The organism is Pseudonocardia sp. NPDC046786, assembly GCF_040645415.1.
Classification (GTDB): domain Bacteria; phylum Actinomycetota; class Actinomycetes; order Mycobacteriales; family Pseudonocardiaceae; genus Pseudonocardia; species Pseudonocardia kongjuensis.
In genome coordinates, this window is record NZ_JBEYYF010000009.1 from 112,585 (window position 1) to 170,255 (window position 57,671).

Below are 57,671 nucleotides of genomic sequence, written 5' to 3' on the forward strand. Positions count from 1 at the left end.
GTTTCGACTGGGCCGCTCGACAACGCCGCCTCTGGAACGTCGCCATCACCCGGGCCCGTTCGGAGCTGGTCGTGGTCGGCGACCTGGAGCACTGGCAGGCGCGCGGTGGGGTGGGCGCCGACCTGGCATCCGCGAGCGAATCGCACGCCGGCGTCGGCATCGTGCCGACGGAGGACTGGCAGCGACGACTGCACAGGTCACTGATCACAAAACATGCCGACGTCGAGTTGGGAGTGCCGCGCTACGGATACCGGGCGGACGCCGTGGTCACGACCCGGGACGGACGGGACAGGGCGGTCCTGCTGGACACCGGGGCGGGAGTCCGACCCCATCCGGGCGAGCATCTGCAGATGATGCTCCGGCGCACGGAGCTCGTCGGAGCGGACCGGCTGCCGGCGTGGCGGATCCTTTCCGGCGACGGTCCCGGAAACCGCCGCCCCCGAACATGTGCGGGACACCCGTCGACCACCAGGTGAGCGGTGATATCAGTCGAACCCTGCTCGATCCGGCTGCCCACGTCCCTGCAGCAGTCCCGACAGCTTCGTGTCCCTCGCGTTCTCGACCTCGCGGCCCACACCGCGCACGGCGCGCGGTGCACCGGCTCGCCGACCTGCCGGACCGTCCAGCGGTGAGGGGGCGGCCGGAGCACCGCCCGCGCCGCGGAATACCGGTTGTGGGCAGCCGACTCGACGCATCTGGCCACGGCCGTGGTCGCCGGGGCGGGCCAGTTCGTCACCGACGACCGGAAGAGCTTCGGGTCGGGCATCTCGAAGATGACATCGTGTGTCCGGGGCAGCTGTCCGGCTGAGGCCCACTCAGACCGTGCCGAAGCGCACCGGTTCGTCCAGGACCGATGCGGCACCGTCGAAATCAGCCAACCGTGCCGCCAGCGTCGCCACGGCGAGCCTCCGCGGCAGGGCGTCGGAGAACTTCAGCCCGTCGAGCGCCCGCTCGTCAACGTGCGGCAGGCACAGACGCTTCACGGCATCAGCGGACCTGGCCACCCACACGTCCCGGCTCACATCACCCCGGATCCGGATCGACACGTCGTTGACCCGCTGTGTGTCGTCGACGAGATCGGACAGCGTCGCGGCGAGGGTGGCATTGGTCCGGAAGCCGGCCCAGGTCCACCAGCGCAGGTCGGCGCCCTCCCGCATCACCACCGTGCCACCCGGGTGAACCGTGTACCGCTCCGTGTCGCGCTGCTCGGCGAGCACATCGGAGGCACGCGCGGTCAGAGTGACCGGAGGGTCTTCTCCCAGGAGCACAGTCCGGACGGCGCGGGCGAGCGCAAAGCTCGCTCCGCCGAGCCCACCGGTGCCCCAGCGGGCCCTGCCACCACGCTCGTCCGCTTCGACGAAGCAACGCTGACGGCCCCAGTCCACCCAGCTCACCCGCCAGCTCCGCCCGGCGAGCAGAATGAGCCGTGGGCCCTCCACCTGGTCGGTGAGCAGCGCGGGATCGAGTAGCCCGATCTCTCGGCGTCCTTCGAACACGCGGAACTGCGGAGGTGCGGTGAACACTGCTGTCATGCCCATGAAGTGGCGTCGGCCGTAGCGCTTCTCCGCAGCCGGCCCGATGCCCATGAGCTCGCCGTCGCGGTCGACGAAACCCTCGTCGAGCAGATGATCGAGGATTGGTTGCGATCCGGGGTCGAACGGCCGGAGCTCGTTCCAGGCGTCGAGAGCGAGGCGCGTCCCCACCGAACCCTGCTGCAGACACAGGGCCAGTAGTTGCTGGGCAACGATGTGCCGGGGCTCCGGCGGTGCGGTGACGGGCTCGACGTAGCCACTGCCCCACAGTTGCAGCAACCCGGCCGCCCACAACAGGGATCTCTGGTCGAGCGCCAGGAACAGGCAGTTCCGCGTGCTGCCCGGGCGACGACCGGTCCGGCCGAGCCGTTGCAGGAACGACGCCACGGTACGCGGCGCGTTGATCTGCACGACCCGGTCGAGGTCGCCGACGTCGATGCCGAGCTCGAGCGTCGACGTCGAGACGATCACGCAGTCGCGCGCCTCGGCGAACGCGGCCTCGGCCTGTCGACGTTCGTCGACCGAGAGCGAGGCGTGGGACAGGAACGTGGTGACACCCCGCTCCCGCAACGCGGTCCCCAGCTTCTCCACCAGCGCGCGACTGTCACAGAACACCAGTCGCTTCTCGCCTCGGTGCAGGGCCGCGAGCACGGTGGCCGCGTTGTCCACCGAGCCGACGTAGTCGAGCTCGACGTCGGCACCGGCGACCGCGGACCCGGCCTGCGGAGCGACAACGGTCGACGCCCGGATGCCGCGTCCTGCCCCTTGCAGCCAGTCGAGTAGCTCAGCGGGGTTGCCGACGGTCGCCGACAGGCCGATCCGCTGCAACGGTCTCCCGCACACCCTGGAGAGACGTTCGAGGACGGCGAGCAGGTGCCAGCCCCGGTCGTCACCGGCGAAGGCGTGCACCTCGTCGACAACCACGGATCGCAGTCCATCGAAGAACCGGTCGTGGTCGACCCGGGTCCCGACGAGCATGGCCTCCAGCGACTCGGGTGTGGTGAGCAGGACGTCCGGGCGGTTGAGGAGAATCCGTTGACGCGCGCCGGGTGTGATGTCGCCGTGCCACAGCTCGACGCTGCGGCCGAGCCAACCGCCATAGCTCTGCAGTCGAGGCAGCAAGTTGTTGAGCAGGGCCTTGAGGGGGCAGATGTAGAGCACCGACGTCCCGGTCCAGCGCTGTGCTTCCATCGCGGACAGCAGCGGGAACATCGCGGCCTCGGTCTTGCCGCCGGCCGTGGGGGCGAGGAGCACCGCGTCGTCGCCGCGCAGGAGCGGATCGACGGCGTCTGCCTGCAGCGGGCGCAGGCTCCGCCAGCCGAGGGTGTTGACGATGTGGTGTGCCAGTCCCGGGGCCAGCAGTTCGATGCTCACGGCAGGTCCAGCGAGATGTCTCCCGCGCTGCCTGGACGGCCCGCGTTGCGTTCGACGTCGGTCATCTCATGCGACGCGATCGTGAGGGCGTAGTGCGTGCGGGGATCGAAATCGGCGTGCTCGTCAACGCGGTCGAGTACGTCCTGCACCAGTTTGCGCAGGTAGAGCCGAGGCGCGATCCCGACCTTGCCGCCGAGCTCACCGGTCAGGGCACGGGCGAGCTCATCCAGGTAGGCGTCGTCGACCGCGGCTCGCACCCGCTCGGGGTGACGTGCCGCCCCCGCGTAGAGATCCCGCACCGCGCGCCCCAACGAGCCGAGGCGTTCGAGATCGAATCCGGTCAGTCGCAGTTGTACCGCGCGGGGTGAGTCGAACCGCGGGTCGGTGGACAAGTCGGTGGCGAGGCGCTGGGCGAGCGGCGGCAGCCGCTGCACACCCTGCTGGCCGTCGAAGAACGCCGGGGTCCCGGTGATGACGAGGAACAGGCCCGGGAACCGGCCTGAGTCGATCTCGTCGAGGAGCTGGCGGAGCGCGTTGAGCCCCTTCTCCCGCACATCACCGCGAACCCGCTGCAGGGTCTCGATCTCGTCGAGGACGACGAGCATCCCGGGATGCCCTGAGTCGCGCAGTACGCCGAGGAGTCCCTGCAGGAATCCAAGTGCACCGAAGTGGTCGAGATCGCCGCGCACCCCGGCGGCGCGGCGTGCGGAGGCCGCGACGGACCGCTGTCCCCCGAGCCAGGCGACGAGCGCCTCGGCGGTGGCGACGTCCCCGGCCTGCTGGGCGTGCCGGTAACCGCGGATCGCCGAGGCGAAGGCGGGTGTCGTGCGGGCGACGCCGGCGAGCCGCTGTTCCATGAGCTCGTCGACGGCGGTGCTGAGCCCGGCCACATCGTCGGTGTCGATCTCTCCGGCGTCGAGGATCTCCTCCTCCAGCGTGAACAGCCAGGAGTCGACCACGGCGCGCAGCGCGGACGGCGGATACGTGGCGGTGGTCAGCCGCTCGGTGAGCCGTCGATAGACGGTCTCCAGCTTGTGCAGGGGTGTCTCGGTCTCCGAGATCTGGATCTCCGAGGTGGCAAGCCCGGCGCGCTTGGCACGCTCGGCGAGCCAGCGCGCGAAGAAGGTCTTTCCGGAGCCGTAGTCCCCGCGGACGGCGTGGAAGGCCGCGCCACCGCGGGCCGCGGTGCGAATGTCGTCGTCCATCGCACCGGCGAACCGGTCGAGCCCGACGGCGAGGAGATCGAGACCGGCGGCGGGTACGGTGCCGCGACGCAACGCGTCGATGACGTCGCGGCGGCGAGCCTCGCTGACCGGGCCGGTCACCGGCGGTCCAATCCGAACTGCATGCTGAGCACGTCGACGTCGAGTCGCACGGTGCGGCCGTCGAAGGCGATCACCTGGTAACCCTCCAGGTTGAGCAGTCGTTGCAGGTGCGCGATGACGGGCCCGGGCTCGCGTCCGACCCGGCCGAGGGCGGTGACGGCCGCGGTCGCGCTGATCTCGCCGCCGCCGTCGTTCAGAACGTCGAGCAGTCTGGCCACCGCGTCCGGCTCCGGTGCCCGTGGCAGCAGTCGGCGTTGCGCGGTGAAGGGGGCGGATGCCACCACGCGGGCGCCCAGTGTGGCCTGCTTCGTTGCGGGCGTCGGTGTCGGCGCCGGCTCGGCGGCGGCCGCCGGGAGCTCGAAGAGCCCGGCTGCGTCGTCGGGCACCTTCGGGCGGGCCGGCTTCTTCCTCACGGGCGGGGACGGCTCTGCGGGTTGCGGGACGACCGGCACGGGCCGGCCGCTCCACCACTGTGGCCGGGTCGTCTCCGGGTTGAGGATCGACCAGCCCATCGGCGCTGTCGGCGGCCCGGGCCGGAACACCAGGACGGGCACTGTCATCTCGGCGAGCGAGGCTCCGCCGTGGTAGCCGGCACGCCGGTTGGTGTAACGGATGTCCTCCCGCCAGGGGACCACAACACGGCCACCACCCTCGAGCACCCGAGGCCCGCGCAGCTCGATCTCGCCGTCGCCGGGGGCACCGGTGCGCCATCGCGCGGACGGTGCCTGGTTCGGGCCGCCGGCCTTGGCCGAGTCGGTGGAGCGTTCGAGGACGTGCCCGTGGTCGGACACGACGACGACCGGACGGCCGTAGCTGCGTGCCGCGTCGAGCAGGTCGGGCAGGTAGGTGATGTCGTGCAGTCGCCAGCCGGTGCGGTCACCCTCGCGACCGTGGTCGAGCGCGTCGTCGACGGTGTTCAGCACGACTCCGACGACGCGTTCGGGATCGGCGAGGGCGGTGACCAGCCGTTCGGAGAGCCTGCGCCCTGCGGTGCCGGCGATGTCGGACTTGTGCATCAGGTCTGCGTCGTGGCCGTGCCGCTTCCAGAGCGCGGCGAACCCATCCCGCTCGACGGCCTGGTCGCCGGCCGTCGTGGTACCCGTGAGCAAGCTCGCCCGGGAGATCCGGGTGACCGACGGGACGACCGCGACGGCCGCCTCGCGGCCGCCGGGATCGCGGCCGAGCTCGGCCCAGCCACGGTCGAGGATCTGCTCCCCCAGCTCGACGGCGACCGCGGCACTCATCCCGTCGATGACGACGATCAGCGGAGCCCCCGCCTCCGGCAGTAGTGGTGCGGCAACCTCGTCGAGGACCTGCTCCACGAGCAGCGCGCCGCCGGGAGCGGTCGCCGCGGAGTGCTCGGTCCAGTCGCGCAGCAGCGCGGCGAACCGCTCGTCGAGCTCGTCGCGGCGGCGGCGGGCGGCATCGTGCACGATGCCAAGGGCGTGCCCGACAACCGGCTCGGCGGTGGTCTCCCCCGCCCACACGGTGGTGAGGGCACGGTCGACCCAGCCGCCGGTCCGGATGTGCTCGGTGACCGCACGGACGACGGAGCCGGTGGTGGCATCCGCGGTGCCGGTCACGGGGTCGGCGAGCCAGCGCATCAGTCGGACCGCCATCGCGGCGGCGGCGGGCCGCTCGGGGTGCAACCGGGACAGCCGGTGCTCGCGCAGCCGGTCGAGCGCACCCTCGGCGATCTGCACGGCCATCCCGTCAGGCTGTGCGGTGAGTGCAGCTGCAACCGCGCGCATCAGTCCCCGGAATCCGGACGGGAGGAAGGGGTGCTCGGTGGCATCGACGCCGCGGTCGGTGGCGATCTCGTCGGCGCGGCGGAGCACGTCGAGCACCTTGCGGCGGTGTTCCTCACCGCGTGCGCCTCCGGCCTCTGCCTGAACGATCCAGCGTTCGAGGGTGCCTTGCACGGCCACGACGAACGCGTGTCGGGAGGCCGAGTCGGCGCTGATTCCCCCGAGCAGTCCGCCGACCGCCAGTGCGATGTCGGTGGGGACCGCCTCCTCATCGAGCAGTGAGACGAGCACACCGAGCGGCAGCACGTCACCTGCCTGTTCGCGGCGGACCAGCGCCGTGAACACGACCGCGAACGGACCGACCGTCTCGGCGAGGCGGCGGCTCAAGCCCTGCTGCTCGTCCGGGGACAGGTCGAGGAACCTTGCGGGTCCGGCGGTCTGCGACCAGTCCAACAGAGCACCCGCGTCGGGGGCGCCGTCGGCGAGGCCGAACCGGACCGCGACGAGGGCTCGGGCAGCGACCTCGTAGGTGAGGACCGGTCCAGTGCGGACCCAGCCCTCGGGAGGTTCGGCCTCGAGCAGCGCATCGAGCAGCCACGGTTCCTTTCGGAGCCGCGTCTCGACCTCGGTGGCGCCGAAACGTTGGGCGACGATCTCGGCTCGGTCGACCGTGAGGGTGGTGCGTCGCAGAGCATGCCCACGCAGGTCCCAGCCGAGCCGGTCGTCCGGCACACCGGTGGTGACGACCAGCACGGCGGTGTCGCCGGCGGACTCCCGGTGTTCCTGCCAGGCGCCGAACACACCGAGGACCGAGTGGTCGTCGTGCACGGTGACGTCGTGCTCGGTGCCGTCGATGTCGACAGTGAACCGGGGACGCGCCGTGGCCGCGTACCGGCCGTGCACCAGGACGAGCCGACGGTACGGCTCGATCGGCAGGTAGCTGCGCAGAAGCTGCCCGACGGTGCGGTCGTCGATCTCCGGTGGGCTCATCCGTTCCCTCCGTCGAGGATCCGCCACGTCACCTCGTAGCGGACGTTCGGGGTGGCGCGGACAGCCCGTTCGATCTCGTTGACGACGGCGTCGAGATCGGATGCGGAGACCTCACGGCGTTCCTGGGCGGGTGGGGGCGTCGGAGCGGGCGGCCGGGCCGTGGTCGGCCCCGGGTTGGGGATCGGGACCGGGAGCGGATCGAGCGTCGCGTCCGACACGATGCCGATGGCGTCACCGTTCGCCCTGGTCAGAACCACCGCCAGATCGATCTCGAACTGCTCGGCCCGCGCCGCCTCGGCGACCTGCGTGCTGAGCCGTTCGGCCCGTTCACCGACCTTCGGGTGGTCGCGGAGGTTCCGGGCCGAGGACAGTAGCTGCCACTGGACGGCGTCGAGTGCCCGCCGCACCGCGGGGGTGGAGACGACAGCGGCGCCGAGCACCGGGTCGGAGACCTGCTGCCCGTCGTCGGCCACCAGTGCCCGCGTGAACGCGGTCGTGTCCCGGATTCCTGACAGCCGCGCGAGCAGGTCCGCCGCTGCGCGCGCTGTCTTGATCCGCGGTTCCGTCGTGTCGACACCGAGGTCGCCGGCATGCCGCTCGAGCGCCTGCCACACCCCGACGACGTCACTCTCCAGCTCGGTGACGCGCTGCTGGACCCGGGTCACCAGCTGCTGGACATTCCGGGCGAAGAGCGGCTCGGGCACCGTGATGCCGAACAGGGTGGAGGCGCGGGTGCGGGCGGCGGCGAACTCGTCGGGACCGGGCAGTTCCTGGGCACGCAGCGCGTCGCCCGCGCCCATCCGATCGAGATCCGGCGGGTCGGAGGGCACGCCATGGTGCACCCACGCCCGGTCGGCCAGGAGCGCATAGGTGGCGATCATCAGGTTCGCCACCGGGCGGTCCAGGCCCGGCCCGACGAGCTCGGCAACCCACCGGCGCATCTCGTCGACCGGGAAGTCACCGGTCACCCCGTGGGCCGCGGCGTGCTTCTCGATCTGCTGTTTCCACTCGACGTGCAGATAGAGCGGCCCGTCGGTGACCTCGCCGAGCTTCAGCCCGTGCACGACCCGCCGGACGAGCTGCAGGTCCTTGCTGGTGACCTCCACCCGGCGGTCGCCGTTCTCGGTCGCGGCGGTGACCCACCGCAGGACCGTGCGCAGCTCGCCGAGGGTGAGTGCCTTGCGGTTTCCCGAAGGATCGAAGTCCGGGTGCTGCGGGTACAGCGTGCCGAACAGACCGTCGGCCAGTGTCGCGACGTTGTGCTCGAGCGACGCACCCCCGGCGAGGCGTGGGCTGTGGCCGGGCAGCAGCGACAGCGTGCTGACGACGCCGTCGTCGAGGTCGGTGCGGACGCTGGTGGTGTCCGCCCTCGCGATCCCGTAGGCCTGGTCCAGCGCGGCAGTGAGCTGGGAGGTCAGGTTGTCCCGCTGGGCCTGCAGCTGCACCCGCACGCGGACCCGGTCGTCGCCGGACAGATGCGCGGCGTACTCGTCGAGCCGGTTCTTGTCCAGCAGGAAATTGATCTTGATGAGCCGTCCGAGCTGGGCGGTGCGCTGCTCGGTGAGGAAGTGCGGGATCCACACCAGGGTCGCGCCCTCCACCCCGGCCCGGCGCAGGCTGTCGACACGCTGGATGTCGCTGGACGGGAAGTGGTCGGCATCGTCGAAGGGGTAGTCGAAGACGAACCGGACCCGGCCGTCGGCGCCGGGCCGGAACTGCGGCTCGGGCATGTCGACGGTGTCGCGGACGTTGCCGAACACGAACTCGACGGTGCGCCTCGTGCCGCGCCAGACGTGCTCGCGCTCGGAGACGAAGGACTGCTGGTCGGGGATCCGCAGCGCGGACCACAGCCGGTCCTTGATCCAGATCCGGCGGGCGCCGACGTTGTCCTGCTCGCCGACGGCGTCGAGCAGCGGTTCGACGTCGAGGTCGGACAGGTGCAGCGCGAAGACGGGGTCCTTCTCCCCCTCGCTACGCAGCTCGCCGAACTCGGCCTGCAGCTCGCGCAGGCGGGTGACCACGACCTGGCCCGGTTCGACCGTGCGGGACCGGATGGACCCGAGGTTGAGCGCGGCGAGCCGGGCCCCGGTGAGCCGGTTGAGCGCGGGCACCTCGCGGGCCAGCGAGGCGAGCAGCAGGGTCTTGACGAACCGGTCGGCGGCGACGAAGCGCGGGTCGTCCTCGGAGCCGTAGAGCCCGAGCAGGTGGGTGCGGGCCTTGTCGTGGAACCGCTTGCCCGCCTCGGCCTCGCGGCGCAGCGTCGTGGTGAACGCGGCGCCGGTGCCGTCGGTGAGCACGTCCCACAGGTCACCGAGCGGGATGAGCTGCCCGACCTTCATATCGTCGCGGCGGCGGTGCAGCATCTCCTGCAGCAGCTTCAGGCCGGTGCGCTCACGTTGCAGGGCTCCGGCGAGCACGACGAGCACGTTCAGCAGCGCGGGCGAGAGCGGGTAGACGCGCTTGAAGTCGTCCCAGCTCGCTTCGGTGACGCCGGTGGCGTCGAGCAGCACCTCGCGGTCCCCGGCCCGGCTGGTTTCGATGGAGGCGAACGCCTCGTCGAGCAGGTGCTCCTTGCCGACGCGGGGCTTGAGGACGCGCTCGCGCACGATCGCGGGCAGGTTCGAGTCCTCCAGGGACACGACGTCGAACCGCTCGGCGAGGTACTCGACCTGCGTCTCGAGGTTCTTGACCGCGGCGCCGGTCACGTCCTCGCCGACGAGCTTGGACAGGTCCCGCTGCCGGGAGATGAAGGAAACGATCGGCACCGCGCGGTCGGCGACGCCGGACTCGATGAGCTTGACGAGCTTGCTGACCTGGGTGTTGACGAAGCGCTGGTCGGTCATGTGCGCCTGCAGCCAGAGGATCAGCTCGTCGAGGAAGAGCACCACGCCGGCGTAGCCGAGCGACTTGGCGTGCTCGGAGATCACGGCGAGCCCGTTCTCCAGCGGGAGGAACGCGGCGGCGTCGCCGGTGGCGCCACGGCTGTAGGACTTCATCGGCCCGGTCAGCAGCGCCGATTCCAGTGCCCGCCGGGTCAGCGAGCCCGCGGGGGCGGCGAACGCCTCGTCGAGGCCTGCCGGGGTCCACCCCCCACCCGGAGCCTCACCGATCACGTCGAGATCGTCGTCATCGCCGTCGGTGCTCGTCGCGGTGTCGGCGAGCAGGCCGATGAAGGCGTTGTCGCCGAGGCGGGTACGCATGGTCGCGGCGTCGGCGAGCATGGCGTCGGAGCGGAAGACCGCCGGCACGGGTGCCTCGGGATGCAGATCGCGCACGGTCGCGACGTAGCCGCCGAGCAGCGCCGAGTCGAGGTCGGCCGCGCCGATGAGGTGGTAGGGCACCATCAGGAAGCGGCGGTCGTGCAGCCAGTCGTCGTGCTTCGCGATGATCGGCTGCAGGCTGGGCTTGCCCCGCGCGACCGGGTCGTTGTTGAGCACGGCGTGCAGCACGGTGAGGAAGTGGCTCTTGCCGGAGCCGAACGAGCCGTGCAGGTAGGCGGCGTAGGAGTTGCCACTGCGGACCCCGGCGCGCACGACGCCGAGGGCGTCGTCGAACGCCGTGCCCAGCTGCGGGGTGACGACGTACTCGCGGACCCGCTCGGCGGTCTGCTCCTCGGTGAACCCGCCGGTCAGTTCGATCTTGAAGTCGCCGGCGTGCACGGACTCCGGCAGGTCCAGGACGTCGCGCAGGTAGGTGTCGGTCACGAGGTGCTCCTCGGTCGGCGTCCGCGGGTCGGGGCGGTGGGACGCCAGTCCCGCAACGCCCGCTCGGTCAGCTGACGGTCGGCGCGCTGCTGGTCGAGGAAGGTCTGGTACTCCTCGGCGGGCGTGCCGTCCCATTCCGGGTCGTACTCACCGTGCCATTGGTGCACCCAGGGCATCAGCTCGGCCAGCCCGGCGAGCAGCGGCGTGACCTTCTCGGTGTCCCAGCCGGCCTGGGTGGTGCGGTCGTTGACCAGGTTGACCAGCGCCTGCGCCTGGTCCTTGTGGTCCCAGCCCGCCCAGCCGAGCAGCAGCGTCGGGTCGGCGTCCGGGCTCGCGTCGAGGTAGGAGACGAATCGCTCCTTGGGCACGTCGAGCTTGCCGCGGTGGCTCCAGTAGCTGGTCTTGCGGAAGTCGGCGGGCTTGTACTTCGGTGGGACGGGCAGGTTCAGGTTCGTGCCCGTCCGGTCCTCCTCGCGTTGCCCCTCCCAGGTGCGTTCCCACTCGGCGCGCTTCTCCAGCCCGGAGTCCTTGTAGCGCATCGCGGCGAGGTAGGGGACGTGCTCGTCGGCGACGACCTGTTCGAGGACCTGCGCGAGCGTCATGTCGCGCCGGTCGAGGTGGTCCTCGGCGTACAGCGCGGCGACGGCGTGGATGTCGGCATCCGGCGGGAAGCGGTCGGCGAGCTGGCTGACGGTCAGCGTGCGCGGCTGCTCGATCCCGTCCCGCATCGTGTACCAGAGGCCGCGGTCCTCGCAGCGGTCCAGCAGCCAGGTGCGCAGCGCGGTGGCTTCTTTCTTCTCCCACGGGTCGGACGCCCAGCGGCGCTTGCACTCGGGCCGTTCGATGAGCGCGATGTCGCGGCGGGCCTCGATGATCGCGATCCGGGCTTCGACGACGGCCGTGTACTCGGGTGACCAGTGCGCGGGCAGCTCGGTGATCGGGGTGGAGCGGTGGCGGTCGAACCAGGCCGTCTCGGCCTCGCCGGCGGCGACCTTGCGGGCGAGGACGATCTCGAACGCGCGCTCGCCGAGGGCCAGCGGTTCGGGGTTCTCGGTGCGGAGTGCCTTCGCCTCGGTGTCGGTGAGCAGGCCGTAGGACTGGTAGACCTCCCAGTCGAGCTCTTCCTGGAGCGCGATCATCCGCTGGCGGATGCGGGAGTGTTCGGCGCGGGCCATGTCGAGGGTGGGGCGGGTCGGGGTCTGTCGTTCGCAGACCGCGGACGGTTCCTGGTCGGCGAGGCGCTGGGCGTTCCCGTCCAGGGCGCGGCCGAGTTCGAGGGGCAGGTCAGCCGGGAGGGGGAAGTCCTGCAGCTTGGTGCCGGTGAACTCGTAAGTGTTCTTCCACGCCTCGCTGCCCAGCGCAGCGTAGCCAGCTTCTACTCGTGCGCCGCCCCCTTCACCCTTGTTGTGGCACACCTGCTTCAGCCAGAAGCACGCCGTCGACGAGTTGAGCAGCCCGAGCAATGCCAGGTGGTCGTCCTCACCCGCCTCCGCCGGAAGCTTGATCACCGGCGCGGACCGGTTGAAGACCTTCCCGCCTCGGTCCAGAACGAAGTGGTTGTGTGTCGCGACGAAGGCAAAGGTGACCGACAACCGCGTGCGGTACCGCTCCGGAACCCAGCGGTACCACGTCCACCATGGATCATCGCTGTCGCCGCGTGATTCACCCCCGAAGCCCACGGTGGAGGTGAGGATCCTCCGCATGGTCCACAAGTGGCGCCCCCACGGCTCCTCCCCATGAAGTTCGACCGGCGCGTGCAAGTCGTCGTACGGCACGAGACCGTCGTCTACCGAATCGACCCACCAGTCGCGGACGACTTCACCGACAATCAGCGGACGCCGAAGCGATCCGGTGATCGATCGTTGATCGAACCACGGGTGGCTCAGGAAGAACACGTCGTCCTGGCCGGGGAAGCTGGCGAAACCGATCGGCCGGCCGAGGCTGCTCTTCAGCGTGCCCGAAGCCTTATCGAGCGTGTCCACGACGTCTGACGAGCCTCCGCCGGCGAGGGACCAGGGATAACGAGCGAAGACAGACCTGTCCCCGTCATCCACCGACACCCAGTCGCTCTCGCTCCCTGGCCGGGCGATCTGCTCGACGATGGCGCGCCACACCGAGCCGCGCGACGCGTCGATCGGCTGGGCCGGCTCACCACGGATGCCCCTGACCGCCCGCACCGGATCACCTGTTCGACCCAGATGATTCCGTCCGACCAGAATGATCGTCGGAGTTCCGTGGCCGGGAATGTACGCGCCTGAGCTGTCGACGACGTGTGTCAGATGTACATATGGGAAGAATTCTTCGATGAGCTTCTTGCCGAACTCACGCTTCATGAACGAGTTCGCCGTGATCTGGCCGACGAAGCCCGCCCGCCTGCTCGACCCCTCCGCGCGTACCGCAAGTTGGAAGAGGCGTTCGGCGAACGGAACGGACAGCACCCACTTCCCAGCGCATGCCGGATACCGATCCTTGTACTCACGCTTCTCCGTCGGGTCGGTCGGCGTGATATAGGGAGGGTTAGCCACAACGGAGTGGTAGCTCCCCCACCCGAGCAGGTCGCCGGACCTGATGTAGTCGATCACATCCTCAGTCGAGTAGATGAACGGCTCGTCGTCGAATGCAAGCTCCTGTTGACGCCCCGGAGCGTCCCGTCCATGCAGCAAAGAGTCGCCGACCGCCACATTGATCGGGAACATCTCGGCCCGCGCGAGCCGCTGTTCCCCCGCCGCGTCGAGAGCCGCGACGAGGAGCCGAAACCGCGCGATCGATGTCGCGAACGGGTTCTTGTCGCACCCATGTACCGACTCCATCGACCGGCGGATCAACGTCCAGTCGTCGGTCCCCGGCTCCTGCTCCCGCCACTTCGCAAGAATCCGCCGGAACAGCCCGAGCAGGAAGTGCCCGGAGCCCGAAGCGGGGTCGATGGTCCGCAGCCCGTCGAGCCCGAATTCCTCGATCGCCGGATCGAGGGTCAGGTCGAGGATGAACTCCTCGACGAACTCCGGCGTCTGCAGCAGCGCATAGGTCTTCCGCGCGGCCTCGGAGAGATCCTGGTAGAGGTCGCCCAGGAACCGGGTGTCCCATCCGGTGAAGTCGTAGCGGATCGCGCCGCTGTCGTCGCGGCGCCGCCAGAAGGCGATGAGGTCGTTCGCCGCCTCGTAGGAGATCGTGATGTCCCACAGCGGGTTGTGCCTGGCGTCGAACAGGCCGGCCGCGGTCGGGTGCGCGTCCGAGATGTGCCGGAACGCCGCCTCGAGCCAGTCCCGGTTGTTGAGTGTCGGGTTCTCGGTGAAGAACGCGCCCTGGTAGTCCTCGGCCTCGCCGAGGTGCTCGGCCGGCCCGGCGAGGAACCGCCGGTCGATCAGGCCGTTGTCCTCGCAGTACCGCACGAAGACAGTGCTCAGCACCCACGCCGCCGCGGCCTGGGTGACTCGGCCTCCGAGCCACTCCGTGTAGCTCGCCGCAGTGCGGTCCGCGGAACGCGCGGCCTCGTACTCCGCGGTCAGCCGCGAGGCGATCTCGGCGTCGTCGCGGGCCCGGACCTTGAGGTCCTTCTCCAGGTTCAGTGCGAGCGTGCGCAGGTCCTTGACCAGGGCTGCGGTCGTCGCGGCCGATTCGGTGCTCGTCATGATCCTGCTTCCGTGCTCGTGCTCGTCGCTCGTCGGGGCGAGTGGATCGGGGGCCCTACAGCGCGGTGCGTGGCGTTGCCGGTCGATCGTGTGCGGGCGTCGGGTGCCGTGCTCACGCGATGCTCTCGGCCGGCGCACGGAGTTCCTTGAGCCAGTCACGGTCCAACACGACGCGCTCCGACTCGTCGATCACCTCGACGACCATGCCGTCCAGCTGCGGGGCCCCGACCGCGGAGTCCCCCGGGCACAGCAGCCACACTCCGTGCGGTGACCGGTTCGGGCTGCGCCCGGCCGCCTGGAGCCGGACCAGCAGCTCCCGGCCGCCGGACTCTGCGTACCGGGCGAGCAGTCCGGCGTCGTGCAGGAACAGCAGTGTGTCCGGACCGCACGCGGCGTCGATCCGCTCGCCCACCCGCTCCCAGGCGAAGCGCACCCACGAGTCGAGCCCACGCGACATCTGCGCGCTCTCGGTGAACTTGAGGTCGCTCTTGAGCACCACCGACCAGTCACGGCCGCGCTCTCCGGCGATCGTCCGCAGCTCGGCGATGAAGGTCGCACCGACGTCGATCGGTCGTACCTCGAAGGTGGCCGCGAGCGCGTCGGCGACGCCGGGGAGGTCCCGGCCGCGCAGTGTGAGCGCGACGAACCCGCCGCGTTCCGCGGAACGGTCGAGCTGCCGGCGGATCCCGTCGCGGGCCATCGTCCCCGGTACCCGGTGTGGCAGTGACGTGGACGACGCGAGCGGCGCGGGCGGCGCCTCCGGGTAGAAGCGACGGTCGCGGGTGTCGTACGTCAGGAGGAACCCGGCCTTCTGCAGGGCCTCCTCCATCTGCACGTAGGTGATGCCGTCGTCGAGCCGGATCTCGGGGAACCGGGCCCGTACCCGGGAGAGCAGCGCGTCGGTGGCAATGCCGGTGGCGAACCGGACTCCCGGGTCCTTGCGCCGTACGCCCGCGGCCGCCTGCGAGATCCGCAGCGCCGGCACCAGGTCGAGGCTGCGCGGGTACAGCTCCCCGTTCGGCGAGACCAGCGCGTCCTTGGACGCCGCCGAGGCCAGGGTGACGAGCCGGGTGTCCGGGAGGGCGACCATTCCTTCGGGAGCCGGGACCTCGCGGAGCCGGCGCAGGACGGCGTTCCGGCCGGGCAGCGGCTCCTCGACAGCGAGCTCGTCGGCGGCGATGCCCAGTGCCGCGGCGAAGTCGCCGAGCTCCGACGGGCTCGGGTCGTCGGCCCCGGCGAGCGACTCCAGCGCGAGCAGGACCCGGCCGCCCTGGCGCAGGACCGCCAGCCTGGGGTCCGCGTCCTCGCGCTCGGCGTGCTCCCCCGCCCAGATCTCGGCCTCGACGGCGGCCCGCACGACGCCGAGCGCCGCGGTCTGCCCGTCGTCCGACGAGGACCCCAGCCGGGCGCGAACGACGGTCGCGAGCTCCGTCGCCGTCATCACCCGGCCTGCGCCACCCAGCGCGTCGACGAGGATCTCGCGGACGTCCGCCACGTGCGGCGACTCCGCCCACTCCTCGAAGAGCGCCTGCTGGGTCTTCGACACCGTAGGCTGCGACGTCGACGCCGCCTTGGCGATCGCGGTCTGGGTCGGCCAGCCCGGCAACGCCGGATCGAGGCCGAGGGTCAGTCGCACGACGGCGTCGCGCTTGGTGGGCCGGGTGCCGGCGCGGCGGGTCAGCAGCGCGGCCAGTCCCTCGACCGACAGGCGGGCGCCGTCAGCGACGTCGGGCTCGGGCTCCGGGACACGCAGCAGCGGAGCCCACTGCTTGTGCCGCCGGATGAGCTCCTTCCGGACCGCGGCACCGGCGCCGCGGGCGCGGGCCAGCTCGGTGGTGCGGACCTTCAGCAGCTCACCGACCGTCCCGGCCGCGTAGCCGGCCGCGACCGACACCGCCCGCGGGCTGAGGCCGGCCTGCTCCAAGGTGGTGTCCAGCCCGGCCTCGGCCGCCAGCGCTTCGCGGACGGCCTCCGGCGGCTCCGGCGAGTCGCCCTCGACCGGGACCCGCTGGTCGGCGGTGGTGAAGACGGCGCGCCAGGCGTCGTCCATCTGCTTGAGGGTGTCGAAGCGGCGGCCGACGTCGCGGTGGAACGCGCGCCGGAAGAAGGTGATCAGCCCGTCCTTCAGGGCCGGGTCGAACTGGTCCGAGGCGAGCGCAGGTGTCTCGTCCGACGTCGTGCGCGGGTCGGTGAGCCCGTCACCCCACTCCGGCTTCTGCTTCGAGGCCATCTCGTGCAACGTGACGGCGGCGGCGTAGCGCTCGGCGTGGTCGTCGAACAGCGGCCTGCGCAGCGACCCGAGGAAGGGGTCGAGGTAGCCGCGGGTGCCGACGCCGACGTCGGACTCCGCCGCCGCGGCCAGCGAGAAGTCGAGCAGCATGAGCTGACGCGACCGGTCGGCCCGCCGGAAGATCGCGAGATTGTCGGGCTTGATGTCGCGGTGCCGGACGCCCTCGGCCGCCAGGATGTCGAGCGCGGAGAACAGGTCCCGGCCGAACCGTTCTAGGTCGTGGTAACTGAGCCGGCCCTCGGAGCGGAGCAGCGTGCCGAGCGTGCCGCCGTCGAGGTCGCTGCCGCCCGCGTACTGCAGGTCGATCACGGTCCGGTCGGCCAGGGTGCGTGGCCCGCCGAGCTTCCGCACGATCTGCGCGCCACCGACCCGTTCCAAGATCTCCGCCTCGGAGCGCAGGCTGACCGCCTTCTCCTCGTCGAGCGCGACCTTGAGGACGCGGTACTCCCGCTGCTCCTCGCCGTCGTCGGACTCGCGGACCCGCTGCACCAGCAGCGCGCGCGACGACGAGCCCGTCCCCAGAATCCGCTCGACGATCCACTCGTCGTCGACGCGTTGACCCGCCGTCGCCGTCAGCGGGTCAACCCGGGGCTGGGCCGACTGGGCCGAGTCGCGCTCGGTCCGGTCCAGACCGAGCAGGAACTTCTCCGCCGACTCCAGGCGCTCGTCCACGCTCGCGCGGGTGGCAGCGAAGACGAGGTCGTCGAGTGGCTGCGGGAGCGTGCCGTCGACACCGTGCAGGTGCAGCCCGCCGTCGGTGCGGACGCGCTCGAGCATCGTCGGACGGTCCGTCGCGGGCGGGCGCCCGGTGAGGATCAGGTAGGCGATCGCGCCGAGCCCGAACAGGTCCAGATCGGCCGGATCCGGGTACGGGGTGTCGAACTCCGGCGCCAAGTACGGGCCGGCGGAGTCCCCAACCACGTCGTCGCCCAGAGACGAGACCCCGATCGACGAGCTGACGTCGGCGTCGAAGTCCCGCGCGGCAGTCTGCCAGTCGATGACCCGCAGAACCGGTTCCCGGCCGTCGGGTCGCGCGGAGACATAGACGGAGCGAGCCGCCAGCGCCCGATGATAGAGCGATCTGCTGTGCGCGTAGCGGACGGCGTCAGCCAGCTGGCGGACGAGATCGAGCCGGACCTCCGGGGTGAGCCGGGCGGCATGCAGGGTCAGGTACGAGTCGAGGCGCAGGTCCGCGGCATCGTGGCGGAACAGGATCGACGGGCGGCCCTGGTGCTCGCGGATCAGGACGGGCTGCGCGATCCCGCGGTGGGTGATGCCCTGCAGCACCTGGTACTCGCGGCGTGCCGCTCGTTCCACCTTGGTCCGGCGCTCCTCGCCCGCCTGCTCCTCGGTCAGGTAGATCCGCACCCGACCGGACTCGGCGACGAACCCGGACCTGGTCGCGAGCCGGTCCTCCCACGCCGGACCCGCATCCAGCACGGACTGGTCGAGCTGCCAGTCGTCGCCGAAACGCAGATGTGCGGTCGCCGCGCGGATCCCGATCTCGGAGAGCAGGCCGGGCAGGATGTCGCGGGAGAACGCCGGGTCGACCCGCCAACCCTCCCGCTGCGGCGGCGTGGACAGCAGGTCCCGCCAGATCCAGTCCAGACCGGTGGAGTCCTCGTCACGACCGTAGACGCGAGTTCGCTGGACGTCGTCGAGGTGCGACTCCAGGCCGCGGTGGGTCAGGAAGATCGCCGGCTGGACGCGCGGGATGCGCAGGTTGCGCATTCCCTTACGCTTCGCCGCCCACTCCAGGCGCTGCTTGAGCTCCTTGCACTTCAGGTCCGTGAAGTGCAGCGGATTGCGCAGCGTGCGGGGCCACTGGCGGCCCTGCTCGTAGAACAGCCACTCATCGCCCTGGTTGACGACCCGGCCCGGGTGCGCCTTCAGCTCCACCAGGTAGAGGCCACCGGGAACGGCGACGAGCAGGTCGCACTCGTGGATGCGGCCGGACTGCGCGGTGAAGGAAAACGTCGCCCAGGCACGGAAGGGCTCTGCGGCCGGCATGAGCCGCTTGACGTGGTCGAGACCGTCCTGTTCCCAGGCGTACTCGGACGGGCGCTCCTGGAACCAGTGCGGGGTGACGACGGGTGGAGGCCCCGGAATCGGCGGTGCCACGGTCTTCACTCCCTGCAACAGATCACTGCCCTGTGTGGGACAAGAGAGACTATCGAACGGCCACCTGGACAGGGTCACTAGACCATCTGGTCGATGTCCTGCCGGGAACGATCGAGCCGTCTTTGCGCGATGTCACGCTCCCGCTCGTCGAACAGGGCGGCGAATCGAGGATCGACAGCCATCGCCTCGACCGTCAGATCGAGGCGATCTGCCTCCCAGAGCCGCACGAAGCCGTCGCTCGGCGTCGTCGACGCGAGCAGGCGCCGGACTGCGCCGACCGCGCCGTGCTGCAGCACCATCTCGCGGAAGTAGCGGGGGTCGTAGCCGAGATCGCTTCGGCAGGCGTCCATCGTCGCGAAGACGGCGCGTTCGAACTCGCCGTCCTCGGGCTTTTCGAACACGACCGGCTCCGGGTCGAGGACCGGGCCGCTCCCCGCGGCTTCCTCCCCCAGCCGCTGCACATAGCCGCGCAGCGCATCGACCGTGGTGAACACGTCGTAGCCCAGCTCGGTCAGCCGGGGCACATCCGCCTCGTCCGGATCGAGCTCGAGGACGACCGGGTTCCCCTGCCCCGGTTGCAACCCGCGCTCCCAGAACAGCTCGGCGACGGCGAGAACGCGGCCGGTCTCGGCGTCGGGGATCTCGGCGTCGCGCTCGGGCGCCGCGAAACCCAGCTCGCCGAGCTCGGCGACCAGCGAGTCGAGCTGGGTCCGGCGCGGATCGGAGACCGGGGCCTCCTCCCGCACCTCGACGGCCTGGAGCTCCCGGCTCCACGGCATCCGCCCGGCGAGCAGGTCGTCCATCAGGCCGGTAGCCGCCTGGGCGAGCAACTCCCGGCGGGCGTCCAGGAAGTCCCGGTACCGGTCGACCCGCCACAGGTCCGGGTCGTCGGGGATCCACTGCGACCGTCGCGCCGCCTCGGGCAGCGAGGCGAGGTACGCGTCCGGGTCGGCACCGGACAACTGGGTTTCCGTCGCCGGTCCGACAAACGCGAAGTTGCCGATGGCGTTCACCTCGGCCCGGCTGTACCCGGCCCGGACCAGCGCCGCCTTCGGGAAGATCTCGTGCACCTCGACCGACGAGCTCTCCGAGCCGAGCACGTTCCCGCTGACCAGGTCGAGCGCACCACGGACCCGGGTCAGCAGGTAGAGCAGCGGGTAGGAGCGGGCGCCGCGCCCGACACCCTCGAAGTCCTGGGCGTCGATCCGCATGGCGCCCTTGCGGGACCGGCTGAGCGCGGCGATGACGGCGTCGATCCCACCGGCGTCGACGATCTCCAGGTCCTTTGCCAGCGCCGTCTCCGACGACCCGGCGAACCGGCCGCGCAGCGCGGCGTGGACATACCAGTAGAGGGCCTTGTCCGCCTCCGCGCCGTCGGCGAACCGGCCGCCCCGGTTGTGCAGGTGTCGGGTGATCACCGGGACCGCGTAGCGACCGAACAAGACCCGGTCGTGGTCGATCCCGAGCCGGGTGCCGATCAGGTAGAGCGCGTGATCGACGTGGTGCAGGGTGTGGGTGAGCGCGTCCTGGAACTCGGCCGCGCTCACGTGCTCCAGAGCTGAGAAGGGGGCCCGTCCGGTAGCGACGGCGTTGGTGTTGCGGAGCAGCCAGTCTGCATTGAACCGGAAACCCTGCTGGGCCCAGCGGTCCAGGTTGCGGCGCATCGTGGGGCGGGCCTCCGCCCACTCCGAGCAGATCCGGGCCAGCGCGAGATCGCCCTTGGAGAGCTTCGTCCCACCGGAGTTGACCCGGTTGAAGATGTCGACGACCACGTCGACCGTCTTGTCCGCACCGGTGATCTGCTCGATGTGGAACTCGCGCTCGGAGATGTTGATCAGCTTCTGCAGCCGCGGCAGGAACTCCGTGTAGAACCGCGGCCCGGTCTCCGGGTGCTCGTTCAGGGACTGCGCGACGGCGCCGATCCCGGACTCGAACAGCGCGGTGACGTCGACCCAGCGCGGGTCGTCCTTCATCTTGATCGGCGTGTGGAACCCGAACGCCTCGGTCTCCACGTTGAAGCGCAACCCGGTGAAGGCAGCCGGGTCGCCCTCGAAGAACGACGGCGCCCGCCCGCGGATCAGTCCGTAGAGCGTCGTGACCCGCTGCTGGCCGTCGAGCAGCAGCTGCTTCTGCCCGGCAGCCGGGTCCCCGCCGCGCACCGGCTGGGCGCCGCCCTCGGTCTCCCACACCAGCAGCGCACCGACCGGGTAGCCGAGATACAACGAGCGCATCAGCCCACGGACCTGGTCACGGTTCCACACGTAGCCGCGCTGGAACTCCGGCAGGAGCATCGATCCCGCGTCGATCTGGTCCAGGACCGTGCTCAACTTCGTCACTGCGTGCTCTCCCCTAGGTACCGCGCGTGCCACTGTGGAGATCGTCCGGAACCGACCCGGCGTTAGCCGACAATCCGGACAGACACCTCCACCGATCGACAACTACGGTGTCACAAACAGGTCCGGCCGGCGCGGGCCGCCAGAACTGTCAGGGGCACTCCCTATCCTCGTCCGGACGACCGACCCGGGGAGGTGACCACCGTGCACTCCGCCTTCGCCTACCTCACCACCGAGAACTCGCGTCTGTACCGCGAGATCATGCTGGCCTTCGTCGCGGCCAAGCGGCGCTTCACCGTGCACCTGCGCCCCGGCGACGTGGCGGAGGCACTCGGCGGTCGCACCGGGCCCGACGCCCTCGCCCGCGCCCTCACCGCACTCGAGGGCTGGGGGAACCTGCGCTCCGATCCGGACACGAGCCGGGTGACCACCGTCGAGGACTTCCACCGGGCCCGTTTCCTCTACCAGCTCACCCGGGAGGGCGAGGCGGCCGAGGAGGCGCTGGCGGTCTACGACGACGCGCTCGGCCGCCGCGGCGCGCTGCAGGCCGTCGCGCTCACCGACATCGCCATCCAGCTGCGTGCGCTGTTGGAGCTGTCCGCGTCCGACGAGCCCGATCCGGCGAAGGTGCACCTGTCGCTGCGGGCGCTGGTGGACCGGTTCGTCGATCTCGCGGCGAACGCGCAGGCGTTCATGGGGTCGCTGCAGCGCTCGATCGACCTGCAGGAGGTCGATGCCGAGGCCTTCCGCGCCTACAAGGACCAGCTGATCGACTACCTGCAGCGGTTCATCGCCGATCTCGTCGCGACCGGCGCCGAGATCGCGGCGCTGGTCGAGTCGATCGAGGAGCACGATGTCGGCCGGCTCCTCGATCTCGCCGCCCGCCGGGAGGCGGTGGACGCGGCGCCCGGTGGGCCGGCCGGGTCCGGCGAGGAGGACCCAAGGGAGCACGAGTTCGCCGCCCGCGCAGCGGTGTGGCGGGAGCGCTGGACCGGTTTCCGCGGCTGGTTCCTCAGCACTCCCGGGCACCCCTGCCAGGCCAAGCTGCTGCGGTCGCAGGCACGCGCCGCCATCCCGCAGCTCCTGCACGTGGTCGCCGCGCTGAACGAGCGCCGGACCGGCCGTTCCGACCGGTCGGCCGATTTCCGGTCGTTGGCGCTGTGGTTCGCCAAGGCCCCGACCGACGACGACCGGCACCGGCTGTGGCGGGCGGCGTTCGGCCTGTCCGCCAGCCGGCACCTCACCGTGGATGCGGACACGCTCACCGCCCGGGAGGGCGAGCCGGTGCCGCCCGGCACGTCCTGGACCGAGGCGCCCCCGCTGCAGATCAGTCCGCGACTGCGACGCACCGGCAGCTACGAGCGGCGCGGGAGGATCTCCCGGGTGGTCGACCGCAGCGAGCAGCGCCGGCACCTGGCCGAGCTGGCGGCACGGGAGGCCGCGCAGCTCGCCGCGGCCCGGGTCGCCCTGAGCACCGGCGGCCCGATCCGGCTGGGCGCCGTCGGTGAGCTCGACGGCGATGCGTTCCGGCTGTTCCTCGGCCTGCTGGGCGATGCGCTCGGAGCACTCGCGCCGGGGCGGCGCGAGGTGTCGACGACGAGCTCGGACGGCTCGATGGCCATCCGGCTGACCGCCGTCGCCGACGCGGGCGAGATCGTCGTCCGCACGCCGGGCGGCGAGTTCCGCGGACCCGACCACGTGGTGCACATCGTCGACCTGGTCGGCGACGCCGCGGCGGAGCGCAGCGCATGACCGGCCCCGGCCTGGCGGACGCGCTCGCCGAGACCCGTCGCTCCGAGCAGGTGCGCGCCGCTCGGGCGCTGCTCCGCAGGCCGGTGCTCCGCGCCCGCGGTCCGGACGCGGAGGACGTCGCGCTCGTCCGCCGGCACGCGAGCACCCTGCGTGAGTGGTTCGAGCGCAACACCGGTTGGCGGCTGATCGTGGAGAGCGAGGTGGCCCGGCTCGTGAAGACGGTCGCCGACGTCGACGACCCCACCCACCCCGCCCGTGACCCGCGCAGCCGCACGCCCTTCACCAGGCGCCGGTACGTCCTGACATGCCTCGCCCTCGGGACGCTCGAACGGGCCGAGGCACAGGTGACCCTCGGCAAGCTCGCCGAGCAGGTGTTGCTGGCGGTGGCGGATCCGGCGCTGACCGACGCCGGGATCACTCTCACCCTGGAACGGCGGGAGGAGCGGGCCGACCTGGTCGCCGTCGTCCGGCTGCTGATCGAGCTCGGGGTGCTGGCCCGGGTCGCGGGCGACGAGGACGCGTTCGTCCGGTCCGAGGGTGACGCGCTCTACGACGTGGACCGGCGGGTGCTCTCGACCCTGCTGGTGGCGCCGCGCGGCCCGTCGACGATCACCGCGTCCGGGTTCGCCGACCGGCTCGCCGATCTGGTCGGCGAGCTCCCGCCGACCACCGACGAGCTACGCAACCGGCAGCACCGGCGGCGGCTCACCCGCCGTCTGCTCGAGGACCCGGTGCTCTACCTCTCCGACCTCGACGAGGAGGAGCTGACCTATCTCACGAGCCAGCGGCACGCGATCACCGCCCGGATCGCCGAGCTGACCGGGCTGGTCCCCGAGGTGCGGGCCGAGGGCATCGCCATGGTGGACCCGCAGGACGACCTCACCGACGTCCGGATGCCCGAGACCGGGACCGAGGGGCACGTCACGCTGCTGCTCGCCGAGCACCTCGGCGCGGCAGGTGTGCCGGTTGCGATCACCGACCTGCACGCCCGCGTCCGGGACCTGGCCACCGAGCACGCGTCCTACTGGCGGCGTAACGCCACCGCGCCCGGGGCCGAGGTGGAGCTGACCGAGCAGGCGCTCCTGCGGCTGGTCGCGCTGCGCCTGCTCCGGGTGCACGAAGGCCTGGCCCATCCACTGCCCGCGCTGCACCGCTACGCGGTCGCCGAACCGACGGTCCAGGAACGGAGGCCCTCCCGATGACCGCGGCCCCGGCGCGGACCGGCCTGCCCGAACCGCGGCGCCACGACCGGTGGCAGCCGCTGCGGGCCGGGCTGGTCGATCTCTTCTACTACGACGCCGAGGAGTTCCACTTCCACGACGGCCGGCTGCTGCTGCGCGGCAACAACGGCACCGGCAAGTCCAAGGTGCTCGCGCTGCTGCTGCCGTTCCTGCTGGACGGCGACCTGAGCCCCTACCGGGTCGAGCCGGACGCCGATCCCAAGAAGAAGATGGAGTGGAACCTGCTGCTCGGTGGCGAGCATCCGCATCCCGAACGGATCGGCTACAGCTGGCTGGAGTTCGGCAGGCTGACCGACGACGGCGCCGAGTACCGCACCCTCGGCTGCGGTATGAAGGCCGTCAGCGGTCGAGGCATCGCCCGGCACTGGTACCTGGTGACCGACCAGCGGATCGGGCTCGACCTGCACCTGCTCGACGGCACGCGCACGGCGCTCGGCAGGGACCGGCTGATCGAGGCGGTCGGCGGACGTGGCCGGGTCTTCGACCGGGCCCGCGACTACCGGCGGTCGGTCGACGAGGAGTTGTTCGGCCTGGGCGAGCAGCGCTACAGCGCGCTGGTCGATCTGCTGGTGCACCTGCGCCAGCCGCAGCTGTCGAAGCGGCCGAGTGAGAAGGCGCTCTCCGCCGCGCTCACCGAAGCGCTCCCGCCACTGGACCAGGCCGTCGTCGCCGATGTGGCGGAGGCGTTCCGCAGCCTGGAGTCCGACCGGGACGAGCTGACGGCGATGATCGAGGCCCGCGACTCGGCCCGTGGCTTCCTCGGGCACTACCGCCGATACGCCGCCGTCGCGGCACGGCGGGCGGCCGCCGATCCACGCCGGGCCGAGACCCGGCACCGGAAGGCGCGCGACGAGCTCGCCGACGCCGAGCAGGCGTTCCGGGAGGCCGACGAGGCCGCCGGTGACGCCGCCGCCCGCCTGCGGGAGATCGACGGGGAGGTCGTGCGGTTGCGCGCCCGGGAGGGCGAGCTGCGCACCGGGCCGGAGATGCGCACCGCCGAGGGTCTGCGTCAGCTGGAGCAGGAGGCCGAGCGCCGGCGGGACGATGCCGAGCGGACGGCCGCGCGCCGGGCCGACGCGGACGCGTTGCGGGATCGGCGCGCGCAGCGGCTCGACCGGTCGACGATCGACCTGCAGCGCGCGGAGACCGCTCTGGCCGCTGCCACGGCGGACGCCCGGGCGGCGGCCGACCCGGCGCTGCTCGGCACCGCCCACCGCGAGATCGACGAGATCGTCGCCGACGATCCGGGCCAGGCCCGGGAGATCTCCACCCGGGCCGTCGCCCGGCAGGAGCGGGCGCTGGCGCACGTACGCGGGTTGCTGGCCGGCACCGACCGGGCGCTCCTGGCGGAGCGGACCGCCCGGTCCGCAGTGGAACGGCTCGACTCGGAGTCCGACCGGCTCGCAGAACGGCAGGTGGCAGCCGGTCAGGCCGTCGCCGACCTGGGAGGCGAGCTGGTCCGCGAGGCGACCGCTCAGCTGAGGGCCGCCGTCGAGCTGCGCCCCGGCGACCCGGCGAGCCTGCTGGCCGAACTCGAGCTCTGGGTGGAGACGCTGGCCGGGCCGAACCCGCTCACCGCGGCCACCGACCTGGCCGGCCGGGCCGCGACCGGCGAGCTGGCCCGGGCCGATGCCGAGATCGGCGCCCGACTCGCCGAGACCGACCGGCGCGCGGCCGAGCTGGCCGCCGAGATCAGCCGGCTGGAGGCCGGCGAGCACATCGCTCCCCCGGTCCCGCACACCCGCGGCGCGGAGGTCCGCGACGGCCGCGACGGGGCACCGTTCTGGCAGCTCGTCGACTTCGCCGACGGTGTCGGGGAGCGGGAGCGGGCGGGCCTGGAAGCCGCTCTGGAGGCGTCGGGGGTGCTCGACGCGTGGCTCTCCCCGGACGGGTCACTGCTCGGTGCGGACGACGACGTGCTCGTCGCACCCACCGTCCGGGTCACCCACGGCCCGGGACTCACCGGGCTGCTCCGGCCTGCGGTCGACCGGGCCGATCCACGGGCCGCACCGGTGTCCGACGCGACGGTGACCGCCGTGCTCCGGGCGATCGCTCAGCAGGAGCGCGCCGACGGCACCTGGGTGGGCACGGACGGCCGGTTCGGTAACGGCGTGCTGCACGGCTCGTGGCACAAGGACCACGCACGCTACGTGGGCCGCGGTGCCCGCGAGGCGGCCCGGCGCACCCTGCTGGAGCAGCGGCGGGCCGAGGCAGAGGAGCTGGCCGCAGCCGGGAGCGTGTTGCGCACGGAGGAGCAGCGGCTGATCGGCCGCCGTACCGTGCTCGCGGCGGAGCTCGCGGCCCTGCCCGACGACACCGCCGTGCGCGAGGCGCATGCGACGGTGTCCGCGCTGGCCACGCAGCGGGCCGATCTCGGCGTCGAGCAGGCCGAGGTCCGGGCGGCCCACGAGGCCGCCGCCGAGCTCTCCCGGCAGGCGAGGGCGGCCCTGGACACCGGTGCCGCGGACGTCGGCCTTCCGAGCACACCGGACGAGCTGGAGGCGGTCCGGGTGGCGCTCAGTGAGTACCGCGTGCTGTTGGCCGACATCTGGCCCGCATCGTCGACGACGGCCGGTGCCCGGGTCGCCGAGCAGGACGCGGCCGCCGAGCTCGCCGATGCCGAGGAGCAGGTGGCTTCGGCGTCGGCGCTGGCCGGCGACGCGGCCGAGGCGGCGCTCGCCGCCGAGGAGGCGTACGTCGCGCGGCGGGAGACCGTGGGTGCGCAGGTCGCCGAGCTGCACCGGCAGCTGTCCGAGGTCGCCGATCTGCTCAGTGGGCTGGCCCGCGACCGGTCCGCATACGCCGAGGCCCGCGAGGCCGCGATCGCCGGGCGCGGCCACGCCGAAGGGCTCCGTCAGGCCGCCGAGCATCAGGTCGCCGACGCTGTGCGGGACCGCGAGGCCGCGGCGGAGTCGTTGCGCCGGTTCGCCCGCACCCGGCTGATCGAGGTCGCGGTCCCGGACCTGGAGGTGCCTCCGGTGGACGACACCTGGGCCGCCGACCCGGCGGTACGGCTGGCTCGGCAGATCGACCAGGCCCTGGACGGGACCTCCGTCGACGACGGCAACTGGGACCGGGTGCAGCGTCGGGTCACCGAGGAGCTCAAGACCCTCTCGGACACCCTGTCCCGGCACGGCAACACCGCCTCGGCCCAGCTGCTCGATGCCGGGATCATCGTGGAGATCGTCTTTCGCGGTCGGCCGACCGCGGTTCCCGAGCTGGCCGATGCGCTCGACCACGAGGTGACCGACCGGCAGCGGCTGCTCGACGAGCGGGAGCGGGAGATCCTGGAGAACCACCTGGTCAGCGAGGTCGCCGGGGCGCTGCAGGAGCTGATCTCGGACTCCGACCGGCAGGTCGCCCGGATGAACGAGGAGCTGGCCGATCGGCCGACCAGCACCGGTATGCGGCTGAAGCTGGAGTGGCGGGCCCGGGAGGACGGCCCGGCCGGGCTGGAGCAGGCACGACGACGGCTGCTCCGCCAGTCGTCGGACGCGTGGTCCCCGGAGGACCGGGAAGCCGTCGGACGTTTCCTGCAGGAGCGGATCGCGGAGATGCGGTCCCGGGACGGGGCGGGAACGTGGCTGGACCACCTCACCGCGGCGCTGGACTACCGGGCATGGCACCGGTTCGCGATCTTTCGCAGACAGAACGGGCAGTGGCGGCCGGCGACCGGGCCCGCGTCCGGCGGGGAACGGGTGCTCGCTGCCAGCGTTCCGCTCTTCGCGGCGGCCTCTGCGCACTACGCGTCGGCCGGCAACCCGCACGCCCCGCGCCTGGTGACTCTGGACGAGGCGTTTGCCGGGGTGGACGACAACGCCCGCGCGAAGTATCTCGGCCTGCTCGCCGCATTCGACCTGGACGTCGTGATGACCAGCGAACGCGAGTGGGGCTGCTACCCGGAGGTTCCCGGCCTGTCGATCGCCCAGCTCGCCCGCGCCGACGGCGTGCCGGCGGTGCTGGTCACCAACTGGCGGTGGGACGGCCTGCGCCGGGAACGCGTGGAGCGGCCGGCCGCGCTCCCGGTGCCGGAGACACCGCGGGAGCCGGCCCTGCTCGAGCAGAGCCTGTTCGATGAGCCCTGACCCCGGGGGGTCGGCCCGGTTGCAGCGCCTGCTCGGAGGGCCGGAGACCGCCTGGCTGCGCGAGCGGGTGCGGCGCCGGCTGGAACGCGGCGAGCCCCTGACCGGGGCGGTCACTCGCAACCCGGCGACGGACGCCGAGCAGGACGCGGTGGCCGGCCTGCTGGGCCGGCGCCGGCGCAGCGCCGGCTCGGTGAGCGTCCGGCTGGCGGAGCTCGACGACGTGCTGCGCAGGTCCGGCGTGCACTCCGGGGGGCTGGCCGGCGCGGTCGTCGACCTGACCGGCCCGGTGATCGACCGCGAGGACGCCGTCCGCCGCCGCGCCGAGGCGTGGCGGGCAGCGTTCGCACCGCTCGACGAGACCGTCCGCGCCCGGCCGGAGCTCACCGTGTGGCGCGATCACCTGGTGCGCACCGGTCTGGTCCGCAGGCTCGCCCCACAGGTCGACGAGGCGACGGGGCTACTCACCGAGCTCGCTGCGGTCCTCGTCGAGCTCCCCGCCGAACCGCAGCCGATCGGGCGGTTCGCGGAGCGCGTGCTCGGCTCCGCACACGCGCTCGACCAGGGCCGCCCCCTGACCGCGCTGGTGCTCCGGGCGGCCGCGGCACTGGGCGGCGTCGGCGAGGGCCGGGGGGCCGCCTGGGACCGCGCTGTGTGGGCATCGGTCGGGCTGGTCCGCGACGAGCTGTCCGCCACCGTGCTCACCCTCAACCTGCCCGGCGACACCGACACCAGGACCGGCAGGATGCTCACGGCGATGGCCGGCGAACCGGCGGTGCTCACGTTGCGCCAGCTGGTCCGTCAGCCGGCCCGCTGGGAACTCGACGGCACCGTGGTGTCGATCTGCGAGAATCCGGTCGTCGTCGCGGAGGCGGCGGAGCGGCTCGGCGACGGCTGTGGCCCCCTGGTCTGCACCGCGGGCCAGCCGAGCGCCGCGGTGATGGCGGTACTGCGGGGCCTCGCCGCGGCCGGCGGCGCGTTGCGGCACCACGGCGACTTCGACTGGGGCGGGGTGCGGATCGCGAACCTGCTCGTCGCCGCACTCCCGGTCGTCCCCTGGCGTTACGACACCCTCAGCTACCTGCGCTGGGTCGGCCGCAGCAGCAGTGGCGCGCCGTTGCGCGGCACCCCGGTCGAGGCCGCCTGGGACCCGGCGCTCGCCGCCGAGATGCGGCGGATCGGCCGGTCCGTCGAGGAGGAACGGGTGGTCGACGAGCTCCTGTCCGACCTGCGTCCGGGCTGACCGACGAACGGCCCCCGCTCAGAAGTTCCCCAGCACCCGCACCGGCGTCACCAGCACCGCCGCCCGGCGCTGCTCGGCCATCACCCGGTCGTACTCCGCCCAGTCCCCGTGGGTCCCGCCGCAGGCGGTGAACACGTCCCGCAGCAGGCGCGGGACGTCGACGCACTCGACCGGGTCGTCCGGCCCGACGATCTCCGAGGCCCCCTCGACGGCGGCCCACTTCCAGCCGGCCCGCCAGTGCAGCGACGTCGCGGGTCGCGCACGCAACGCCCGCAGCTTGACGGGGCCGTAGGTCACGTAGGCCGCCACCGGCTCACCGGAGACAGGATGGTCGAGGACGCCGGCGTTCACCAGCGAGGTGTGCGGGCGGCCGTCGGACCGGACGACGGCGACGGTGCACAGTCCGCTGTCCGCCGCGACGATCCGGCGGACGCTGTCGAGATCGACGCTCATCCCCCGAGTCTGCCCGCTCAGCGCCAGCCGAGCTTCTTCGTGCAGGCGGGCCACGCCTTCCAGCCCTGCTGGTCCTGAACCTTCTTGGCGACGGCGATCTGCTGGGACTTCGACGCCTGGTGGGCGCTCGCCGCGTACTGGGTGCCGCCGAACTCCTCCCAGGTGGACGGTGTGAACTGCAGTCCACCGGTGAAGCCGTTGCCGGTGTCGGCGTCCCAGTTCCCGGTGCTCTCGCAGTGCGCCAGCTGGTCCCAGGTGTCGGTCTGCTCGACCGACGGGGCCGACGGCGCCGACGGAGACGACGGGGCCGCGACCGCGGTGCCGACGAAGCCCAGCGGGGCGGCCGCCATCGCGGTCAGCGCGCCGATCCGGGCGGCGCGCCGGCCGGTCGGGGTGGGTTTCCGGTGGCGTCCTGCCATGGGGTCGTACCTCCGTGCGTCGGGGAGCGGTTCGAACGGGCCGACACGGTAATCACGCCGGACATCCCACTCACAACCCGTGACACACGCTCACCGTCCGTGGAACGACGAGTGGTCAACCGTGCGCGTCGACCGTCGAAAGGAGTAACGCAATTCGGACGAACAGCTCAGCGTTCGCGGTACCGCCGCCGGTCGATCACCCGGTGCGGGTCGTCGCGGGAACCCGTTCCCCGGTGGCGGACGCCGGGACACGCCGGGCGAGCACCGTCGCGACCACCGCCAGACCGACGACCACACCGCCGTAGACCAGCGCGGTCGGCCGCAGCCCGACGGCCGTCGCCGCCACCCCGGCGAGCATCGCGGGCACGCTGAACGCCAGGTAGGCCAGGCTGTAGGTGGCGGCGAACAGCTCGCCGCGCTCGTGCGGGGTGGCCAGCGCGGCCAACGTCCCGAACGTCGCGTAGGCCGCCGACCCGAACCCGACGCCGGCCACCAGGGTCCCGGCGGTCGCGACCGGGAGCAGCCCGGCGAGCGTCCCGGCCAGCGTGACCAGGGTGCCGAGCCCGAGCAGCAGCGCGGCCGGTGCCAGCACCCGGGCCGGCGCCCGGTGCCGAAGCACGTAGGCGCTCGCCGCGCCGGTCAGGCACAGCGCCGCGACCACCAGCCCACCGACGAGGTGGTTCCGCATCCCGAACAGCCCGATCACCACCGACGGGCCGAGTGACAGGTACAGCCCGCCCAGCGACCAGCTCGCGACCAGGGTCGGGACGATCGCCACGAACCCGGGCCGGACCCGCTTCGGAACCGCGAGCCGGGGGCGCAGCGAGGCGAGCGCGCCGGGACTGCGGGTGACCGTCTCCGGGATCAGCGCGATCAGCAGCGCGGCCACCAGCAGGCCGCCGAGCAGCAGCGCCCAGACCAGCCGGGTCGGGGCGGGGGCGAACTCGACGAGCGCGCCGGTCGCGAGCCCGCCGAGCCCGAGCCCGGCGAGCGGCGCAGTGCCGTTGACCAGGCCGGCCCGCTCGGGTCGCGGCGCGAGATCGACGATGGCCGCCGGCAGGGTCGCGGTCGCCGCACCGGTCGCGATGCCCTGCACGATCCGGGCACCCAGCAGCCAGCCGACCCCGTCGGCCAGCAGGAACAGCACCAGCGCGACGATCTCCAGCGCGATCGCGCCGAGCAGCACCGGCCTGCGGCCGACGTGGTCGGACAGCGCGCCGACGACGAGCAGCGCGGCGATCAATGCGAGCACGTAGACCGCGAACACCGCCGTCAGGGTGAACTCGGTGAAGGCGAACCGCTCCTGGTAGACGACGTAGAGCGGGGACGGCGCCGACGACGCGGCCAGGAACCACAGGAAGGTCGCCGCGACCACGGCGAAGGCGACCGGCGGGGACAGGCGGATCCGGTGCACGACGCTCCTCGGGTTCACTCCAGGTACTGAGCAGTGCCAACGGAATCCGGCGGCCGCGGCATTCCCGGCCAGGCGAGCGTCGATCCGGTCCTGCCGGAACCGGCCGGGTGGTGGCAGGCTGAGGAGGTGCTGCGTGCGTCGTCCACCCGGGTGCGGCTGTTCAGCGTCCGCTACGAGGTCACCCAGGACGGCCGACCGGTCACCGGCTGGACCGCCCGGACCTGGCAACCGCATCGCGACCTGGTCATCGACGGCCATCCCTACGCGCTGCGCTCGGAGGGTGTCGCCCGGTTCGCGCTGGAGGGCGACATCCGCGCGCACATCCTGCGCACCGTCGACCACCCGTACGGCCCGCTGTCGACGCCGCACTGGAACGTCGAGGTCGGCGACCTCACCTATCGGATGGCCGGCTCCGGGATCGGCCGCCGGTTCGCGCTGCTCACCACCGCGGACGCGGCGAACGAGGCCGGCCGGGTGTGGCGGACCGGCGCGCTGCGCCCCTCCTACGCGGCGCAGCTCCCCGCCGCGCTGGCGCTGCCGGTGCAGGTGTTCGTGCTGTGGTCGGCGATGGCGATCTGGCGGGCCAGCGTCGCCGCCGCGACGGCCGCGGTCGCCCGCTGACCGGCCCCGGGCGCCGATCGGCCCCGGACACCGTGCGGTGCCCGGGGCCGGTGATCGGGATCAGGCCTCGCCGCGGTACCCGGCGGCCTGCGCCTGCCACATCCAGCGGGCCTCCTCCAGCGCGCGGCCCAGCTCGATGAGCAGGTCCTCGGTGAGCGGGTCGGCCTTGCCGGCCTGCTCGATGCGCGGGCGGAGCCGGTCGACGGCGACGTCGACGGTCGCCGAGACGGCCAGCACGGTGTCGGCGTCGGACACGTAGCCCTCCGGGTACTCCGGCAGGCCGGTGTCACGGCCGACGGTCCGCACCCGGCCGTCCGGGGCGACGCCGATGGCGGCGGAGCGCTCGGCGACGTTGTCGCCGTGCTCGCGGGCCAGGTCGACGAGCTCGTCGAGGTGCAGGTGGATGTCGCGGAACTGCTTGCCGACGAGGTTCCAGTGCGCCTGCTTGGCGACCAGGGAGAGGTCGACGAGATCGACCAGGGTCTCCTGCAGCACACGACCGGTGATGTCGCGGGCACCGTCGTCGAGCGGGCTGGTGATCGGGGTGGCCATGGTTTGCACGGCTCCTTTCGCGTCGGTCCGGAACGAGCACCGGCGGGGGTCTCCCGCCTACACGGGGTGCAACGCCGGTCTCGGTTCCGGTATGCCCCGAACCGCCCGCCCGCATGCCGTTCCGTGACCCGTCAGACATCCGGTGAGGTATGCCTGACCTGCGAGAAGGCCGGCCTATCGGGCGGCGTGCGTGACCAGTACCGGCACCGGTGACTCGAGGATGATGCGCTGCGCGACGCTGCCGGTGAGCAGCTTGCCGACCGGGCTGCGCCGCCGGACCCCGACGACGAGCAGCGACGCCCCCGCCGCCGCGGCCAGGTCCAGGATCGCCTCGGCCGCGTCGCCACCGTCGTCGATCACCTGGACGTCGGTCTCCGGGTCGCCGTCGGCGCGCAGCGCGGCGAGCCGGGACTCCACCCGGTCCCGCAGCGGCCCGCCGTCGTCGGGCTCGGTGTCGTTCTCGAACCGCTCCTGGTGCTCGGTCGCGAGCGCCACCAGCCTCGCACCCCGCAGCCGGGACTCGCGGACCGCGAGGTCCAGCGCGGCGGTCCCCTCGGGCGTCGGGCCGTAGGCCACACAGATCGTCATGTCGCTCCCCATCAGGCGCGTGCGGACGGCGCCGACCCTAATCACGGAATGGGCAGAAACCCGGAAAAGTTCATTGTGTTCGCAGCGGACATTGAGTTATCGAAGCCGGACATTGGTAACGGCCCATACCTGTGATTACCGTTCCCGCCATGCCACGACGGCAGGTCATCGCAGCCCTGGGAATCGTACTCGTCGCCGCACTCGCGGTGACCGCCTTCGCCGACGCCGCCCGGTCCGGGGAGGGTCAGGCGGCGCGCTCCAACCTCACCATGATCGCCCCCGCAGCGGCGGGCGGCGGCTGGGATCTCGTCGCCCGCGAGTCCCAGCAGGCCATGCGCACCGGGAACATCGTGAACACCGTCCAGGTGGTCAACATCCCGGGCGCCGGCGGCACCATCGGCCTGAACCAGCTGGCCGGGCTCGCCGGCGAGGAGACCACGATGATGGTCACCGGCACCGTGATGCTCGGCGGGATCAGCCAGTCCGGCAGCCCGCTGAGCCTGGCCGACACCACGCCGATCGCCCGGCTCGCCGAGGACTTCGAGGTGATCGCCGTCCCCGCGGCGTCACCGTTCCGCACGCTCGAGGACATGCTCGTGGCGTGGGAGTCGAACCCGGCCGCCCTGCCGATCGGCGGCGGATCCGCCGGCGGCATCGACCACATGGTCGCCGCGCAGCTCGCGCAGGCCCGCGGCATCCCGGTCGAGAACATGGTCTACACCCCGCACCCGGGCGGCGGTGAGCTCACGCTCAGCCTGCTGTCCACCGCCGCCGGCACCGTCGGCGTCGGCGTCTCCGGCTACAACGACTTCCGCGACCTGGTCGAGTCCGGCCAGCTGCGGGTGCTGGCGGTCGTCTCGCCCGAGCGGCTGACCGGGGTCGACGCCCCCACCATGGACGAGCTCGGGTTCGGCCAGGTCGATCTCGTGAACTGGCGCGGCCTGGTCGCCCCGGCCGGGATCACCCCGGACGAGCGGGCCGAGCTCGAGGCGATCGCCCGCGAGATGGTCGCCACCGAGTCCTGGTCGGAGGCCGTCGAACGCAACCGGTGGGTACGCAGCGAGATCTACGGCGAGGACTTCGAGAAGTTCCTCGTGACCGAGCAGACCCGGATCCACGACCTTCTGAAGGAGCTGGGATTGGTATGAGCGGCCGTCCTGCACATCTGTCGAGGGGCGCCCTGGTCGTCCCCGCCATCCTCGCCGGACTGGGGATCTTCCTGGTCTACGGCACCGTGACGATGGAGGTCGTCGGCGACGGCGGCCTGTTCGGCCCGACCACCATGCCGTGGATCGTGGCGGTGCTCTGCTTCGTCGTCGCCGCGCTGCTCGCGTTCGACATCCTCCGCCCGCGACCCGAGTACGACACCCCCGCCGCGGGCGCCGCCGACGGTTCCGCCGGGGACTCCGGCGAGGCCGGTCCGGCCGCGCCCGACGGCGTCAACGTGCCCGCCGTGCTCACCGCGGTCGGCGGTGTCGCCGGGTTCATCATCGTCCTGCCGTTCCTCGGTTGGATCCTGTCCGCCACCGGCCTGTTCACCGCGGTCGCGGTGGCGCTGGGCAACCGCCGCTGGCCGGGCATCGTGCTCGGTGGCCTGGCGGTCTCCTCCGCGGTTCAGGTCGTGTTCAGCGCCCTGCTGGGGATCTCGCTGCCCAGCGGCTTCGTCGGGGGGTTCTGAGCGATGGAACAGCTGTCCAACCTGCTCGGCGGTTTCGCCGACATCCTGAGCCCGTCCGCGCTGCTGTTCGTGTTCCTCGGCGCCCTGATGGGCACCGCGGTCGGCGTGCTCCCCGGCCTCGGCTCGGCGATGGCGGTGGCGCTGCTGCTGCCGCTGACCTTCGTCCTGGACCCGACCAGCGCGCTGATCATGTTCACCGGGATCTACTTCGGCGGGCTGTTCGGCGACTCGATCGCCGGCTTCCTGATGAACACGCCCGGCAACTCCACGGCGATCGCCAGCACCTTCGAGGGCCACCGCATGGCCCTGCGCGGCAAGGCCGCACAGGCGCTCGCCACCGGCGCGATCGGCGCGTTCATCGGCGGCATGGCCGCCTCCGCGCTGGTCGTCTTCTTCGCGCCCATGCTCGCGCAGCTCGCCACCGGGTTCGGCCCGGCCGAGTTCCTGGCACTGGCCGTGTTCGCGTTCGTCGCGATCTCCGCGGTGGTCGCCGACTCCGCGATCCGCGGTGTCGCCGCGCTCGCCATCGGCCTCACCCTGGCGCTGATCGGGATCGACCAGCCGTCCGGGAGCCCGCGGTTCTCGTTCGGCTTCTCCCCGCTGCTCGACGGCATCTCGATCGTCGTCATCACGGTGTCGCTGCTCGCGCTGGGCGAGGTGTTCAGCCAGGCCGCGAAGGTCGGCCGGGCCCAGGACACCAAGGCCGTCATGCCGACCGGTCGCTGGTGGCTGTCCCGCGCCGAGTTCCGGCAGGCGCTGCCCGCCTGGCTGCGCGGCACCGCGATCGGCGTCCCGTTCGGCGTCATCCCGGCCGGTGGCGCCGAGGTGCCGACGTTCCTCGCCTACGGCACCGAGCGCCGCCTGGACCGGCGCAAGCCGGAGCCGACGTTCGGCAAGGGCGCCATCGAGGGTGTCGCCGCGCCGGAGGCGGCGGGCAACGCCACCGCCGGCACCGCGATGGGCGCGCTGCTCGCGCTCGGCCTCCCGACCTCGGCGACCGCGGCGATCCTGCTCGCCGCGTTCCAGCAGTACGGCCTGCAGCCCGGCCCGCTGCTGCTGGAGCGCTCCGGGGACATCGTGTGGGCGCTGCTCGCCGGCTTCTTCCTGGCGATGATCGTGCTGCTGATCCTGAACCTGCCGTTCGCGCCGCTCTGGGCGCAGCTGCTGCGGGTGCCGAAGTCCTACCTGTACGCGGGGATCGCGGTGTTCGCCGCGTTCGGCGTGTACGCGGCCGGCGCGAGCACCGTCGACCTGGTGATCATGCTGGTGCTCGGCGTGCTGGGGCTGGCGATGCGGCTCTACGACATCCCGGTCGCGCCGGTGCTGATCGCGGTGATCCTCGGCCCGCTCGCCGAGTACTCGCTGCGCGACGCGATGGGCAACTCGGACAACGACCCGGCCGTGCTGGTGTCGAGCCCGATCACCGTGGTGCTCTACCTGCTGCTCGCCGCCGGTGTGGCGTGGACGGCGTGGCGCCGGTTCGCCGAGAAGCAGGCCGCCGACGTCTGAGCACCGCCCCGACCCCGGGGCCGCACCCCCGCACTCCCCACGGGGCGCCGCCGCCCCCTCCCTCACGAGCGGACCTCCCGTGGCCGTCCCCCGGCCACGAGGGGTCCGCTCGCGGCGTTCCGGGTCCGGCGCTCACCAGGGTTCCGAGCGTGTCCATTCCGGACGCCAGCCGATGTAGCGCGGCATCACCCACACCGTCACCACGCTGATCACCGCGGTCAGGACCAGGTAGCCGCCGGCGATCCAGGGGCTCCCGGCCCCGGCGGCGAGCAGCGCGGTCAGGATCGCCGGCGTCAGGCCGGAGGCGTAGATCCCGGACACCTGGTAGACCAGCGACAGTCCGGTGTAGCGCACGTCGGCCTCGAACAGCTCCGCGTAGAGCGCCGACTGGGTGCCGGTCATCAGCGCGTAGGCGACGCCCAGCTGGAACAGCACCACGACCACGACGATCCAGCCCACACCCGTCCCCACCAACAGGAACGACGGGATCACCGACAGTCCGAACAGGACGGCGCCGGTGCCGAACACCCGTCGTCTGCCGAACCGGTCGGCGAGCAGCCCGGCCAGCGGCGTCACCACCGCCATCAGCAGCGCCCCGGCCGTGACCGCGACCAGGACGAGCACCCAGTCCACCCCGACGGTGGTCACCGCGTAGGTGATGACGAAGACACCCCAGGTGTTGAACGCGGCGCCCTCGGCCCAGCGGGCGAGCATCCCGGTGCCGAGCCCGCGGCGGTGCACCCGGGTGCGGAACAGCTCGACCGCGGGGACCTTCGTCGTCGTCCCGGTCTCCTGCAGCTTCCGGAACTCCGGGGTTTCCAGGATCGTCAGCCGCACCGCGAGCCCGACGACGACCAGCAGCACCGACACCAGGAACGCGGCCCGCCAGCCGTAGGCCAGGAAGGTCTCGTCGTCGAGGAACTCGGCGAGCAGCGCGAACGCCCCGGTGCCCAGCGCGAGCCCGAGGCCCAGGCCGATCTGCGGGACGCTGCCGTAGAGGCCGCGCTTCCCGGGCGGCGCGTTCTCGATGGCGAGCAGCACCGCGCCGCCCCACTCGCCGCCGACCGCGACGCCCTGCAGGATCCGCAGCAGCACCAGCAGCAGCGGCGCGGCGACGCCGATCGCGGCGTACGGCGGCAGCAGCCCGATCAGCGCGGTCGCGACGCCCATCAGCAGCATCGTCGCGACCAGGGTCTGCTTGCGGCCGACCCGGTCGCCGATGTGCCCGAAGATCACCGCGCCGACCGGGCGGGCGACGAAGCCGACCGCGAACGTGCCGAACGCGAGAAGCGTGCCGACGGTCGGGTCGTCGGACGGGAAGAACAGGATCGGGAAGACCAGGCCGGCCGCGGTGGCGTAGAGGAAGAAGTCGTACCACTCGATGGTGGTGCCGACCAGCGAGGCGATCAGGACCTTGCGCCGCGCGGCCGGGCTGTCCGGGGCGGTGGGTGCCGTGCCGCTCGCGGTGCTCACCTGCGGTAGTCCGCGGCTCACCTGCGGTAGTCCGCGGCGAACGGCACCGAGCGGGCCTCGTCGGCCTCGACGACGGCGCCGTCCGGCGGGGACCACAGGCCGCGCTCGCGCAGCACCGGCAGCACCCCCTCCCCCATCCACCAGGCCTCCTCCAGGTGCGGGTACCCGGAGAGGACGAACTCGTCGATCCCGGCGGCGTGGTAGTCGGCGATCCGGTCGGCGACCTCGGTGTGCGAACCGACCAGCGCGGTCCCGGCGCCGCCGCGGACGAGTCCCACTCCCGCCCACAGGTTCGGGGCGATGGTGAGGTTCTCCCGCGACCCGCCGTGCAGGGCACGCATCCGGCGCTGCCCCTCCGACTCGGACGCGGCCAGGCCCTGCTGCACCCCGGCGATCGTGTCCGGGTCGAGCGCGTCGAGCAGTTTCTGCGCCTGCGCCCACGCCTCCGCCGCGGTGTCCCGGGTGATGACGTGCAGCCGGATGCCGAACCGGACGGTGCGCCCGCGGTCGGCGGCGAGCTTGCGGATCCAGCCGACCTTCTCCCGGACCTGCTCGACCGGCTCGCCCCAGGTGAGGTAGACGTCGGCGTGCTCGGCGGCGGTGTCACCGGCGGCCGGGGACGATCCGCCGAAGTACACCGGCGGCACCGGATCGGGCAGCCGGGACAGCGATGCGGCCTCCACCCGCAGGTGCTCGCCGTCCAGGTCGACGGTCTCGCCGCGCCACAGCCGGGTCACCACCGACAGGAACTCGCCGGTGCGGGCGTAGCGGGCGTCCTTGTCGAGGAAGTCGCCGTAGGCGCGCTGCTCGCGGGACTCGCCGCCGGTGACGACGTTGAGCAGCAGCCGCCCGCCGGAGTGCCGCTGGAAGCTCGCGGCCTGCTGCGCGGCCAGGGTCGGCGAGATCGAGCCGGGCCGGAACGCGACCAGGAACTTCAGCCGCTCGGTGTGCGCGACGAGCATCGCGGTGGTGATCCAGGCGTCCTCGCACCAGGCGCCGGTCGGGGTCAGCGCCCCGTCGAAGCCGGCCTGCTCGGCGGCCCGGGCGACCTGGGTGAGGTAGCCGATCGAGGCCGGGCGGATGGTGCCCGCCGAGCCGGTGGCGTTGCCGTGGCCGCCACCGACGAGATGGCGGCCGTCGCCCATCGTGGGCAGGAACCAGTGCATGGTGAGGGGTGCGTCGGGCACGGGGACCTTCCGGGGTGGTGGGGGGTGTTCAGCGGCTGCGGGGTGCCCGACAGGCCTGGGCGTGCACCCGGCCCAGGTCGACCCACAGTCGGCGGGTCAGCTCGCTTCCTCCCACCCCATGAGCGCAACAGAGCACCGCGTCACCACGCAACCCGGCGCGGGATCGGTCACAGTGATCGCCGGGCCGGCGCGCGGGCGACGGCGCCGAGCGGGTCGGCGTAGATCGGGCGCAGGCCGGCGGTGCACGCCGCGACCGCCTGCAGCGCGTGGCCGAAGGTGGACGCCTGCAGGCTGATCGGGGGCAGCGCGGTGGACCGCGAGAAGCTCTCCGAGACGTGCGCGAGCCCGGGCCGGTACCGGGTGAACGCCTGCCCGGCGAGTACCACCCGGTCCGGGTTGAGCAGGTCGCGGACCAGCGCCACCCCGTTCCCCAGCAACCGGGCGCGCGCGGTGAGCAGGTCGTGGGCGCGCCGGTCGCCGTCCTCGGCGGCCGCGACCACCTGCTCGATCACCGGGGCCCGCACCAGACCGGCGGCGTGCGCGGCACGGGCTACCGCCGAGTCGCCCGCCGACGCCTCGAGGCATCCGGTGCGGCCGCAGTGGCACGGCTCGTCGCCGCCGACCGGGAGATGGCTGATCGTGCCGGGACCACCGGTCGGGGCGTGTACCCGGCCGTCGACGGTGAGGACGGCGCCGACCGCCTCCCGCGCGTAGACGTGCAGCGTGCTGCCCTCGTCGACGTGCGGGGACAGCAGCGACTCGGCACCGGCCACCGCCTCGATCTGCGGGACGACGACCACCCCGGGCAGCCCGAGCCGGTCGACGATCTCGGCGAGCGGCGCCGGGTCCCAGCCCAGTCGCGGATGCCCGAGCCGGTTCCGCTCGCCGGACAGCCGGCCGCCGACGACCAGGCCGACCTGCAGCACCGTGCGGCCGGGCCGGGCGGCCGCGAACCGGCGCAGCCGGGCCGCCGGTCCGGCCAGCGCGACGGCCGGGTCCCCGTCGCGCGGGGTCGGCACGTCGATCGCGGACAGCACGTTCCCGCGCAGGCCACCGACGGCGAGCGTGGTCTGCTGCAGACCGACGTGCAGGCCGAGCACGCCGAAGCGCTCGACGTCGATCTCCACCGGGACCCGTGGCCTGCCCACCGCCCCGGCCCGCACCAGATCCGGTCGCTCGCGCAGCAGCCCGGCCGCGACCAGGGCGACGACCTGCCGGTTCACCGTGGCGTGGGACAGGCCGGTGGCGGTGACGAGCTCGTCCCGGAACGGGGCGCCGAGCCTGCGGACCGCCCCGAACACGGCCGCCGCGGCCGGCACGCCCGCCCCGGTGACGGGCTCCGGCCCGGCCGCTCGGACGACGGTCCGCCGGACGCCGCGGGGCCGGTCCTCGGCTCGGGACGCTGTGGCTGATGACATGGCTGGTCCTCAGGGGCGGTCCACCGGCGCGCAGGGCGGCGCTGCGGCCCGCCCGGTGTGGCGGCGCGCGTGCTCGCGGCGGTGGAGTGGTGGTCCTGGTGTCGGCGGGTCCGGCGCCCGGCCGTGCGGCGGGCAGGACACGGCGGCGCCGGAGGACGAGGACCCGGCGGGGCCGATCGGGACGGCCGGAACGATCCGGCGCGGACGTGCCGGCGGGACCGGAGCGGGATCCGGTGGCGCCGGACGGCACCCTGGGCGCCGCCGCGGGGCGGCCGTCAGGGAATCAGCGGTGGCAACAGATCGCCGTGGCCGTCCGGCAGTAGTCCACGTGCCTGCGCAGCACCAGGTAGGGGCGCACGACTCCGGCCGGGCCGGGCCGGTGCCCGTTGCGGTCGCCGCGTCCGTCCATGCCCGGAAGCTAGCACCGGCCCGGGGCGGCGGTCGACGCCTGGAATCACGTACCCGGATCACATTGACAGGACCGCCGACAGGACCGCCGACAGGACCGGCGGGGTGGTTTGTGATCCCGCTGAGCGCAACGGTTGCCGGGTACCCCGCGGCGTTCCTACCGTCGTGGGGGTACCGAGGCCGTGGCGCCCCGATCCGGATCCGAGCCGGTCGGCCCGCCCACCGGTACCGATCCCGCTCACCCCCGGCGCGTCCGGCCGCGAGCACCCGTCCGCACCGGAGGAGCTCCCGTGACCCTGCAGGCCGACCACACCACGACCACCGTGCTGCCCGAGGTGACCCGGGTGGGCGGGCGGATCGGAGCCCGCGTCGACGGTGTCCGCCTGGGCGGCGACCTCGCCCCGGAGACGGTCTCCGCGATCCGCTCCGCACTGCTGCAGCACAAGGTGCTGTTCTTCCGCGGCCAGCAGCACCTCGACGACGACGCGCACCTCGCGTTCGTCCGGCTGTTCGGCGAGCCGACGGTCGCGCACCCGACCGTGGCCGGCGAGAAGACGCACATCCTCCCGGTCGACTCGGACCGGGGGAAGGCCAACAGCTGGCACACCGACGTCACCTTCGTCGACCGCATCCCGGCGATCAGCTCGCTGCGCACGCTGATCCTGCCGCCCTACGGCGGCTCGACGGTGTGGGCGAACACCGCCGCCGCCTACGACGGCCTGCCGGTGCCGCTGAAAAACCTGGTCGACGAGCTGTGGGCGGTGCACACCAACTCCTACGACTACTCGTCGCACACCGAGAACGCCGACACCACCGCCGACGACGACAAGATCGCCGCCTACCGGGCCGAGTTCCGCTCCACCACCTACGAGACCGAGCACCCGGTGGTGCGGGTGCACCCGGAGAGCGGGGAGCGGGCGCTGCTGCTGGGGCACTTCGTCCGCGAGTTCGTCGGGCTCAACTCCAAGGAGTCGCAGGCCCTGTTCCACCTGCTGCAGGACCGGGTGACCCGGCTGGAGAACACGGTGCGGTGGTCCTGGGACGAGGGCGACTTCGCGATCTTCGACAACCGGGCGACCCAGCACTACGCGGTGGCCGACTACGACGACCACCGTCGCTCGCTGCGCCGGATCACCCTCGCCGGTGACATCCCGGTCGCCCCCGGCGGGGCCCGCAGCGTGGTCCGCACCGGCGACGCGTCGCACTACAGCAACTGAGCGCCGCGGCCGTCCGCGCGGTCACCGCGCGGACGGCGACCCGGTCCGGCTGAACGCGAGCAGCAGCAGCGCCAGCGCCGGTGCGACGGCGGTCGCGGCGAACCCGGCGGCGCCCGCCCCGCTGTGGAGCGGCACCCACAGCAGCGGTGCCAGTGCCCCGCCGAAGAACTGGAACGACAGCGCCAGCGACGCCGCCCCGGCCCGGTTGCCCTCGGTGCTGGTCGCGGCGATCGCGTTCACCGTGGTCCGCAGCCCGGTCACCGCGACACCGACGGCGGCGATCCCGATCCCCAGCAGCAGCACGGTCGGCCCGACCGCGGCGACGACCAGACCGGCCGCGAGCAGCAGGTTCATCCCGACACCGGTGCGGCGCGGACCGAGCCGGTCCAATCGGCGGCCGAGCAGTGGCGCGGCGAGCAGCCCGGCCACCCCGAACGACGACCCGAGCAGGCCGCGCTCCCAGGGGCCCAGGCCGAAGTCGTCGGCGGCGCGCAGAATCGCCAGCACGGTCAGCCCGACCGCCGCCAGGTAGCACAGGAACGACAACCCGCAGGCCACCGCCAGGTTCCGGTTGAGCAGGGCGCGCACCGGCGGCGGGCCGGTCCGGGGCGGGCCTGCCGTCATCGTCGGCGGCAGTGCCGCGAGCATCAGCGCGACCAGCGCCGGGAACACGAACGCCAGCCGCCAGTCCAGGGCCGCAGACGGACCGGACACCAGCGGGCTGGCCGCCTGCCCGGCCGCCTGCATCCCGGCGAACAAGCCGAGCGCGCGGCCCAGCCCGGCCCGCGGGACCAGGTCGGTGATCGCGGCGACCAGCAGCGGGGTGGTGAACGCGTTCGTGACGCCCTGCAGGGCGCGCGCCGCGAGGAACCACCCGATCCCCGGGGCGAGCACGCACAGCCCGCAGGCCAGCACGAACGCGACCAGCGACACCTGCATGGTGCGGGCCCGGCCCCAGCGCTCGGCCAGCGTGCCGGACACCAGCATCACCGCGGCGAACGGGAGCATGTACGCGGTGACGGCCGCGGCGGCCAGCTCCGGCGTGGTCGCCAGCCCCTGCGCGACCTCGGGCACCATCGGCGTGACCATGGTGCTGGCGTAGGGGCCGAGGAAGCCGCCGACGTAGAGCGGCCACGCCCGGACACCCGGGCGTGGCCGCGTCACGGCGAGATCGTGATCAGACATCAACCAGGTTCTTGACCAGCGAGTCGAAGGTGCGGTCGTCCTCGATCAGGCCCCAGGACACCATCCAGTCGTAGGTGCGCCGGAACTGGGCCTCCGGGTACGGCGCCGGATCGACGTAGCGCAGCCGGCCCAGCGGGATCTCGTGCGGCTCGACGGTGCCGAGCTCCGGCGGGATCTCCGCGGTGAGGTGGTGCAGGTAGGGTCGCGGGTCCTCGTTGAGCTTGCGCACCGCGCGCACCACGGCCCGGTTGATCCGGGCGTAGGTGTCCTCGTCGACCTGCGGGCTGGCGATCTCGGCGCCGACGTAGAACGCCTCGGCGAGGATCTTGTAGCCCTGCTTCTCGGCGAGGGTGATCCACGGCTCCATCAGCGCCGCCGCCTCGACGGTGCCGTCGCGCAGCGCCTCGAACCGGACCTGCGGGCCGCCGTAGTGCGCGACGCTGATCTCCTCGCGGGGCAGGAAGCCCTCCAGCGTCTGCAGCGCGACGTAGTGCGAGCCGTGGTGGAAGTTCACCGCGACGGTGACGCCCGCCAGGTCCTGCGGGTGGGTGGCCAGGTGGTCGCCGCGGACCATGATCGCCTGCCCATTGACGGCGGCCCGCTTGCTGACCACCCGGCCGCCGACCGTGGTGTCCCCGGCACGGCGCACCTGGCCCCACTCGCAGGCCCGGTACAGCGACGCCTCGCCGCTCTCGAAGTGCGACTTGGTCGAGCCGAACGAGCTGAGCAGCTGGTGGTCCTCCAGCGGCGCGATCCCGGCGTTCGCGTACGCCTTGGTGACGAACTCGACGTCGACGCCCTCCTCGGCGAAGTAGCCCTCGTCGCGGGCGACGAGCTGGGGCAGCGAGAACACCAGGGACAGCAGCTCCATGGTGACCTGGGGTCGGTCGGTCATGCGGGTCTCCTCTCGGGTGCGCTCAGGCGAGCGCGGCGACGATCCGGGTGTGCAGGTCGAACAGGTACGGGTCCTCCGCGGAGCGGGGCCGGCTGCGGTCCACCCGGTGCTCGGCGACGATCCGGGCCGGGCGGCCGGCAAGCACGATCACCCGGTCGGCGAGCAGCGCCGCCTCCAGCGGGTTGTGGGTGACCAGCAGACCGCTGCGCGGGCGCTGCATCCACAGCTCCTGCAGGAGCAGCCGCAGCTTGCGGGCGGTGAGCTCGTCGAGCGCGCTGAACGGCTCGTCGAGCAGCACCAGGTCGGGTTCGACGGCGAACGCGCGGGCCACCGCGACCCGCTGGCGCTGCCCGCCGGACAGCACGCTCGGATAGGACCCGGCGTACTCGGTGAGGCCGACCGCGTCGAGCACCGGGTCCGCGCCCGCCGGGTCGAGCCCGGCCGCCTCCAGGGCGAGCACCACGTTCTGCCGGACCGGCAGCCAGTCCAGCAGCCGGGGCTGCTGGAACACGACGCCGAGCCGCGGCCGGCCGATCTCGACGGTGCCGGTCTCGGGCACGGTCAGCCCGGCGACGACGTGCAGCAGGGTGGTCTTCCCGGTGCCGGACGCACCGACGACGGCGACCAGCTCGCCGTCGTCGACGGTGAGCGAGAAGTCCTCCAGCACGGTCTGCGGGGCGCCGGAGCGGGCGTCGACGAAGGTCTTGCCGATGCCGTCCAGCCGGATCCGGGTGGTGGGTGGGGCGCTCATACCGACACCACCTTGCGCCAGCGGCTCGCCCGCCGTTCCAGGCCCTGCAGGACGCCGTACTCCAGCACCGCCATGACCACCGCGAACAGCAGCGTCCAGGCCAGCACGGCGCCGACGTTCTGCCCGGCGAAGGCGTTGTTGAGCTGGTAGCCGACGCCGGAGGACATGCCGAACACCTCGACCAGCACGATCACCTTCCAGCCCAGGGACAGGCCGAGGCGGGCCCCGGCGAACAGCGACGGCGCCAGCGCGGGCAGCCACAGCCTGCGCAGCCGGGTGCTCCGGGAGAACCGGTAGACGTGCGCCATCTCCAGCAGGTCCGGATCGACCGAGCGGACGCCCTGGTAGATCGTCAGCACCAGGGCGGGCGCCGAGGCGAGGGCGACCGCGATGACCGGGTTGGCGAGGCCGACACCGAACCAGATCACGCACAGCAGCGCCCACACGAGCCCGGGGATGGTCAGCCCGAGCAGCACCGCCGGCTCGAAGAACCGGCGGGCGAACTCGTTGCGCCCCATGGCGATCCCGACGGCGACGGCGACCAGGAAGGCGAGCGCGAAGCCGAGCGCGACGCGCAGCACGGTGATCCCGAGCTGCTCGGCGAACGAGCCGTCGACGACGATGCCGACGAGCTCGGTCACGACGTCGCCGACGGTCGGCACCAGCACCGAGTCGAGCAACACCGCCATCAGCTGCCAGGCCAGCGCGGCGAGGACCAGGAACAGCGCGGCGGGCCCGGCCGCGCGCAGCAGGCGGCGCGGCGGGGCCGGGACGGCGGGGCGCTCCGGCGGCGGGACGGTCCCGGTGGGCCGGCCGGCCGGTGCCGCCGCGGTCCGGCCGGCTGCGGTGTCGGTGCTGGTCACAGGGTCTCCAGGTCGATCCAGGGCAGCTGCTCCGGCACCGCCGTCACCAGCCCGACCTGCTGGGCGACCTCGACCTGGCGCTGCAGGTTCGCGAAGACCGCCGGGCCCCACTCGACCGGATAGACGTCGCGCATCCGCTCCGGCAGCAGCTCGATCGCCGCGCGCTCCTCGGCCGGGATCCCGTAGACCTCGTGCAGCTCGGCGAGGATCTCCGGACGCTCCCGGATCACCTCGTGCGCGCCGACCCGCAGATCGGCGACCGCCCGGACGGTGTCCGGGTTCTCGTCCAGGAACGAGCGCACCGTGCCCTGGCCGTTGAGGACGAGCGCGGCCGGGTCCTCCCCGGTGCCCCGCGACCACTCCTCCCCGACGGTGGCGATCTGCCGGGCGCCCCGGCCGACGAGGCGGGTCGCGTTCGGCTCGATGGTGACGATCGCGTCGACGTCGCCGCGGTCGAACAGCGCCAGCCCGGCCAGCACCGCACCCGGGAACAGCTCGTACTCGACGTTCAGGTCGGTGCCGTTGACGGCGGCCGCGAGCTGGGTGGAGCGGAACGCGTCGCTGTTGTTCGGCGGCGTCGCGACCCGCCTGCCACGCAGGTCGGCCGGGGTCCGGTACGGGCTGTTCTCGGGGACCAGCCAGCGGACGTGGTTGGTCAGGTTCGCCGAGAACAGCACGACGTCCGAGCCGGCCTCGCCGGCGACCACCGCACCGAGCGGACCGAAGCTCGCCGCGTCGAGCGCCCCGGAGAGCAGCTTGTTCTGCACGTCTCCCGGTCCGGTCCCGGCGATGTAGGTGAGGTCGAGGCCGTCGAGCAGGCCGTTCTGCTCGGCGATCGGGCGGATCACCGAGCTGGCCGTGCCGGCGCCGGAGTCCTCGACCCGGGCGGAGATCCGCCCGGCGGGGGCGGCGCCGCCACCGCAGGCGGACAGCAGCGGGGCGGCGGTGAGCCCGGCGGCGCCGAGCAGGACGGCGCGCAGCACGGTGCGCCGGTCGGTGGACAGGGTGTGTGCGGGCATGCGGGGGCTCCGGGTGGGGGCGGGTCCGCGCGGGGGCGCGGCGAGGCGGCCGGGCGCGCAGGTGCGGCCGGCCGGGCGGACGGTGTGCGGGGCGTCAGCGCCCCGGACAGGTCCCGCCGTTGATGTGGCACAGGTCGATGTGCCTGCGCCGGGTGAGCAGCCCGTTCACCGCAGTGCCCGCAGCGTCTCGTAGCCGGAGCGGCCGTCGGTGAGCCGCCAGGACCGCATCCAGGCGTAGGTCTCGGTGAACCGCTGCTCGGTGAAGGGAACGATGTGGGTGTAGCGGTGGTAGTCGCGGCGCAGGTCGGCCGGATCGAGCAGGCCGCCCGCCTCGGCGGCGACCAGCGGCGCCCAGCGGTCCCGGTCGGCGTTGATCAGGTCGACGGCCCGGTCGACGGCCGTCCGGTACGCCTCCTGCGCGGCCGCCGTCAGGTGCGGGGCGACGACCTGCGAGCCGCGGTAGGTGTAGGTGCCGAGCACGTGCGCGCCGTGCACCAGCGCGGCCGACAGGAACGGCTCCATCAGCATCGTGGCCCGGGTGCGCCCGGTGAGCAGCGCGTCCAGCCGGTCGACCGGCGGGCCGCCGTGCACCAGGGTGATCCGCTGCCGCGGGACGGTGCCCTCCAGCAGGTGCAGCGCGGTGTAGTGGGATCCGGTGAACTCGTTGATCGACACCGGCACGTCGGCCACGTCGTGCGGCTCGTTCAGCTCCGGATCCAGGCTGACCAGCGCCTGGGCGACGACGGCCGCCCGCAGGTGCCCGATCCGGCCGCCGCGGGCGTCGCGCTCCAGCCGGTCGATGCCGCCCCACTCGCAGACGTTGTAGACGTCGGCCCGGGCCGCGGAGAACTGCGACTCCTTGTGCCGGACGGCGGGATTGCGCCGGGTGTCGGCGGACCGGTCGGCGGGGGTCTCGAAGCGGACGTCGAGCCCGGCGCCGGCGAACAGCCCCTCGGCGACGGCGACCATCTCGGGGAGGTCGAACACGACGTGGTTCGGCGACACCACGATCTCGGATCCCGTCACGCTGGTCACCGTAAGGAGCCGCGACGACCCCCGTCAACAGGCGATTTGCGCGATGCGGGACACGTTCGCGCAGTGCGCAATGTACGGACACGTGTCCATTCCGCAGCGGACGGGGCCGGTTCAGAACTCCCCGAACGCCATCGACACCGGCAGGCCCTCCAGCGCGTCGGCGGCGGAGCGGACGAGCGCGCCGATCCCGTCCAGGGCGTCGTCGGGCAGCCTGCTCACCGGGCCCTGGATCTCGACGCCCATCCGCACCACGTCCCCGGCCGCGACGACCGGGGCGGCGACCGCGCGCAACGCGTCGTCGTGCGGGTCGTCGAGCACCGCGTAGCCGCGGAACTGGGTGGCCATCAGCTCCACCTCGGTCAGCCAGGACTCGGAGGCACCGGCGCGGGTCAGCACCTGCGCGACGTGGCCGAGCGGATCGGTGCCGAACGCGACGATCGCGCAGCCGATCGCCGAGTCCAGCAGCGGCACCCGCTCCCCCGGCCGCCCGGTGTAGCGCAGCGGCCGGGTGGAGGGCACCGAGAGCACCACCAGCACCTCGTCGCCGCGGCGCATGCCGATGCTGGCCGTCTCGCCGGTCCGGTCGGCCAGCTCCTTCAGCACGTCGGCGGCCTCCGGCACGCCGGAGGCGCCGAGCGACTTGCGGGCCAGCCGGAGCAGCAGCGGGCCGGGCAGGAACCGGTCCGACGCGGCGTCGCGGCACAGCAGGTTCCCCGAGACGAGGGTGTGCGCCAGCCGGTGCACGGTGGACACCGTCATCCCGGTGATCTTGGCGATCTCGGTGGTGGTGAGCCCCCCGTCGCTGTCCACGACGAGGCCCAGCACGGTCGCCGCGCGCGCCACCGACTGGATCTCCGAACCGCGGGCCGGGTTCGGGGCGCGCCCGGTCACCGGAGGGTCCTCAGCACCGATCTCGACACCGGCTCACCCTAGTCCGCGCGCGCCGGGCGGCCGTCGCACGCGGTCAGGCCGGCGCCCAGCCCAGTGCCGGGGCGACGGTGGACGCCAGGTCGGTGATCAGCCGCCGGTTCTGCGCCGGCCCGAACGCGGGCGGCAGGAACAGCACGATCTCGTCGGCGGCGCCGATCCCCGGGTCGGCGAGCAGCGCGGCCACCACCTCGTCGGGGGTGCCGTGGTGCACCGGGCTGATCCGCTGCCCGGCCGGCAGTGCCGCGGTGATCACCGGCTCCAGCGCGCCCTGCGGGCGCGAGGTGGCCATCCCCTGGGTGCGGCGTTCCTCGTCGTAGGCGGCGTAGCGGGCGCGCAGCTCGGCGGAGGTGCCGGGCAGGATCGACGCCGCCGCCGCGACCGGCGGCGGCTCGGTGCCCTGCTCGGCCCGCCAGGTGTCCCGGTAGGCCGCGATCAGCCGGGCCTGGTACTGCGGGAAGGTCTCACCCTCGGCGATGCCGTGCAGCACGGTCCCGGTGATCAGGCCCAGCCCGCGCCGGGCGGCCCGCACCGCCGAGTCGACGCTCGCCGCGCCGATCCGCAACCGGCCGCGCAGGCCGGGGCTGTGCGGGGTCACCCGGATCTCGGTGCCGACCGGGGCGCCCTGGCCGGGGCCGTCGACGACGTGCAGCGGCGCACCGGAGACCGCGGCGAGGAACCGGTCGAGCCGCCGGTTCGCCTCGGTCCGCGGGTCGGTGTCGACGGCGCCGAACACCGCGTCCCAGCTCGCGGTCGAGCCGGTCGCCAGCGCCAGCTCCAGCCGCCCGCCGACGAGCAGATCGGTGGTGCCCGCGGCCTCGGCGAGCAGCACCGGGTCCTGGTAGCGCATCGGGAGCACGGCCGAGCCGAGCCGGATCCGGGAGGTGTGCCGGCCGACCGCGGCGAAGAACGGCAGCGGCGAGGACAGGTAGTGGTCGAAGTGCCGCTGGTAGGCCCAGCCGGACCGGTAGCCGAGCTCCTCGGCGGCCTCGTAGAGCGCGATGCCGTCGGCCAGTCCGGCGGCCGGGCCCGCGTCGTCGGTCCAGGAGACCCGGGTGTTGAACCCGAGCGCGGTCAGCGGGCGGGCCCTGGTGACCGGCGGTGCCCCGGCGGTCACGCGGCGGCCCGCTCGGTGCCGGGGAGCGAGTCCAGCAGGGTGCGGGTGTAGTCGTCCTGCGGATCGTCGAACACCGCGCCGACCTCCCCCTGCTCGACGACCCGGCCGTGGCGCAGCACGGACACGGTGTGCGCGAGCTGGCGGATCAGCGACAGGTCGTGCGAGACGAACACGTAGGTCAGGCCGCGTTCGGCCTGCAGCCGCAGCAGCGTCTCGACGATCCCGGCCTGCACCGTCACGTCGAGGGCCGAGGTCGGCTCGTCGAACACGAGCACGTCCGGTTCGAGCACCAGCGCCCTGGCGATCGCGACCCGCTGCCGCTGCCCACCGGACAGCGCCGCGGGCCGTCGTCCGAGCAGGTCGTCGGAGAGCCCGACCGACGCGGTGGCGGCCCGCACCCGCTCGACCCGCTCGCGCCGGTCGCCCACCCGGAAGCGGTCCAGCGGCTCGCGCACCAGCCGTTCCACCTTCCACATCGGATCCAGCGAGGTGAACGGGTTCTGGTAGACCAGCTGCAGGTGCCTGCGCAGCTCGCGCAGCGCGGCGGGCGAGCGGGACTCCAGCTCCGCGCCGGCGACGGTGATCCGCCCGGTGTCCGGGCGTTCCAGCCCGAGCAGCAGCCGGATCGCGGTGGTCTTGCCGGAGCCGGACTCGCCGACCAGTGCGTGCGTGGTGCCCCGGCGGACCGCGAACGACACGTCGTCGACGGCGGCGACCCGGGACGCGCCGCTCCCGAACGCCTTCGCCACCTGCGACACCTCGATCTCCACCGGGGTCGCCGGATCGGCGAGCCGGGCGGCCCCGGCGTCGCGCAGCCCGCCCCAGCGGTCCGGGTTCAGCGACGGCACGTCGGCGTGCAGCCGCCGCGCGTAGACCGACGACGGCTGCCGGAACACCTCGCCGGTCGGTCCGGACTCCTGCACCGATCCGTCCTTGAGCACGACGAGGTCCTCGGCCCGGTCGGCCGCGATCGCCAGGTCGTGGGTGATCAGCAGCAGGCCGATGCCGAGGTTCTCGCGCAGCTCGGAGAGCAGGTCCAGGATGTGCCGGGCGATGGTGACGTCGAGCGCGGAGGTGGGCTCGTCGGCCACCAGCAGCGACGGCCCGGGCAGCACGGCGAGCCCGATCAGGACCCGCTGCAGCATGCCGCCGGACAGCTCGTGCGGGTAGGCGTCGAACACCCGGCGGGGGTCCGGGAGACCGACCCTGGAGAGCGTGTCGAGGACCAGCCCGCGGCGCCCGCCCGGCTCGGTGCCGTCGGCGGGCGCGGCCGCCTCCAGCCCCTGCGAGCCGATCGTCCGGACCGGGTTGAGGGCACTGCCCGGGTCCTGCGGGACGAAGCCCAGGGTGCGTCCGCGCAGCGACCGGAACCGCCGCTCGGGCAGTCCGAGCACCTCGGTGCCGTCGATCTCGATCCGGCCGGTCGCCCGGGCGGTGCCGGGCAGCAGCCGCAGCACCGACCGGGCGATCGTGGACTTGCCGGAGCCGGACTCGCCGATCAGCGCGAGCGAGCCGCCCGCGTGCAGGGTGAGGTCCACACCGGACACCGTCGGGCGGCCGGCGTAGGACACGGACAGGTCGGTGACCCGCAGCAGCGGGGCGGTCAGTCGGTCGTGCGGAGCCATCGGCTGATCCTGTTCACGGAGAGGACGGTGACGATCGTGACGAGCGCGGGCGCCCACACCAGCCAGGGCGCCATCGGGTGGTCCTTGCCGGAGGCGACGAGCAGCCCCCAGTCCGACGCGGGCGGCGGGTCGCCGTAGCCGAGGAAGGCCAGGCCGGCGATCACCAGGATCGACAGGCCGAAGTGCAGCACGGCGAGCTGCAGCACCGAGCGGGACGCGTTGGGCAGCACGTGCCGCAGCAGCACGTGCGTGCGCGACCCGCCGAGCAGCAGCGCCGCCTCCACGTAGACGGCGCTGCGGGTCTTGAGCACCTCCGAGCGCATCACCCTGGCGAACACGGCGACCGCCGAGATGCCGGTCGCGATGGCCGCGTTGATGGTCTGGAAGCCGAGCGCCGAGACCACGACGACGGCCAGCAGGAAGCTGGGGATCGCCAGCAGCACGTCGACGAACCGGGCGAGCAGCACGTCGACGAGCCCGCCGAGAAACCCGGCGATCAGCCCGATCAGGCCGCCGCTGAGCACCCCGATGGCGACCGCGACGAGCGCGCTGGTCACCGACGACGAGGTGCCGTGCACGACCCGGCTGAACAGGTCCCGGCCCAGGTGGTCGGTGCCGAACAGGTGCTCGGCGCTCGGCGGCAGGAACAGGTCGGCCGGGACCCCGTCGACCGGGTCCTGCGCGGTGAACAGCCCCGGCGCCACCGACCAGGCGACGACCAGGGCGATCACCAGGAACGACAGCACCACCCCGGCCGGGACCCGGCGGGCGGGGGCGCGGTCCGGGCCGCGGGGCGCGGTGGCCGAACCGGAGACGGTGGAGACGGTCATCGGGCGGCCACCCCTCGTTCGGGGCCGGCCTGCAGCGACACCCGCGGATCGAGCAGCGGGTACACCAGGTCGGCCACCAGGTTGACGACGACGAACACGACGGCCGCGAGCGCCACCACCGCCTGCAGCACCGGCAGGTCCTGCATCGCGACGGACCGCTCGACGAGCGAGCCGACGCCGGTCCGCCCGAACACCGCCTCGGTGATGACGGCCCCGCCGAGCAGCTCGCCGACGGTCAGCGCGAGCACCGTCACCACCGGCAGCGACGACGGCTTGAGCAGGTGCCGCAGCAGCAGCGCCGGCCTGCCGAGCCCGCGCGAGCGGGCCACCGCCGCGTACTCCTGGCGGGACTCGTGATCGAGGTTGGCGATCAGCACCTCGGCGATCTGCGCGGACACCGGGATGCCCAGGGTGAGCGCGGCGAAGAAGGTCGCCGTCGGCGAGTCGGCGTCGATCGCCCGGAACAGCCCCAGCTGGAACGAGAACAGCTGGATCAGCAGCAGCCCGATCAGGAAGTTCGGTACCGACAGGAACAGCGACGGGAACGCCCGCAGCGCCGGGCCGAACGGGCGCGGCAGGTACTGCGCGCCGAACGCGATCCCGAAGGCCAGCACCACGGCCACGACGAGCGCGGTGCCGGCCAGCGCGAGCGTCGACCCGAGCACCTCGGTCAGCATGTCCGCGACCGGCCGGTCGGACCGCAGGGACACCCCGAGGTCGCCGACTAGGAACCGGGACAGCGCCTCCCACAGCTGCACGTGCACCGGCTGGTCGAGGCCGTAGTAGGCGATGACCCGGGCGATCTCCTCCTCGCTGAACCCGTTCTCCGGGTTGCGCAGGGTGGCGGTCACCGGATCACCCGGCAGCACGCTGATCACCACGAAGGTGAACACGTAGGCCAGCAGCACCACCACGACGGCCTGCCCGGCCCGGCGCAGCGCGTAGCCGGTCCAGTCCCGGTTCACGGCGGCCTCAGTCCCCGATCCAGGCGGTGTAGTAGTTCGCGTAGGCGACGCCGTTGTAGGTCACGTCGTGCACCCGCGGGGACTGCAGGTAGATCCGCTGCACGATCTGCGTGATCGGCACGAAGTACGCCTGGTCGAGCACGTGTGCCTGCAGCTCGTCGAGCTGCACGTCGCGGGCGGCCGGGTCGCTGGCGCCGGCGATGCCGCTCGCCAGCTCGACCAGCTTCGGGTCGCTCTGCCCGACGCCGAACCAGTTCTCGCCGTTGTCCGCGTCGGTCAGGATGCCGCTGACCGTGCCGGCGTCGATGATGCTGCGGGTGACCTCGTAGAGCGGGACCGAGCCGATCTCGACCCGCTGGGTGTAGGTGACGACGTCGAACGACTGGATCTCGACGGTGAACCCGATGGCCCGCAGCTGCTGGGCGATCAGCTCGTCGACCGCGGTCGAGGTCGCCAGGTACGGGTTGGGGTGCAGGGTGACCGACAGCGGCGTCCCGTCCTTGGTCCGGGTGCCGTCGGCGCCGCGCACCCAGCCCGCTTCGTCGAGCAGCTGCTCGGCCCGGGCCCGGTCGAACGCGAACGACGCCGAATGGTCGGTCGCACCCGGCACGTTGCTCTGCAGGAACGACTCGGCGGGCAGCCAGTCCGGGGTGTAGACGGTGGCGATGACCTCCTCGCGGTCCAGGCCGTGCTGCAGCGCCTGCCGGACCCGCAGGTCGTCGAACGGCGCGGCGGCGGTGTTCACCGCGAAACCGTTGACGAACCCGAGATAGCGCGGCGTGGCGGTGGTGAACCCCTCGGCCTGGAAGCTCTCCAGCTCCTTCGGCGACGGGTTGTAGGCGACGTCGGCCTGCCCGGAGCGGACCGAGGAAGTGCGCACCGGCTGCTCGGAGACGACCTTGTAGGTGATGGTGTCGATCCGGGCCGCGCCCTGGTGCTCGGACACCTCGGGCGCCCAGTCGTAGTCGTCGCGCTTGCGGAGCACCACCGAGTCGTCGTCGCGCCAGGACTCCACGACGTACGGGCCGGATCCGATGCTGTTCGACAGGTCGGCCTGGTCGGCGGCCGGCCGGGCGAGCGTGGCCGGCGAGATCAGGATCGAGCCGTGGTAGCCCAGGGTCGGGACGAAGCCCAGGGTCGGCGACGAGAAGCGGACCCGCACCGTCGCCGGGTCGACCGCCTCGGCGCTGTCATAGGTCTTGGGGAACAGCCCGATCGGCCGGATCCCCTCGTCCGGACGGCCCCTGGCCCACAGGTCGAGATTGGCGACGACGGCGGCGGCGTCCACCGGGGTGCCGTCGGAGAAGGTGACGCCGGGCCGCAGGCGCAGGGTGAACTCGGTGGCGTCGTCGTTGCGCTCCCAGCTCTGCGCGACCCACGGCGACACGGCGCCGGTCTCGTCGACGTAGACGAGCTTGTCGGTGACGTGCCCCCAGACGTGGCCCTGGAAGCTGGAGATCGCCGAGTTGTTCGGGATCCAGGTGTCGCCGAGCGAGTCGATGAGGAAGGTCAGGTCGCCGCCGGACCGCGGCTCGCCGGAGCCGCCGGTCTGCGCGGCGCCGGGGCTGCACGCGGTGGCGAGGACGGTCGCGGCCAGCAGGCCGAGCGCGATCCGGAACAGCCGTCGCGCAGTGTGGGAGGTACTCATGGCGGGTCGTGCTCTCTTCTCGGTGGTCAGCGGGTGAGGATGCGGCGGCCGGCGTCGAGCAGCGCGGCGTCCGCCTGCGGGGGATGCACCCGGACACACAGGACGTCACGCAGATGCCGTTCGAACGGCTGGTGACGGGTGAGCGCAGGATTGCCCAGTGCGGCGACGGCGGTCTCCACCACCGCGACCACCGAGCGCGCGATCTGCACCTTCAGCACCGAGAGCTGCGGCAGGTGCGCGGTGTCGCCGGTCTCGATCCGCAGCAGCGTGCCGAACAGCAGCGTCTCGGCCTGCGCGACGAGCGCGTCGATCTCGCCGGCGACGGTGCGGATCCGCTCGGTCTCGGCGATCGGCCGGCCGAGCGCGGCCGGGACCCGTTCGCGGGCGTAGCGGACGAACGCGGCCCGGGCCGCCCGGGCGACGCCGACGTACAACGCGGGATGGCCGAAGCTCGCCGGCCCGGCGACGGCGGCCGGGTCCCGGTAGACGCCGTCGGCGCCGCGCGGGATCTCGACGAACGCGTCCGCGGGCAGCGCAACCTCGTCGTAGACGACGTCGTGCGTGTTCGACGCGCGCAGCCCCAGGTGGTCCCAGGTGTCGATCCAGGTGATCCCGGGCAGGTCCGCGGGCACGATCAGGTGCCCGACCCGGGGTGCCTCCGGGTCGCCGTCCGGCTCGTCGGCGGTCGCCCACACCACGTGGTAGGCCAGCGCGGTGCCGCCGGTCGCGTAGGCCTTGCGGCCGGACAGCGACCAGCCGCCCGCGGTGCGCCGGGCGACGGTCGCCGGGAGGCCGCCGCGGGCCGGGGCGCCCAGCTCCGGCTCGGCCCGGATCGCGTTCAGCAGGGTGGGCTCGCGGACCGAGCGGCGCAGCACCTCGGCGTAGCGGGCGGCCGGCCAGCTCCCGGCCGCGGCCTGGCCCTGGTGGGTGGCCAGGGTGTTCGCGGCGAGCAGCGCGACCGACGGGTCGCCCTCGCCGAGCGCGACCAGGATCCGGGCGGCGTCCCGGGCGGACACCCCCGGCCCGCCGAACCGCTCGGCGACGGTCGCGGTGAGCAGCCCGGCCCGGTGCACGGCGTCGATCCCGGCGGCCGGGATCTCCCCGCTGCGGTCGTAGCGCTGCGCGGTGCCGGCCAGCTCGGCGGTGACCGCGGCCAGCCCCTCCTCGGACAGGTCCGGGACCGGGAGTGCGGTGCTGCGCTCGTCCAGCGCGGTCACCGGACGCCGGCCAGCGCGTCGGCGTCAAAGCCGGGGGCGAGTGCGCCCGGGTGCTCGGCCTGCAGGGTGCCGCGGCGGCCGGTGGCGGCCCGGTGCGCGAGCTCCTGGCGGACCAGCGGCAGCACGTACCGGCCGTAGTCGGCGGCATCGGCGAGGGTGTCGTAGCCGCGGATCGAGACCAGGTCGGCGCCCACGTCGACGTAGTCGACGATCGCGGCCGCCACCGTCTCCGGGGTGCCGACCAGTGCGGTGGCCGCGCCGGCACCGTTGGTCACCGACGCGGTGCGGGTCCACAGTGCCCGGTCGTAGACCTCGGAGCGGGCGGCGAAGTCGAGTGCTCGCCGGGAGCCGACGTTCTCCGGGGTGTCCTTCAGGTACCGCTTGCCGAAGGTGCCCTGGCCGAACGTGGCGCCGATCTTCTCGGCGTAGTCGTAGGCCTTGCGCCAGGCCAGCTCGTCGGTGCGGTCGATGATCGGGCGGAAGGTCACCCAGATCCGCGGCCGCGGCCGGCCCGCGGCGTCGGCGATGTCGTGCACCCGCTGGATCTGGGCGCGGATCTCGCCGAGCGGCTCGCCCCAGAAGCTGAACACGTCGGCCTGCCTGCCGCCGATCTCGAACGCCTCGTCGGACTGGCCGCCGATGGAGATCGGGATGGTGTCGCCGTAGGGCCGGAAGCCGGGACCGAAGTCGTCGAACCGGTAGAAGTCGCCGTCGTGCGAGAACGGCTCGGGCTCGGCCCAGGCCCGGCGCAGCAGCTCGATGAACTCGCTCGTGCGGGCGTAGCGGCGCTGCTTGGGCAGGTAGTCGCCGTGCCGGGCCTGCTCGGCGTCGTTGCCGCCGGAGATCAGGTGGACGACGGCGCGGCCCTCGGTGAGCTGGTCGAGGGTGGCCAGCTGCTGGGCGACGACCAGCGGGTACGCCGTGTTCGGGCGGACCGCGACGATCGGCCGGAGCCGCTCGGTGAGCTGCCCGACCGCGGAGGCGACGACGAACGAATCCGCCCCCGACGAGCCGTAGGGCAGCAGCGTGTAGTCGTAGCCGGACTCCTCCAGGGTGCGCACGTAGCGGCGGAAGTAGTCCAGGTCGATGCCGCGGGTGGGCCGCGGGGCCAGCTCGGTGGACGGGTTGAGGTGCGAGAGCGAGATGAACTCGACGGTGCGGGCCGCGGTCGGCGGGACGGCGTCGGTGGGCACGGGTGTCTCCTGGTGGTCGGTGCCGGTGGTCGGACGGGGCCGGTCAGATCGCCTTGCCGGGATTGAGGACGCCGCGCGGGTCCAGCACCGCGCGCAGCTG

General features: G+C 72.9%; 41 protein-coding genes (2 of these 41 only partly in view). 10 read left to right on the forward strand and 31 right to left on the reverse strand.

Annotated elements, in window-relative coordinates; all coding sequences use genetic code 11:
- On the forward strand, positions 1-476 hold the end of the coding sequence (locus ABZ881_RS13870) for an AAA domain-containing protein (protein ID WP_358484567.1). It extends 3,169 nt beyond the left edge of the window; the window shows 476 of its 3,645 coding nt (coding positions 3,170-3,645); its start codon lies beyond the left edge, outside the window; it ends in the stop codon at positions 474-476.
- A gap of 339 nt (positions 477-815) precedes the next feature.
- Here ABZ881_RS13870 and ABZ881_RS13875 read toward each other — a convergent pair whose 3' ends face one another.
- The 7 genes from ABZ881_RS13875 to ABZ881_RS13905 form a co-directional block, all read right to left on the reverse strand.
- On the reverse strand, positions 816-2,906 hold the full coding sequence (locus ABZ881_RS13875; protein WP_358484569.1) for a DEAD/DEAH box helicase: 2,091 nt from the start codon (positions 2,904-2,906) through the stop codon (positions 816-818).
- Positions 2,903-4,231 (reverse strand): BREX system ATP-binding protein BrxD, encoded by a 1,329-nt coding sequence (gene brxD / locus ABZ881_RS13880; RefSeq protein ID WP_358484571.1) that lies wholly within the window; start codon positions 4,229-4,231, stop codon positions 2,903-2,905. The genes ABZ881_RS13875 and brxD overlap by 4 nt, the downstream gene beginning before the upstream one ends.
- Positions 4,228-6,969 carry a BREX-2 system phosphatase PglZ gene (gene pglZ, locus ABZ881_RS13885; RefSeq protein ID WP_358484573.1) on the reverse strand — a complete coding sequence of 914 codons (2,742 nt, stop codon included), beginning with the start codon at positions 6,967-6,969 and terminating at the stop codon, positions 4,228-4,230. The genes brxD and pglZ overlap by 4 nt, the downstream gene beginning before the upstream one ends.
- Positions 6,966-10,673 carry a PglY protein gene (locus tag ABZ881_RS13890; RefSeq protein WP_358484575.1) on the reverse strand — a complete coding sequence of 1,236 codons (3,708 nt, stop codon included), beginning with the start codon at positions 10,671-10,673 and terminating at the stop codon, positions 6,966-6,968. Before ABZ881_RS13890 ends, pglZ begins: the two co-directional genes overlap by 4 nt.
- Positions 10,670-14,302 (reverse strand): BREX-2 system adenine-specific DNA-methyltransferase PglX, encoded by a 3,633-nt coding sequence (gene pglX / locus ABZ881_RS13895; RefSeq protein ID WP_358484577.1) that lies wholly within the window; start codon positions 14,300-14,302, stop codon positions 10,670-10,672. The genes ABZ881_RS13890 and pglX overlap by 4 nt, the downstream gene beginning before the upstream one ends.
- Before the next feature lie 112 nt (positions 14,303-14,414).
- On the reverse strand, positions 14,415-18,713 hold the full coding sequence (pglW, locus tag ABZ881_RS13900) for a BREX system serine/threonine kinase PglW (RefSeq protein ID WP_358484579.1): 4,299 nt from the start codon (positions 18,711-18,713) through the stop codon (positions 14,415-14,417).
- 77 nt (positions 18,714-18,790) lie between these two features.
- Positions 18,791-21,049, reverse strand: coding sequence for a DUF262 domain-containing protein (locus tag ABZ881_RS13905; RefSeq protein WP_358484581.1), 2,259 nt, complete (start codon positions 21,047-21,049; stop codon positions 18,791-18,793).
- A gap of 201 nt (positions 21,050-21,250) precedes the next feature.
- On the opposite strand from ABZ881_RS13905, the gene ABZ881_RS13910 reads away from it, so the two are divergent.
- From ABZ881_RS13910 to ABZ881_RS13925, 4 genes are read left to right on the forward strand one after another with little or no spacing between them, the layout of a single operon-like run.
- Positions 21,251-22,798, forward strand: coding sequence for a TIGR02677 family protein (locus ABZ881_RS13910; RefSeq protein WP_358484583.1), 1,548 nt, complete (start codon positions 21,251-21,253; stop codon positions 22,796-22,798).
- Positions 22,795-24,000, forward strand: coding sequence for a TIGR02678 family protein (locus ABZ881_RS13915; RefSeq protein ID WP_358484584.1), 1,206 nt, complete (start codon positions 22,795-22,797; stop codon positions 23,998-24,000). The genes ABZ881_RS13910 and ABZ881_RS13915 overlap by 4 nt, the downstream gene beginning before the upstream one ends.
- A complete protein-coding gene (locus ABZ881_RS13920; RefSeq protein WP_358484586.1) occupies positions 23,997-28,124 on the forward strand; it encodes a TIGR02680 family protein in 4,128 nt (1,375 codons plus the stop codon). The genes ABZ881_RS13915 and ABZ881_RS13920 overlap by 4 nt, the downstream gene beginning before the upstream one ends.
- The gene (locus ABZ881_RS13925; RefSeq protein WP_358484587.1) at positions 28,114-29,364 is read left to right on the forward strand and encodes a TIGR02679 family protein; all 1,251 of its coding nucleotides are present in this window, start codon (positions 28,114-28,116) and stop codon (positions 29,362-29,364) included. The genes ABZ881_RS13920 and ABZ881_RS13925 overlap by 11 nt, the downstream gene beginning before the upstream one ends.
- 18 nt (positions 29,365-29,382) lie before the next feature.
- Here ABZ881_RS13925 and ABZ881_RS13930 read toward each other — a convergent pair whose 3' ends face one another.
- The 3 genes from ABZ881_RS13930 to ABZ881_RS13940 form a co-directional block, all read right to left on the reverse strand.
- Entirely contained in the window at positions 29,383-29,817 is a 435-nt protein-coding gene (locus tag ABZ881_RS13930) for a pyridoxamine 5'-phosphate oxidase family protein (protein ID WP_358484590.1), read from the reverse strand.
- A 17-nt stretch (positions 29,818-29,834) separates the two neighbouring features.
- Positions 29,835-30,236 carry a transglycosylase family protein gene (locus ABZ881_RS13935; RefSeq protein ID WP_358484593.1) on the reverse strand — a complete coding sequence of 134 codons (402 nt, stop codon included), beginning with the start codon at positions 30,234-30,236 and terminating at the stop codon, positions 29,835-29,837.
- 196 nt (positions 30,237-30,432) lie between these two features.
- Positions 30,433-31,650 (reverse strand): MFS transporter, encoded by a 1,218-nt coding sequence (locus tag ABZ881_RS13940; protein ID WP_358484595.1) that lies wholly within the window; start codon positions 31,648-31,650, stop codon positions 30,433-30,435.
- Between the two features lie 33 nt (positions 31,651-31,683).
- Between ABZ881_RS13940 and ABZ881_RS13945 the strand changes: the two genes are divergently transcribed.
- On the forward strand, positions 31,684-32,271 hold the full coding sequence (locus ABZ881_RS13945) for a hypothetical protein (RefSeq protein WP_358484596.1): 588 nt from the start codon (positions 31,684-31,686) through the stop codon (positions 32,269-32,271).
- A 60-nt stretch (positions 32,272-32,331) separates the two neighbouring features.
- Here ABZ881_RS13945 and ABZ881_RS13950 read toward each other — a convergent pair whose 3' ends face one another.
- Both ABZ881_RS13950 and ABZ881_RS13955 read right to left on the reverse strand, forming a co-directional pair.
- Positions 32,332-32,823 carry a DNA starvation/stationary phase protection protein gene (locus ABZ881_RS13950; RefSeq protein ID WP_344022298.1) on the reverse strand — a complete coding sequence of 164 codons (492 nt, stop codon included), beginning with the start codon at positions 32,821-32,823 and terminating at the stop codon, positions 32,332-32,334.
- A gap of 174 nt (positions 32,824-32,997) precedes the next feature.
- On the reverse strand, positions 32,998-33,411 hold the full coding sequence (locus tag ABZ881_RS13955) for a universal stress protein (RefSeq protein ID WP_344022296.1): 414 nt from the start codon (positions 33,409-33,411) through the stop codon (positions 32,998-33,000).
- A 149-nt stretch (positions 33,412-33,560) separates the two neighbouring features.
- Here ABZ881_RS13955 and ABZ881_RS13960 point away from each other — a divergent pair, with 149 nt between their 5' ends.
- The 3 genes from ABZ881_RS13960 to ABZ881_RS13970 are packed head-to-tail and all read left to right on the forward strand — an operon-like array spanning position 33,561 to position 36,598.
- Complete coding sequence (locus ABZ881_RS13960; RefSeq protein ID WP_358484599.1) at positions 33,561-34,559, forward strand: tripartite tricarboxylate transporter substrate-binding protein; 999 nt, start codon at positions 33,561-33,563, stop codon at positions 34,557-34,559.
- Entirely contained in the window at positions 34,556-35,089 is a 534-nt protein-coding gene (locus ABZ881_RS13965) for a tripartite tricarboxylate transporter TctB family protein (RefSeq protein ID WP_358484600.1), read from the forward strand. The genes ABZ881_RS13960 and ABZ881_RS13965 overlap by 4 nt, the downstream gene beginning before the upstream one ends.
- A 3-nt stretch (positions 35,090-35,092) precedes the next feature.
- On the forward strand, positions 35,093-36,598 hold the full coding sequence (locus ABZ881_RS13970) for a tripartite tricarboxylate transporter permease (protein ID WP_358484601.1): 1,506 nt from the start codon (positions 35,093-35,095) through the stop codon (positions 36,596-36,598).
- Between the two features lie 132 nt (positions 36,599-36,730).
- Here ABZ881_RS13970 and ABZ881_RS13975 read toward each other — a convergent pair whose 3' ends face one another.
- From ABZ881_RS13975 to ABZ881_RS13990, 4 genes are all read right to left on the reverse strand, one after another.
- Entirely contained in the window at positions 36,731-38,071 is a 1,341-nt protein-coding gene (locus ABZ881_RS13975; protein ID WP_358484603.1) for an MFS transporter, read from the reverse strand.
- Positions 38,072-38,088: 17 nt separating this feature from the next.
- Positions 38,089-39,237 carry an LLM class flavin-dependent oxidoreductase gene (locus ABZ881_RS13980; RefSeq protein WP_358484760.1) on the reverse strand — a complete coding sequence of 383 codons (1,149 nt, stop codon included), beginning with the start codon at positions 39,235-39,237 and terminating at the stop codon, positions 38,089-38,091.
- A gap of 188 nt (positions 39,238-39,425) precedes the next feature.
- On the reverse strand, positions 39,426-40,676 hold the full coding sequence (locus ABZ881_RS13985; RefSeq protein ID WP_358484605.1) for an ROK family protein: 1,251 nt from the start codon (positions 40,674-40,676) through the stop codon (positions 39,426-39,428).
- A gap of 283 nt (positions 40,677-40,959) precedes the next feature.
- Complete coding sequence (locus tag ABZ881_RS13990; protein ID WP_358484607.1) at positions 40,960-41,085, reverse strand: hypothetical protein; 126 nt, start codon at positions 41,083-41,085, stop codon at positions 40,960-40,962.
- A gap of 289 nt (positions 41,086-41,374) precedes the next feature.
- Here ABZ881_RS13990 and ABZ881_RS13995 point away from each other — a divergent pair, with 289 nt between their 5' ends.
- Complete coding sequence (locus tag ABZ881_RS13995) at positions 41,375-42,301, forward strand: TauD/TfdA family dioxygenase (RefSeq protein ID WP_358484609.1); 927 nt, start codon at positions 41,375-41,377, stop codon at positions 42,299-42,301.
- 21 nt (positions 42,302-42,322) lie between these two features.
- Here the strand turns inward: ABZ881_RS13995 and ABZ881_RS14000 are convergent, their stop codons facing one another.
- From ABZ881_RS14000 to ABZ881_RS14070, 15 genes are all read right to left on the reverse strand, one after another.
- Positions 42,323-43,465 carry an MFS transporter gene (locus tag ABZ881_RS14000; protein ID WP_358484611.1) on the reverse strand — a complete coding sequence of 381 codons (1,143 nt, stop codon included), beginning with the start codon at positions 43,463-43,465 and terminating at the stop codon, positions 42,323-42,325.
- Positions 43,466-43,478: 13 nt separating this feature from the next.
- Positions 43,479-44,381: an ABC transporter substrate-binding protein gene (locus ABZ881_RS14005; RefSeq protein WP_358484613.1), complete on the reverse strand. Its 903-nt coding sequence runs from the start codon at positions 44,379-44,381 to the stop codon at positions 43,479-43,481.
- Between the two features lie 22 nt (positions 44,382-44,403).
- Positions 44,404-45,132: an ABC transporter ATP-binding protein gene (locus tag ABZ881_RS14010; RefSeq protein ID WP_358484615.1), complete on the reverse strand. Its 729-nt coding sequence runs from the start codon at positions 45,130-45,132 to the stop codon at positions 44,404-44,406.
- Entirely contained in the window at positions 45,129-45,995 is an 867-nt protein-coding gene (locus ABZ881_RS14015) for an ABC transporter permease (RefSeq protein WP_358484617.1), read from the reverse strand. Before ABZ881_RS14015 ends, ABZ881_RS14010 begins: the two co-directional genes overlap by 4 nt.
- Entirely contained in the window at positions 45,992-47,014 is a 1,023-nt protein-coding gene (locus ABZ881_RS14020; protein WP_358484620.1) for an ABC transporter substrate-binding protein, read from the reverse strand. Before ABZ881_RS14020 ends, ABZ881_RS14015 begins: the two co-directional genes overlap by 4 nt.
- A 165-nt stretch (positions 47,015-47,179) precedes the next feature.
- The gene (locus ABZ881_RS14025) at positions 47,180-48,040 is read right to left on the reverse strand and encodes a nitrate ABC transporter substrate-binding protein (protein ID WP_358484621.1); all 861 of its coding nucleotides are present in this window, start codon (positions 48,038-48,040) and stop codon (positions 47,180-47,182) included.
- A 120-nt stretch (positions 48,041-48,160) separates the two neighbouring features.
- Positions 48,161-48,940 (reverse strand): IclR family transcriptional regulator, encoded by a 780-nt coding sequence (locus ABZ881_RS14030; protein WP_358484623.1) that lies wholly within the window; start codon positions 48,938-48,940, stop codon positions 48,161-48,163.
- A 73-nt stretch (positions 48,941-49,013) separates the two neighbouring features.
- Entirely contained in the window at positions 49,014-50,093 is a 1,080-nt protein-coding gene (locus ABZ881_RS14035; protein ID WP_358484624.1) for an LLM class flavin-dependent oxidoreductase, read from the reverse strand.
- A complete protein-coding gene (locus ABZ881_RS14040; RefSeq protein ID WP_358484626.1) occupies positions 50,090-51,718 on the reverse strand; it encodes an ABC transporter ATP-binding protein in 1,629 nt (542 codons plus the stop codon). The genes ABZ881_RS14035 and ABZ881_RS14040 overlap by 4 nt, the downstream gene beginning before the upstream one ends.
- Positions 51,697-52,548: an ABC transporter permease gene (locus ABZ881_RS14045; RefSeq protein WP_358484628.1), complete on the reverse strand. Its 852-nt coding sequence runs from the start codon at positions 52,546-52,548 to the stop codon at positions 51,697-51,699. The genes ABZ881_RS14040 and ABZ881_RS14045 overlap by 22 nt, the downstream gene beginning before the upstream one ends.
- A complete protein-coding gene (locus ABZ881_RS14050) occupies positions 52,545-53,513 on the reverse strand; it encodes an ABC transporter permease (protein ID WP_358484630.1) in 969 nt (322 codons plus the stop codon). The genes ABZ881_RS14045 and ABZ881_RS14050 overlap by 4 nt, the downstream gene beginning before the upstream one ends.
- Before the next feature lie 7 nt (positions 53,514-53,520).
- A complete protein-coding gene (locus ABZ881_RS14055) occupies positions 53,521-55,161 on the reverse strand; it encodes an ABC transporter substrate-binding protein (protein WP_358484631.1) in 1,641 nt (546 codons plus the stop codon).
- Between the two features lie 26 nt (positions 55,162-55,187).
- Positions 55,188-56,378 (reverse strand): acyl-CoA dehydrogenase family protein, encoded by a 1,191-nt coding sequence (locus ABZ881_RS14060; RefSeq protein ID WP_358484632.1) that lies wholly within the window; start codon positions 56,376-56,378, stop codon positions 55,188-55,190.
- Positions 56,375-57,571: an LLM class flavin-dependent oxidoreductase gene (locus ABZ881_RS14065; RefSeq protein ID WP_358484634.1), complete on the reverse strand. Its 1,197-nt coding sequence runs from the start codon at positions 57,569-57,571 to the stop codon at positions 56,375-56,377. The genes ABZ881_RS14060 and ABZ881_RS14065 overlap by 4 nt, the downstream gene beginning before the upstream one ends.
- Before the next feature lie 43 nt (positions 57,572-57,614).
- Positions 57,615-57,671, reverse strand: partial view of an FAD-linked oxidase C-terminal domain-containing protein gene (locus tag ABZ881_RS14070; RefSeq protein ID WP_358484635.1) — the end only. 1,293 nt of this gene lie beyond the right edge of the window; 57 of the gene's 1,350 nt are visible here — the last part of the coding sequence; its start codon lies beyond the right edge, outside the window; the stop codon is at positions 57,615-57,617.

Coding starts and splice junctions, on each gene's coding strand:
- pglZ (WP_358484573.1), bottom strand. CDS start 6,969: ATGAGCCCACCGGAGATCGACGACCGCACCGTCGGGCAGCTTCTGCGC.
- pglX (WP_358484577.1), bottom strand. CDS start 14,302: ATGACGAGCACCGAATCGGCCGCGACGACCGCAGCCCTGGTCAAGGAC.
- ABZ881_RS13915 (WP_358484584.1), top strand. CDS start 22,795: ATGACCGGCCCCGGCCTGGCGGACGCGCTCGCCGAGACCCGTCGCTCC.
- ABZ881_RS13920 (WP_358484586.1), top strand. CDS start 23,997: ATGACCGCGGCCCCGGCGCGGACCGGCCTGCCCGAACCGCGGCGCCAC.
- ABZ881_RS13925 (WP_358484587.1), top strand. CDS start 28,114: ATGAGCCCTGACCCCGGGGGGTCGGCCCGGTTGCAGCGCCTGCTCGGA.
- ABZ881_RS13930 (WP_358484590.1), bottom strand. CDS start 29,817: ATGAGCGTCGATCTCGACAGCGTCCGCCGGATCGTCGCGGCGGACAGC.
- ABZ881_RS13935 (WP_358484593.1), bottom strand. CDS start 30,236: ATGGCAGGACGCCACCGGAAACCCACCCCGACCGGCCGGCGCGCCGCC.
- ABZ881_RS13950 (WP_344022298.1), bottom strand. CDS start 32,823: ATGGCCACCCCGATCACCAGCCCGCTCGACGACGGTGCCCGCGACATC.
- ABZ881_RS13955 (WP_344022296.1), bottom strand. CDS start 33,411: ATGACGATCTGTGTGGCCTACGGCCCGACGCCCGAGGGGACCGCCGCG.
- ABZ881_RS13960 (WP_358484599.1), top strand. CDS start 33,561: ATGCCACGACGGCAGGTCATCGCAGCCCTGGGAATCGTACTCGTCGCC.
- ABZ881_RS13965 (WP_358484600.1), top strand. CDS start 34,556: ATGAGCGGCCGTCCTGCACATCTGTCGAGGGGCGCCCTGGTCGTCCCC.
- ABZ881_RS13970 (WP_358484601.1), top strand. CDS start 35,093: ATGGAACAGCTGTCCAACCTGCTCGGCGGTTTCGCCGACATCCTGAGC.
- ABZ881_RS13980 (WP_358484760.1), bottom strand. CDS start 39,237: ATGCACTGGTTCCTGCCCACGATGGGCGACGGCCGCCATCTCGTCGGT.
- ABZ881_RS13985 (WP_358484605.1), bottom strand. CDS start 40,676: ATGTCATCAGCCACAGCGTCCCGAGCCGAGGACCGGCCCCGCGGCGTC.
- ABZ881_RS13990 (WP_358484607.1), bottom strand. CDS start 41,085: ATGGACGGACGCGGCGACCGCAACGGGCACCGGCCCGGCCCGGCCGGA.
- ABZ881_RS14005 (WP_358484613.1), bottom strand. CDS start 44,381: ATGACCGACCGACCCCAGGTCACCATGGAGCTGCTGTCCCTGGTGTTC.
- ABZ881_RS14010 (WP_358484615.1), bottom strand. CDS start 45,132: ATGAGCGCCCCACCCACCACCCGGATCCGGCTGGACGGCATCGGCAAG.
- ABZ881_RS14020 (WP_358484620.1), bottom strand. CDS start 47,014: ATGCCCGCACACACCCTGTCCACCGACCGGCGCACCGTGCTGCGCGCC.
- ABZ881_RS14040 (WP_358484626.1), bottom strand. CDS start 51,718: ATGGCTCCGCACGACCGACTGACCGCCCCGCTGCTGCGGGTCACCGAC.
- ABZ881_RS14045 (WP_358484628.1), bottom strand. CDS start 52,548: ATGACCGTCTCCACCGTCTCCGGTTCGGCCACCGCGCCCCGCGGCCCG.
- ABZ881_RS14055 (WP_358484631.1), bottom strand. CDS start 55,161: ATGAGTACCTCCCACACTGCGCGACGGCTGTTCCGGATCGCGCTCGGC.